At 69.9% G+C, this 55,864-nt stretch carries 47 protein-coding genes and 1 pseudogene (1 of these 48 cut by a window edge); 26 read left to right on the top strand and 22 right to left on the bottom strand.

Translation table 11 applies throughout. The annotated features are described in order from the left end of the window. The 7 genes in view from G4D85_RS47445 to G4D85_RS47415 are tightly spaced (at most 47 nt apart) and all read right to left on the bottom strand, a layout consistent with a single transcriptional unit that may run on beyond the window. Positions 1-957, bottom strand: partial view of an acetyl-CoA C-acetyltransferase gene (locus G4D85_RS47445; protein ID WP_164021576.1) — the 5' portion only. 255 nt of this gene lie to the left of the window's left edge; the window shows 957 of its 1,212 coding nt (coding positions 1-957); the start codon lies at positions 955-957; its stop codon lies beyond the left edge, outside the window. Between the two features lie 32 nt (positions 958-989). Continuing rightward, complete coding sequence (locus G4D85_RS47440; RefSeq protein WP_164021574.1) at positions 990-2,138, bottom strand: acyl-CoA dehydrogenase family protein; 1,149 nt, start codon at positions 2,136-2,138, stop codon at positions 990-992. Positions 2,139-2,157: 19 nt separating this feature from the next. Then, positions 2,158-3,297 carry an acyl-CoA dehydrogenase family protein gene (locus G4D85_RS47435; RefSeq protein ID WP_164021572.1) on the bottom strand — a complete coding sequence of 380 codons (1,140 nt, stop codon included), beginning with the start codon at positions 3,295-3,297 and terminating at the stop codon, positions 2,158-2,160. A gap of 37 nt (positions 3,298-3,334) precedes the next feature. Then, complete coding sequence (locus G4D85_RS47430) at positions 3,335-5,173, bottom strand: AMP-dependent synthetase/ligase (RefSeq protein ID WP_164021570.1); 1,839 nt, start codon at positions 5,171-5,173, stop codon at positions 3,335-3,337. Between the two features lie 47 nt (positions 5,174-5,220). Beyond that, positions 5,221-6,048 (bottom strand): SDR family oxidoreductase, encoded by an 828-nt coding sequence (locus G4D85_RS47425; protein ID WP_164021568.1) that lies wholly within the window; start codon positions 6,046-6,048, stop codon positions 5,221-5,223. Then, positions 6,048-6,731, bottom strand: coding sequence for a TetR/AcrR family transcriptional regulator (locus tag G4D85_RS47420; protein WP_164021566.1), 684 nt, complete (start codon positions 6,729-6,731; stop codon positions 6,048-6,050). Before G4D85_RS47420 ends, G4D85_RS47425 begins: the two co-directional genes overlap by 1 nt. Next, positions 6,728-7,570, bottom strand: coding sequence for an enoyl-CoA hydratase-related protein (locus tag G4D85_RS47415; protein ID WP_164021564.1), 843 nt, complete (start codon positions 7,568-7,570; stop codon positions 6,728-6,730). The genes G4D85_RS47420 and G4D85_RS47415 overlap by 4 nt, the downstream gene beginning before the upstream one ends. A gap of 125 nt (positions 7,571-7,695) precedes the next feature. Here G4D85_RS47415 and G4D85_RS47410 point away from each other — a divergent pair, with 125 nt between their 5' ends. Continuing rightward, positions 7,696-8,676, top strand: a complete 981-nt coding sequence (locus G4D85_RS47410; RefSeq protein ID WP_164021562.1) for an aldo/keto reductase — start codon at positions 7,696-7,698, stop codon at positions 8,674-8,676. Positions 8,677-8,686: 10 nt separating this feature from the next. Here G4D85_RS47410 and G4D85_RS47405 read toward each other — a convergent pair whose 3' ends face one another. Beyond that, positions 8,687-9,706 (bottom strand): aldo/keto reductase, encoded by a 1,020-nt coding sequence (locus tag G4D85_RS47405; RefSeq protein WP_164021560.1) that lies wholly within the window; start codon positions 9,704-9,706, stop codon positions 8,687-8,689. 94 nt (positions 9,707-9,800) lie between these two features. Next, complete coding sequence (locus tag G4D85_RS47400) at positions 9,801-10,355, bottom strand: Uma2 family endonuclease (RefSeq protein ID WP_164021558.1); 555 nt, start codon at positions 10,353-10,355, stop codon at positions 9,801-9,803. Between the two features lie 289 nt (positions 10,356-10,644). Here G4D85_RS47400 and G4D85_RS47395 point away from each other — a divergent pair, with 289 nt between their 5' ends. Both G4D85_RS47395 and G4D85_RS47390 read left to right on the top strand, forming a co-directional pair. After that, positions 10,645-11,826 carry an SRPBCC family protein gene (locus G4D85_RS47395; protein WP_164021556.1) on the top strand — a complete coding sequence of 394 codons (1,182 nt, stop codon included), beginning with the start codon at positions 10,645-10,647 and terminating at the stop codon, positions 11,824-11,826. After that, positions 11,823-13,409, top strand: coding sequence for a DUF4166 domain-containing protein (locus tag G4D85_RS47390; RefSeq protein WP_164021554.1), 1,587 nt, complete (start codon positions 11,823-11,825; stop codon positions 13,407-13,409). Before G4D85_RS47395 ends, G4D85_RS47390 begins: the two co-directional genes overlap by 4 nt. A gap of 75 nt (positions 13,410-13,484) precedes the next feature. Here the strand turns inward: G4D85_RS47390 and G4D85_RS47385 are convergent, their stop codons facing one another. Both G4D85_RS47385 and G4D85_RS47380 read right to left on the bottom strand, forming a co-directional pair. Further along, entirely contained in the window at positions 13,485-14,762 is a 1,278-nt protein-coding gene (locus G4D85_RS47385) for a ComEC/Rec2 family competence protein (protein ID WP_164021552.1), read from the bottom strand. Then, positions 14,759-16,600, bottom strand: a complete 1,842-nt coding sequence (locus G4D85_RS47380; protein WP_164021550.1) for a gluzincin family metallopeptidase — start codon at positions 16,598-16,600, stop codon at positions 14,759-14,761. The genes G4D85_RS47385 and G4D85_RS47380 overlap by 4 nt, the downstream gene beginning before the upstream one ends. Positions 16,601-16,728: 128 nt before the next feature. Here G4D85_RS47380 and G4D85_RS47375 point away from each other — a divergent pair, with 128 nt between their 5' ends. The 3 genes from G4D85_RS47375 (at position 16,729) to G4D85_RS47365 (ending at position 19,665) form a co-directional block, all read left to right on the top strand. Next, positions 16,729-17,253 (top strand): DUF3592 domain-containing protein, encoded by a 525-nt coding sequence (locus G4D85_RS47375; protein ID WP_164021548.1) that lies wholly within the window; start codon positions 16,729-16,731, stop codon positions 17,251-17,253. A 143-nt stretch (positions 17,254-17,396) separates the two neighbouring features. Continuing rightward, a complete protein-coding gene (locus G4D85_RS47370) occupies positions 17,397-18,350 on the top strand; it encodes a hypothetical protein (RefSeq protein WP_164021546.1) in 954 nt (317 codons plus the stop codon). 121 nt (positions 18,351-18,471) lie between these two features. Beyond that, positions 18,472-19,665, top strand: coding sequence for a tetratricopeptide repeat protein (locus G4D85_RS47365; protein ID WP_164021543.1), 1,194 nt, complete (start codon positions 18,472-18,474; stop codon positions 19,663-19,665). A 61-nt stretch (positions 19,666-19,726) separates the two neighbouring features. On the opposite strand, the gene G4D85_RS47360 is transcribed toward G4D85_RS47365, so the two are convergent. Continuing rightward, on the bottom strand, positions 19,727-21,910 hold the full coding sequence (locus G4D85_RS47360; protein ID WP_164021541.1) for a tenascin-X: 2,184 nt from the start codon (positions 21,908-21,910) through the stop codon (positions 19,727-19,729). Between the two features lie 161 nt (positions 21,911-22,071). On the opposite strand from G4D85_RS47360, the gene G4D85_RS47355 reads away from it, so the two are divergent. The 3 genes from G4D85_RS47355 (at position 22,072) to G4D85_RS47345 (ending at position 23,990) form a co-directional block, all read left to right on the top strand. Then, the gene (locus G4D85_RS47355; protein ID WP_164021539.1) at positions 22,072-23,166 is read left to right on the top strand and encodes a hypothetical protein; all 1,095 of its coding nucleotides are present in this window, start codon (positions 22,072-22,074) and stop codon (positions 23,164-23,166) included. A 200-nt stretch (positions 23,167-23,366) separates the two neighbouring features. After that, positions 23,367-23,660 (top strand): hypothetical protein, encoded by a 294-nt coding sequence (locus G4D85_RS47350; protein ID WP_164021537.1) that lies wholly within the window; start codon positions 23,367-23,369, stop codon positions 23,658-23,660. A gap of 33 nt (positions 23,661-23,693) precedes the next feature. Next, on the top strand, positions 23,694-23,990 hold the full coding sequence (locus tag G4D85_RS47345) for a hypothetical protein (protein WP_164021536.1): 297 nt from the start codon (positions 23,694-23,696) through the stop codon (positions 23,988-23,990). 16 nt (positions 23,991-24,006) lie between these two features. Here the strand turns inward: G4D85_RS47345 and G4D85_RS47340 are convergent, their stop codons facing one another. Both G4D85_RS47340 and G4D85_RS47335 read right to left on the bottom strand, forming a co-directional pair. Next, entirely contained in the window at positions 24,007-24,969 is a 963-nt protein-coding gene (locus G4D85_RS47340) for a hypothetical protein (RefSeq protein WP_164021534.1), read from the bottom strand. After that, positions 24,966-25,781: a hypothetical protein gene (locus G4D85_RS47335; protein WP_164021532.1), complete on the bottom strand. Its 816-nt coding sequence runs from the start codon at positions 25,779-25,781 to the stop codon at positions 24,966-24,968. The genes G4D85_RS47340 and G4D85_RS47335 overlap by 4 nt, the downstream gene beginning before the upstream one ends. Positions 25,782-26,255: 474 nt before the next feature. Here G4D85_RS47335 and G4D85_RS47330 point away from each other — a divergent pair, with 474 nt between their 5' ends. The 4 genes from G4D85_RS47330 (at position 26,256) to G4D85_RS47315 (ending at position 31,776) form a co-directional block, all read left to right on the top strand. Next, positions 26,256-27,881 (top strand): serine/threonine protein kinase, encoded by a 1,626-nt coding sequence (locus G4D85_RS47330; RefSeq protein WP_164021597.1) that lies wholly within the window; start codon positions 26,256-26,258, stop codon positions 27,879-27,881. Positions 27,882-27,959: 78 nt separating this feature from the next. Next, positions 27,960-28,925: a glutathione synthase gene (gene gshB, locus G4D85_RS47325; RefSeq protein WP_164021530.1), complete on the top strand. Its 966-nt coding sequence runs from the start codon at positions 27,960-27,962 to the stop codon at positions 28,923-28,925. Between the two features lie 90 nt (positions 28,926-29,015). Next, positions 29,016-29,699 carry a nitroreductase family protein gene (locus G4D85_RS47320; RefSeq protein ID WP_164021528.1) on the top strand — a complete coding sequence of 228 codons (684 nt, stop codon included), beginning with the start codon at positions 29,016-29,018 and terminating at the stop codon, positions 29,697-29,699. A 193-nt stretch (positions 29,700-29,892) separates the two neighbouring features. Further along, positions 29,893-31,776: an extracellular catalytic domain type 1 short-chain-length polyhydroxyalkanoate depolymerase gene (locus G4D85_RS47315; RefSeq protein WP_164021526.1), complete on the top strand. Its 1,884-nt coding sequence runs from the start codon at positions 29,893-29,895 to the stop codon at positions 31,774-31,776. 50 nt (positions 31,777-31,826) lie between these two features. Here G4D85_RS47315 and G4D85_RS47310 read toward each other — a convergent pair whose 3' ends face one another. After that, complete coding sequence (locus G4D85_RS47310) at positions 31,827-33,074, bottom strand: type II toxin-antitoxin system HipA family toxin (RefSeq protein WP_240359937.1); 1,248 nt, start codon at positions 33,072-33,074, stop codon at positions 31,827-31,829. Then, positions 33,061-33,408 carry a helix-turn-helix domain-containing protein gene (locus tag G4D85_RS47305; RefSeq protein WP_164021524.1) on the bottom strand — a complete coding sequence of 116 codons (348 nt, stop codon included), beginning with the start codon at positions 33,406-33,408 and terminating at the stop codon, positions 33,061-33,063. Before G4D85_RS47305 ends, G4D85_RS47310 begins: the two co-directional genes overlap by 14 nt. 226 nt (positions 33,409-33,634) lie before the next feature. Between G4D85_RS47305 and G4D85_RS47300 the strand changes: the two genes are divergently transcribed. The 5 genes and pseudogenes from G4D85_RS47300 (at position 33,635) to G4D85_RS47280 (ending at position 36,910) form a co-directional block, all read left to right on the top strand. Further along, on the top strand, positions 33,635-33,820 hold the full coding sequence (locus tag G4D85_RS47300; RefSeq protein ID WP_205526027.1) for a hypothetical protein: 186 nt from the start codon (positions 33,635-33,637) through the stop codon (positions 33,818-33,820). A 31-nt stretch (positions 33,821-33,851) separates the two neighbouring features. After that, a pseudogene (locus G4D85_RS47295) lies at positions 33,852-34,145 on the top strand (tRNA1(Val) (adenine(37)-N6)-methyltransferase); the annotation flags it as partial. Between the two features lie 68 nt (positions 34,146-34,213). Continuing rightward, a complete protein-coding gene (locus G4D85_RS47290) occupies positions 34,214-35,506 on the top strand; it encodes an AHH domain-containing protein (RefSeq protein ID WP_164021522.1) in 1,293 nt (430 codons plus the stop codon). Positions 35,507-35,508: 2 nt separating this feature from the next. After that, complete coding sequence (locus tag G4D85_RS47285; protein ID WP_164021521.1) at positions 35,509-36,081, top strand: imm11 family protein; 573 nt, start codon at positions 35,509-35,511, stop codon at positions 36,079-36,081. 31 nt (positions 36,082-36,112) lie between these two features. After that, a complete protein-coding gene (locus G4D85_RS47280; protein WP_164021519.1) occupies positions 36,113-36,910 on the top strand; it encodes a tRNA1(Val) (adenine(37)-N6)-methyltransferase in 798 nt (265 codons plus the stop codon). A gap of 23 nt (positions 36,911-36,933) precedes the next feature. Here G4D85_RS47280 and G4D85_RS47275 read toward each other — a convergent pair whose 3' ends face one another. After that, complete coding sequence (locus G4D85_RS47275; protein WP_164021517.1) at positions 36,934-37,878, bottom strand: hypothetical protein; 945 nt, start codon at positions 37,876-37,878, stop codon at positions 36,934-36,936. A 204-nt stretch (positions 37,879-38,082) separates the two neighbouring features. Here G4D85_RS47275 and G4D85_RS47270 point away from each other — a divergent pair, with 204 nt between their 5' ends. The 6 genes from G4D85_RS47270 (at position 38,083) to G4D85_RS47245 (ending at position 45,364) form a co-directional block, all read left to right on the top strand. Next, positions 38,083-38,589: a DoxX family protein gene (locus G4D85_RS47270; RefSeq protein ID WP_164021515.1), complete on the top strand. Its 507-nt coding sequence runs from the start codon at positions 38,083-38,085 to the stop codon at positions 38,587-38,589. A gap of 162 nt (positions 38,590-38,751) precedes the next feature. After that, positions 38,752-40,467: a CapA family protein gene (locus G4D85_RS47265; RefSeq protein WP_164021514.1), complete on the top strand. Its 1,716-nt coding sequence runs from the start codon at positions 38,752-38,754 to the stop codon at positions 40,465-40,467. Positions 40,468-40,712: 245 nt separating this feature from the next. Continuing rightward, the gene (locus tag G4D85_RS47260; protein ID WP_164021512.1) at positions 40,713-41,948 is read left to right on the top strand and encodes an MFS transporter; all 1,236 of its coding nucleotides are present in this window, start codon (positions 40,713-40,715) and stop codon (positions 41,946-41,948) included. Positions 41,949-42,089: 141 nt separating this feature from the next. After that, entirely contained in the window at positions 42,090-43,094 is a 1,005-nt protein-coding gene (locus G4D85_RS47255; protein ID WP_164021510.1) for an alpha/beta fold hydrolase, read from the top strand. 143 nt (positions 43,095-43,237) lie between these two features. Next, positions 43,238-44,914, top strand: coding sequence for an alkaline phosphatase D family protein (locus tag G4D85_RS47250; RefSeq protein WP_164021508.1), 1,677 nt, complete (start codon positions 43,238-43,240; stop codon positions 44,912-44,914). A gap of 153 nt (positions 44,915-45,067) precedes the next feature. Continuing rightward, entirely contained in the window at positions 45,068-45,364 is a 297-nt protein-coding gene (locus tag G4D85_RS47245) for a hypothetical protein (RefSeq protein WP_164021506.1), read from the top strand. Between the two features lie 58 nt (positions 45,365-45,422). Here the strand turns inward: G4D85_RS47245 and G4D85_RS47240 are convergent, their stop codons facing one another. The 5 genes from G4D85_RS47240 to G4D85_RS47220 form a co-directional block, all read right to left on the bottom strand. Continuing rightward, positions 45,423-46,946 (bottom strand): M16 family metallopeptidase, encoded by a 1,524-nt coding sequence (locus G4D85_RS47240; RefSeq protein ID WP_164021504.1) that lies wholly within the window; start codon positions 46,944-46,946, stop codon positions 45,423-45,425. Continuing rightward, entirely contained in the window at positions 46,946-48,349 is a 1,404-nt protein-coding gene (locus G4D85_RS47235) for a M16 family metallopeptidase (RefSeq protein ID WP_164021502.1), read from the bottom strand. The genes G4D85_RS47240 and G4D85_RS47235 overlap by 1 nt, the downstream gene beginning before the upstream one ends. A gap of 138 nt (positions 48,350-48,487) precedes the next feature. Next, complete coding sequence (locus G4D85_RS47230; protein ID WP_164021500.1) at positions 48,488-51,880, bottom strand: ATP-binding protein; 3,393 nt, start codon at positions 51,878-51,880, stop codon at positions 48,488-48,490. Beyond that, positions 51,877-52,503, bottom strand: a complete 627-nt coding sequence (locus tag G4D85_RS47225; RefSeq protein ID WP_164021498.1) for a DUF4194 domain-containing protein — start codon at positions 52,501-52,503, stop codon at positions 51,877-51,879. Before G4D85_RS47225 ends, G4D85_RS47230 begins: the two co-directional genes overlap by 4 nt. After that, positions 52,500-53,936, bottom strand: a complete 1,437-nt coding sequence (locus G4D85_RS47220; RefSeq protein ID WP_164021496.1) for a DUF3375 domain-containing protein — start codon at positions 53,934-53,936, stop codon at positions 52,500-52,502. Before G4D85_RS47220 ends, G4D85_RS47225 begins: the two co-directional genes overlap by 4 nt. Positions 53,937-54,043: 107 nt before the next feature. Here G4D85_RS47220 and G4D85_RS47215 point away from each other — a divergent pair, with 107 nt between their 5' ends. After that, a complete protein-coding gene (locus G4D85_RS47215; protein ID WP_164021494.1) occupies positions 54,044-54,841 on the top strand; it encodes a DUF4190 domain-containing protein in 798 nt (265 codons plus the stop codon). 104 nt (positions 54,842-54,945) lie between these two features. After that, positions 54,946-55,737 carry an outer membrane beta-barrel protein gene (locus G4D85_RS47210; protein WP_164021492.1) on the top strand — a complete coding sequence of 264 codons (792 nt, stop codon included), beginning with the start codon at positions 54,946-54,948 and terminating at the stop codon, positions 55,735-55,737. Positions 55,738-55,864: the final 127 nt, after the last annotated feature.

Raw genomic sequence — 55,864 nt, 5'->3', positions numbered from 1 at the left:
CTTCGCCGTGAGGCCGGCGATGCTGAGCAGCTTCTGGGTCGCCGGAATCGGGCCCGTCAGCATGATGGTGGGGTCCGAGCCGGACGTGGCGACGGCGGCGATGCGCGCCCGCGGCGTGAGGCCGAGCGCCTTGCCGGCCTTCTCCGAGCCCACCAGCACCAGCGCCGCGCCGTCGACGATGCCGGACGAGTTCCCCGGCGTGTGCACGTGGTTGATGCGCTCCACGAAGTGGTACTTCTGAAGCGCCACCGCGTCGAAGCCGCCCATCTCGCCCATGCCCGCGAAGGACGCGTTGAGCTGACCGAGCGACGCCACGGTGGAGTCCGGGCGCATGTGCTCGTCGCGGTCGAGGATGACGAGGCCGCTCGGGTCCACCACCGGAACGACGGACTTCTTGAAGTAGCCGCCGGCCCACGCCTTGGCCGCCAGCTCCTGGGAGCGCATGGCGTAGCGGTCCACGTCCTCGCGGGTGAAGCCCTCCATCGTCGCGATGAGGTCCGCGGAGATGCCCTGCGGCACGAAGTACGTGTCGTAGTTGGTGGCGGGGTCCATGGCCCAGGCGCCGCCGTCCGAGCCCATGGGCACGCGCGACATGCTCTCCACGCCGCCCGCGATGACCAGGTGCTCCCAGCCCGAGCGCACCTGCTGGGCCGCCATGTTCACCGCCGTCAGGCCCGAGGCACAGAAGCGGTTGAGCTGCACGCCGCCGGTGGTCTCCGGGAGGCCGGCCGCCAGCACCAGCGTCCGGGCGATGTCCGCGCCCTGCTCGCCGACGGGTGACACGACGCCGAGCACCACGTCGTCGATGTGCTTGGGGTCCAGGTTCGGGTGGCGCTTCTTCAGCGCATCCACCAGGCCCACGAGCAGCGACACGGGCTTGGTTCCATGCAGTGCACCCTTCTTGCCCTTGCCACGAGGGGTGCGTACGGCGTCGAAGATGAATGCTTCCTGGCTCATGAGGAGCCTCCTTGGGAAACGGTGGGAGGGGTCTACAGGGAGCGGGCGACGAGCTCTTTCATGACCTCGTTCGCGCCGGCAAGAATCCGCAGCACGCGGGTGTCGGCGAACAGGTGGGCGATGGGGTACTCCTTCATGTACCCGTACCCGCCAAACAACTGCAGGCAACGGTCCGCGACGATGCAGGACTGGTCGGTTACCCAGTACTTCGCCATGGCCGCCGTGGTCACGTCCAGCTTCCCCGCGAGGTGGGACTCGATGCAGTCATCGATGAAGGTGCGACAGACGCGCCTCAGGGTGGCGCACTCCGCCAGCTCGAAGCGGGTGTTTTGCAGAGCGAAAAGGGGCTTGCCGAAGACGTGGCGCTGCTTGGTGTAGTCGACTGTCAGCTCCACGGCACGCTCGATGCTTGCCATGGCGATGAGCGCCGTGCTCAGTCGCTCCTGGGGCAGCTGCTGCATCAACTGGACGAAGCCCCTGCCCTCTTCCCCGCCGAGCAGATTGACGGCGGGGACCTTCAGGTCATCGAAGAAGAGCTCGGTCGTGTCCTGGCCCTTCCCTCCGAGCTTGTCGAGGATGCGGCCCCGCTCGAAGCCGGGCGTCGTGTCGGACACCTCGGCACACAGCAGTGAGATTCCGGCGTGGCCCTTCTGGTCCCCCGTCCTCGCGGCGATGATGAGGAAGTCGCACACGCGGCCGTTGGAGATGAACGTCTTCGAGCCGCTCACCCGGTAGAAGTCACCCTCACGCACCGCGCGGGTGGAGATGGCCTGGAGGTCCGAGCCCGTGCCCGGCTCCGTCATCGCGATGGCGCCCACCCACTCGCCGCTGGCGAGCTTCGGCAGCCACTTCTGCTTCTGGGCCTCGGACGCGTACGCGAGGATGTAGTGCGCGACGATGGTGCAGTGCACCGCGAAGCCCATGGACGGGTCCCCGGCGCGAATCTGCTCCTCGATGAGGACCGCCTCGTGGGCGAACGTGCCACCGCCGCCGCCGTAGGCCTCGGGGATGGACATGCACAGGAGCCCCAGCTCGCCCGCCCGCCGGTAGAGCGCCTTGTCCGGGTACCCCTGCTCCACGTGCTTGGGCACGTTGGGGAGGACTTCCTTCGTGAAGTAGATGGCCGCGAGCCCGCGCACCTGCTCGAGCTCGTCCGAGCTCCACCGAGAACGTGCCGTCATTGTCTGTCCCTCTTCCGCGCTAGAGCCCGAACGTCTTGCCGATGATGTCGCGCTGGATTTCGCTCGTGCCGCCGTAGACGGTGGAGATGACCGTGGCCCGCAGATGCGACTCCATGTCGTACTCGGTCGCGTAGCCGTAGCCGCCCATCATCTGCATGCCTTCGAGCGCCACGCGCTTGGCCGTCTCGCTCGTCTTCAGCTTCGCCATGGAGGCCTCGCGCGGGAGCATCCGCTCCGGGGCCTCGTCCGCCATCGCGGCCACGCGGTAGACGAGCAGCTCGCAGCAGTCGAGCTCGGTGGCCAGGTCCGCGATGCGATGCTTGAGCGCCTGGAAGGAGCCCACCGGCTTGCCGAACTGCTTGCGCTCCTTCACGTACGCGACGGCGTCATCGAACGCGCGCCGGCCCCGACCGAGCATCGTCGCCGCGAGGATGAGCCGCTCGCTGTTGAGCCCCGACATGAGCTGCGGCCAGGCCTGGTCCACGGCGCCGACCACGGCGCTCTCGGGCAGGAAGCAGTCGGTGAAGAAGACGTCGTTGACGTCCTTGCCGGCCATGGTGGGGATGCCGCGAATCTCCACCCCGGGCGTGCTGGCGGGCACGCAGAACATGGTGAGGCCCTCGTGCCGCGAGCCCGAGGTGTGGGTGCGCGCCACGAGCAGGAGGTGGTCCGCGAGGTGCGCGTTCGAGCACCAGGTCTTCTGCCCGTTGATGACCCAGCCTCCCTGCGTGCGCGTCGCGCGGCAGGTGATGGCGGCGGCGTCCGAGCCGGCCCCGGGCTCGGAGATGGAGATGGCCTCCACGCGGCCCCGGGTGATGCCACCGAGGACCTTCTCGCGCTGGGCCTCGGTGCCGTACTTCACGTACGGACCGGCGGAGACCGCCGTGGTGACATAGCCACCCACCGGGGCGAGCCCGTACGCGGTGCGCTCGGCGAAGACACACATGTCTTGGATGCCGCCGCCCGAGCCGCCATGCTTCAGCGGGATACCCGCCCCGAGCCAGCCGAGCTCGGCCATCTGCGCATAGAGGGCGGGGTTGTGGGCCTCGGTGCCGTGCCGGGTCAGGGCGTCGCGCTGCGCGCGCGTGCCGGTCCTGTCCCGACAGAACGCGTCGATGGCTTCCGCGAACGCGGCGTGCTCCGGGGTTCTCGCATGCATGGGGGTGCGCTCCGTGCTTCCGTTCCAGCAGGTGGGGTCAGGCGTTCGCGTAGAGCGCGGCGATGCGCTCGGCGTACTTCTCGAGGATGACGCGGCGCTTGAGCTTGAGGGTCGGCGTGAGCTCGCCCGTCATGGGGGACCACACCTCGGGGACGACCTCGAAGTGTTTGACTTGCTCCGACCGGGAGAGCCGGGCATTGGTCGCGGCCACGAGCGACTCGAGCTCGGTGCGAATGGCCGGGTCGCTCAGCAGCTCCGCGAGCGACTGCGAATGGAGACCCCGGGCCTTGGCCCAGAGCGGCGCGGCGTCCGGGTCCAGGGAGATGAGCGCGGTGACGTAGGGCCAGCCATCTCCCACCGCCAGCGCCTGGGCGACGAGGGGGTGCGCGCGCAGCATGCCCTCGATTTTCGACGGGGCGATGTTCTTCCCGCTCGAGGTGATGATGAGCTCCTTCTTCCGGTCCGTGATGGAGAGGAAGCCCTCGGAGTCCACGGTGCCGATGTCGCCGGTGGCGAGCCAGCCATCCGCGTCCGTCGCACGGACAATCTTGCCATTGGCGGCGAGGTAGCCGAGGAACACCACCGGGCCCCGGACGAAGATTTCCCCATCCGCCGCCAGCCGAAGCTGCACGCCCGGAATGGGCCGACCCACGGCGCCAAGGCGGAAGTCCGTGGGCGTGTTGATGGTGGCGCAGCCAGTGGTCTCACTCATGCCCCAGACCTCGAGCACCTTGATGCCGAAGCCGCCGAGGTACTCGAGGATGTCGACGGGGATGGGCGCCGAGCCGCTGCTCGCCCACTCCAGCGCATCCAGTCCGAACATCTTGCGCAGGGGCTTGAGGATGGTGGCCTCCACCTCCTCCACCTTCTTCGCGAGCTCCGGAGGCACGGCCTTGCCGGCGCCTTCGAGCCGGAAGGCCTCCAGCGCCAACGCGTGCGCGGCGAGGATGGGCTCGCGCTGGGCGGCTTCGAGCGTGCCCAGCTTCGCCCGCAGTCCCCCGGCGAGCTTCTCCCACAGGCGCGGCACGCCGAAGAAGGCGGGGGGCCGCACCTTCGCCATCAGCGGCACCACGCCCACCGGGTCCGGGCAGATGTGCATATGCAGCGCCTTGTAGAGCGCGCGGTAGAAGCCGAGCTCGCGCTCCGCGATGTGCGCCAGCGGGAGATAGGCGATGGAGGGAATCCGCATCGGGACGGGCGCGGAGAGGTCCACCGCGATGGCCTCGTAGAAGGCGTTCCGATGGCTCAGGACCACGCCCTTCGGGTCGCCCGTGGTGCCCGAGGTGTACATCATCGCGATGGGGTCATCGGGCCGGATGCTCTTCCACCCTTCCTCGAAGACCGTGGGGTCCGCCTGGTGCAGCGCGCGTCCCTCGGCTTCGACCTGGGCGTAGGAGATGAAGCGCGCATCCCCCGCGGGAATCGCCGAGGCGTCGAGGACGATGACCCGCCTGAGCGTGGGAAGCGTGTCGAGCACCCGCAGCCACCGGGCGACTTCGTCCGCGCCCTCCAGCACCACCACCGTGGCGCCGCTGTGCTGCGCGACGTAGCCCACCTGCTCGGGGCTCAGCGTCTGGTACGCGGTACAGGGGATGGCGGCGAGGTGGGCGGCGGCATAGTCGATGACCCAGTGCTCCGGCCGACTGGACATCATGATCATCATCCGCTCACCGCGCGTCAGCCGGAGCGCGCCAAGGCCCCGGGAGAGCGCGGCGGTCTGCTCGCGCAGCTGTGCCCAGGTGAGCGTCCGGTCCCCTGTGCTGAGGGCTGGAGCGTCCGCGTATTCCTCGGCATTGCGCTTGAGGAGTAGCGGCAGCGTGAGCTTGTCCGCCTGTGATTGGCACTGCGCTTCCAGGGCTGCGAGAGACGAACTCATGGCATCTCCTCCGGAGTCAATGACCAGACGTGCTGTCGTGTTCCACTTCAGGGGTCGACGTAGAGGTCGAGCAGGACGTCGTCGCCGCCCCCATAGCGGGTGAAGTCGGTGACGCCCTCGGCGCGGAGGACGTCTTCGTCGATGAAGGTGTGCCCGGTGCAGTCGCGCGGCCGGCGCTGGAAGATGGCCACGGCCGCGTCCGCCATGATTTCCGGCGCGCGGGCCCGCTGCATCGACGTGTCGCCTCCGAGCAGGTTCTTCACGGCGGCGGTGGCGATGAGCGTCCGGGGCCAGAGCGCATTCGCGGCGATGCCGGCCTCGGCGAACTCCGCGGCCCAGCCGAGCGTGAGCAGCGTCATCCCGTACTTGGCCAGCGTGTACGCCGGGTGCTTGCCCAGCCAGTGGGGCGCGAGGTTGACCGGCGGAGACAGCGAGAGGATGTGCGCGTGCGGAGAGCGCCGCAGATGCGGTAGCGACGTGCGCGTCAGGAGGAACGTTCCCCGCAGCTGAATCTGCGTCATCAAGTCGAACCGCTTGACGGGCAGCTCCTCCGTCTTGAGCGGCGCGAGGGCGCTCGCGTTGTTCACGCAGAAGTCGATGCCGCCAAAGCGCGCCACCGTCGCATCCACGGCGCGCTGCACGTCCGCTTCTTCACGCACGTCGCCAACCACCGCGAGCGCCTTGCCTCCCGCAGCCTCGATTTCCGCCGCGGCCGTGTGCACCGTCCCTGGCAGCCGTGGGTCCGGGGTGTCGGTCTTCGCCAGCAGCGCGACGTTGGCGCCGAGCCGTCCCGCCGCGACGCCAATCGCCAGCCCGATTCCCCGGCTTCCTCCGGACATCAACAGCGTGCGTCCCGCGAGCGGCTTCGAGGTCATCAGGAGTCCTTTCCGCGCTTGGGCCCCGACTTCGGCGCCCGCGTGTCGTCACGCCCGGGGCCGGCCGTCTGGGCAAGCTGGGGGAACACGTCGCGGACGATGGTGATGAGCGCCTCGCTCAGGAGCAGGTGCGCGTCCTCACGGGAGATTGTCCCGCCGCGAATCCACTCACGGATGGTGGCCTTCACCAGACCCGCGTAGGAGCGCATCATCGCCCTGTGCCGCGCGTCGCTTCCGACCTCGACCTTGAGGCCCAGGAACGCGAGCGTCTTCGAAGAGGCCACGTCGTCCGCCTCCAAGATGAAGCGCTCGACCTCCGGGTCCGAGCCGATGCCTCCCGAGCCGGTGACGGCCACGTACGTCTTGCCATGGACCGCCACCGTGTCGAGGTACCACTCGACACTGCGCTCCACCCGCTGCCTCAGGTTCCCGGTCATGGGCACGCTCTCTTCCAGGCCAGGCATGAGCAGCATCCTCTTCACGACCTTCAAGTAGAGGTCCCGCTTCTGCCCGAAGTAGTGGTTGATAAGGCCCCGGGCGACGCCTGCCTCCCGGGCGATGTCCGTGGTGGAGACGTCCGCGTACGGGCGCTCGCCGAACAGCCGCGCGGCGCACTCGAGAATCTGTTCCCGGCGCGTGTCCGGCTCGAGCCGCTTCCAGCGGGGAGTGGCGGCCTGGCTCATGACTTCTGCTCCAGCCAGGGGAGGAACGCCGGCAGGTCCTGCCCCAGCGTCCGGGGGAACTTCGCGGGACGCTTCTGCAGGAAGGACATCACGCCCTCCACCGCGTCCGCGTTCTGGCCCAGGCTGGCGATGAGCCGGCTGTCGAGCTCGAAGGCGGGCTCGGGCGAAGGCAGCGCGCTCATCCGGTAGAGCTCCTGCCGGATGACGGCCACGGACACCGGGGCGGTGTTCTCCACCAGCTCGCGGGCCAGCGCATAGGCGGCGTCGAGCAGCGCCTCGGGCTCGTGGAGCGAGCGGACCAGGCCCGCGCCGAGCGCCTCTTCCGCGTTGATGAGGCGGCCGCTCACCATCCAATCGAGCGCGCGGCCCATCCCGACGATGCGCGGCAGGAACCAGCTGGAGCCCGCTTCCGGATAGATGCCACGCCGGCTGAAGACGAAGCCGAAGCGGCTGTCCTTCGAGGCGAGGCGGAAGTCCGCGGGGAGGATCATCGTCGAGCCCACGCCCACCGCGGCGCCGCGCACGGCGGCGATGACCGGCTTGCGCAGCGCGAACATCCGGCGCGTCACCCGCGTCGCCGGCTCCACCCAGCCGTGCGCCAGCGTCTCCTCATTCATCACCTCGAGCGACTTGCCGCTGAGGTCCGCGCCCACGCAGAAGTCCCTGCCAGCACCGGTGAGGACGACCACGCGCACGTCTTCATTCGCATCGGCGGCGTCGAGCGCGTCACCGAGCTCGTCCGCCATGGTCACTGTGAAGCCATTGCGCGCTTCAGGACGGTGCAGTTCCAGGGTGGCAACCCGGTCCGCGAAGGAAGACCGGATGTGTTGGTAGCTCATGGAAGGAGCCTCCGTGCTCCTGTGAGGGTGATGATGGGAAGTTGTTGGCACAGTGTCAACAAGAACGGCCGCTCGGCGGCCTGTCTGCCTTTCGACGGATTGCGTCATGCGTTAGGTAGGGTGGCATGACTCGGACCCTCGGCGCCCACGGGCCCGCCGTCTCTTCGTTGGGCCTTGGACTCGCCGCGCTCGGTCGGCCGGGCTACATCACCCTCGGCCATGGCGGCGACTTCGGTGGGGAGCGCACCGTCTCGGCCATGGAGCGCCAGGCCCACGCGGTGCTCGACGCCGCGTATGACGCCGGCCTCCGCTACTTCGACGCTGCCCGCTCGTACGGGCGCGCCGAGGCCTTCCTTGCCTCCTGGCTCGCCGAGCGGAACCTGCGTCCCGGGGACGTCACCGTGGGCTCCAAGTGGGGGTACACGTACACCGCCGACTGGCAGGTCCAGGCCGAGCACCACGAGGTGAAGGACCACTCGCTGGCCACACTCCAGCGGCAGCTCGGGGAGAGCCGCGCGCTGCTCGGGCCGCACCTGGCGCTGTACCAGGTGCACTCCGCCACCTTCGAGAGCGGCGTGCTGGACGACACCGCTGTCCTCTCCGCGCTGGCGCGGCTGCGCGAGCAGGGCGTCGTCGTAGGACTGTCCCTCAGCGGTGCCTCGCAGGCGGACGTGCTGCGGCGCGCGCTGAAGGTCCGCGTGGACGGCGCGCCGGTGTTCTCCTGCGTGCAGGCCACGTGGAACCTGCTGGAGCGCTCCGCCGGGCCCGCGCTCGCGGAGGCCCACGCCGCGGGCTGGGGCGTCATCGTCAAGGAGGCCGTGGCCAATGGCCGGCTCACCTCACGCGACACGAGCGCGGAGCTTCAGCCCCTGCGGGCGCTGGCGTCCGAGCGGGGTGTGACTCCGGATGCGCTCGCGCTCGCGGCGGTGCTGGCGCAGCCGTGGGTGTCCGTGGTGCTCAGCGGCGCTTCCACCGTGGAGCAGCTCCGGGACAACGTGGCCGCGCGCTCCGTGCAGTGGAGCGCGGACCTGGACACACGGCTGCACGGATTGGTGGAGGCGCCTCGCGCGTACTGGGCGAAGCGCTCCTCCCTTCCGTGGAACTGAGACACCGTGCCTACTTCGCCGGGGACACGCGGTCCGCGCCCTGCCGCTCGAGCATCCACTGCGGGTACTCGGCCGGGAGCTTCGAGGCGGCGTCGAGCTTCGCGAGCTGCTCGGGCGTGAGCTTCAGCGTGGTGGCCAGGAGGTTGTCTTCGAGCTGCTGCTCCGTCTTCGCGCCGATGATGATGGTGGTGACGTGCGACTGGTGCAGCAGCCACGCGAGCGCCACGCGCGCCACGGAGACATCGTGCTCCTTCGCCACGCCGTCCATGACCTCGACGACGTCATAGGCGCGCTCCTTGTTGATGGGCGGGAAGTCGAACGCGACACGGCGGGAGCCCTCGGGCCCCTGCTGGTCGCGGCGGTACTTGCCGCTGAGGAAGCCACCGGCCAGCGGGCTCCACACCATGAGGCCCAGGTGCTGGTCCTTCATCAGTGGCACCAGCTCGCGCTCCAGGTCGCGTCCGGCGATGGTGTAGTAGGCCTGCAGGGACTCGAAGCGGGAGAGGCCGCGGTGCTCGCTGATGCCGAGCGCCTTCATGAGCTGCCACGCGGCCAGGTTGGACGCGCCGAGGTAGCGCACCTTGCCCTGGTGCACGAGGTCGTCGAGCGCGCGCAGCGTCTCGTCCAGCGGCGTGACGGGGTCGTAGCCGTGAATCTGGTACAGGTCGATGTAGTCGGTGCCCAGGCGCTTCAGGCTCGCGTGCACCGAGTCCATGATGTGGCCACGTGACAGGCCCAGCTCGTTGACGCCCGGCCCCATGCGCCCGCGGACCTTGGTGGCCAGCACGACGCCGGAGCGCTTCGCCCCCAGGGCCTTGCCGAGGAGCTGCTCCGAGGCGCCGTTGGAATAGACGTTCGCGGTGTCGAAGAAGTTGATGCCCGCGTCCAGGGAGCGGCCCACGAGCTTGTCGGCCTCCGCCTGGCCCTGCGTGCCAATCGCCTTCCAGATTCCCTCTCCGCCGAAGGTCATGGCTCCGAAGCACAGCTCCGAGACATAGAGGCCGGTGCGGCCCAGCTGCCGGTAATTCATGTGCGTGCCACCTCGCGTGTCCTGCTTGGGAAATGCGGGGGCAAGATGTAACGGGGCGGAGTGGACGGCGCAGCCCTCATGGCCGCTGCGCTTCCTACATTTCGCCCCAGAGGTAGGCCAGCTCCAGCTCGGCGGCCTCGAAGGGCTCGGCGCGAACGAGGGCCGGGCCCGAGTGCGTGGCGTGCAGCGAATAGTCCGTGCCCTCCAGGCTGAACACCTCCAGCGTGCGCGCCTCGGGGTCCATCAGCCAGACATGTCGCACGCCCTCGCGTGCGTACACGGGCAGCTTCACCTTCCGGTCCAGGGCTTTCGTGGAGGGCGAGAGCACCTCGCAGACCCAGTCCGGCGCGAGGGTGTAGGCCGCGGTCCTCGGAGGCCTGGGCATCCGCTCGCGGCGCCAGCCGGCCAGGTCCGGGACGAGCACGTCCTCTCGCAGGTGCAGCTCCGGCTCGATAAGGAGGATCCAACCTCCGGGCCCATTTCTTCCCCGGTCGAACGGACCTCCCAGCTCGATTTCCAGCCGGGACGCCGCGATCGTATGCGGCCCAGCCGGACGGGGACTGGCATGCAGCGCTCCGCCGATGAGCTCCCCGACCACGTTGTCGGGGAGTGCCTCCAGGTCCGCGTAGGTGGCTGGTTTTCGTTCCATGACTGCCCCATGTTCCCCGACGCCCGTCTCCAGTTCCATGGAGGGGCAATAACAGCCGGGTCTGACGTGTCAGGGAGGTGACTCGCGGCCCTTCCTCATAGGTTGTCCCTGAAGGCGGAGTGATGCAAGGCGCCCTTCGTGTTTCCCGGCGAGGTGTACTGACTCGCGCCGTTGTCACCGCTGTCCACGGCGTTGACAGTGACGTGCCCGTGGCCCCCGTGAGGCCCTGAGGTTCCGCACGGTTGGAGCGCCGCGCGGCCCTGGCCGCCCGGTTGCACAGGGGCCGGGTATGACCGCCGCCTTCTACCTGCTGCTCGCCATCGGACTGCTGGGCGCCTTCGACGTCCTCTACTTCCACACGTGGCGCGGCCGTCTCCAGGAGCGCGCCGAGTGTCAGCGTGAAGTCCTCTGGCACACCGTGCGCCACCTCATCTACGGGCTCCAGTTCCTCTGGGTGCCGCACCTGCGCTTCCAGGGCCTCGCGCTGGGACTGCTCGCGGTGCTCTACGCGTCCGACGTCTTCGTCGCCTGGGCCGATGTCTGGGAGGAGCGTGACAGCCGCGCGCCCCAGGGTGGCCTGCCTCGCGGCGAGTACTTCATGCACGTGGTGCTCAGCGTGCTCGTCGGGCTGTACCTCATGTCCATCTTCCATGCCGTGTGGCCGGACCGACTCCTGCCCACGGGCCTGCGCGTGGCCCCTCCCTCCGTCCCCGTGGCCCTGCGCACGCTGATGACGGTGATGGGTGTGGTGGCGCTCGCCTCGTTCGCTCGGGACCTGTTCCGGTGGTTCGCCTTCCGCCGCGTGCCGGTGGCGGCGCTCCCGAAGCAGCCGCCTCCGCGCCGCATCGTGGTGGAGGCGCTCATCCCCGCCCCCGTCGAGCGGGTGTGGGAGCGCACGCAGGAGCCGGAGCTGCACACGGCCTGGGACGTGCGCTTCACGTCCATCAAGTACCTGCCCGAGCAGGACGCGCGCGGCTTCCACCTCATGGACTACCGGACGCACCTGGGCTTCGGACTCGAAATCAAGGGCTGGGGCCGCTACCTCGCGAACACGCCCCTGGTGCGCTCCACCTTCGAGTTCGGCTCGGACGACTTCCGCAGCGTCATCCTCAAGGGCCGCGGGCTGTGGCTCTACGAGCGCCGGCCCGAGGGCACCTTCTTCAAGACGGTGTTCGACTACCAGACGCGGCACGGAGTCGCGGGGGAGCTGCTCGACGCGGCGCTGTTCCGCCCCGTCATGCAGCTGGGCACCGAGTGGGGCTTCGAGACGCTGCGCCGCTGGTGCGCGGGGGAAGAGGGTGCGCTGGCTCGGGGTCGCTCACGGTGGCGGTTCGCCCTGTTCTTCCTCTCGCGCGTGCTGGGCAGGGCGCCGGCTCCTGGTGCGGCGCGGAGCTGGCTCGGCTCCGGCAATGAGCACCGGGCGCCGGGCGCGGCGACGGACTGTGGAGAACTTGTGGAGGTGTCGCCATGAGCGGGGCAGCCGTGGCGGAGCTGGCTGCTGGCGCTTCGTCCCGGAGCAAGACGGAGCGGCTCGGGCGAAGTGGTGCGCAGCGTGAAAGCGCGTGTGAGGTCTGCATGGCGACCCCGGACACCCACGACTTCGCCTCGGAGTCCTCGATGGCGGGGCAGGGGCGGGCGCACGAAGCAGGCCCTCTCTTCGTGGAGGGCCTTGCTCCCTCCGAGCTCGCCGACGCCCGGAAGTGGCTGCCCGGTACCGCCTCGACGGAGGACCTCCACGCCTTCGTCCTCCGCCAGCGCGCGTCCCGCAGGTGTGTCGCGCTGCTCGCGGACTTCTACCGTGCCCACCCGTGCCGCATGGCCCGGGTGCACCTGCTCGTCGCCAGCGCCGTGGCCCTGGGCCGCTTCTGGGGTGTGTCCGCTCCGTTCGCCCGCCTGGGCGCGGCCGTGTTGCCGGTGGATGCCCAGGGGCGGCCTCGCACCACCGCGTGGGCCTCGTATGCACGGGCCTGCGAGGAGAATCTCCCCCTGGAGATTCGCGAGGAGCGGTGGATTGAGGCCCACATGCGGGATGCCTCCGAGGCTCGGGAAGCGGGACACGAAGCGGCCTTCCTCGCGGAGGCCCGGGCCCATGACGGCGAGCCACTGTGGCGCCTGCTCGTACAGCACCTGGAGATGACGCTCGGCTCCCGCTTCTTCGACCAGCCCGCGCTCGCGGGCGCCGTGTCGGGTGAGGCGGCCATCGCCCACGGCATGGCCCTGACACTGGGGCGGCTGTTGCGCGCCGGGTGGAGTCTCCTCCAGCACTACGCCCTCGCCACCGCGCGAGCAGTGCTCATCCCCCGCTGGCCCGGACTGCCAGGACTCGTGGATGAGCGGCGAGCGGCCTGGCTGCTCCTCTCCAGCTTCATCACCGCGTGGGCCGCGGCCGGGGTGTATCGCCGGGGCGTGCGCGCCCTTCACTGGGGACAGCGCGTGGGTGCGGCGGAGGCCTGGCCCCTGCTCGCGGCCACGCTCGGTGAAGGCGTGACGCGGGTGGACCCGCGCGTGGTGCGCTTCTACAGCAACCCCGGTGCCTGGGCCGTGCGCGCCTCGGTGGAGCTGCGCACGCGTATGGCCCGGCGGATTGCATGGGTGGCCACCCGGCTGCTCGGGCAGGGCGTCTCCGAGCACGGGGCCCAGGCCTTCCCCTCGCGCTTCCGCACCTTCCGCCGCGTCGACGGCTCCATGCACTTCGTCCGCGAGCTGTACTGCGATGGCGTGCTGCGCGTGTTCGACTCCGACTTCGTCGTGCGCAAGGGCCGGCTCTACGAAGTCTTCCTCGAGCACGGCCTGGAGGTGGAACTGGACGTCCGTGTACTGGAGGACGGCGGCGTCTCCCTGAAAGGCCGCCGCGTGCGCTGGCATGGACTGCCGGTGCCGCTGTTCGGACTCTGCGTCGAGTTCCGCACCCACCCCGCCCCGGATGGCTCCGAGCACGTGGACATCATCGGCACGCTGTCCCCCGAGGGCCTGCATGAGACTCCGCTGGGCCGCATCCACTACGAGGCCTGGAGGGACGAGGTCCGCGCGACACAGGCTCCAGCGAAGGCCTGAGCGGGAACACGTCCACAAGTTCTCCACAGTGCCCTCGCACCGCACACCTCACTCACGTAGCCGCGTGCCGGGCGCTCATGCCCGTCGCTTGCCTCCGCCTCGCGTGTGGCCTCGGGGACGTTGGGGTCCCAGGTTCCGCACCGGCACGGCGCGCCGGATTCTCGGAGTCGCCCGCTGCCTGCCCACGTCCTCGAACGTGAGGTCCACGAAGGGCGCATCCTCGTCCTGCACCGTGGTGCTCAGCGCGCACCGGGCCTGGAGCCGCTCGTTCGTCGGTGTATGGGGAATGCCGTTGTATGTGCCACTGAAGGCGGAGATGACCGCGCACCGCTGACGTCCATCCGGCGGCTGCTCGGGAAGGATGGCGTCGAAGAGGTCTCCCTCCGGCGTCCCGTTGTGGCTCCCGTGGTGGCTCACCTTGAGGAAGTGCACCGGCTTGAGCACGCCGTGCTTCTTCATCGTCTTCCAGCTCCGCAGCTCCGCGTCCCCCGCGAAGAGCAGCCGCCAGCCCCGCCACTCCAGGCTGAAGACGATGCTCGTGTTGTTCGCCGCCTTGTCGATGGCCAGCAGGTCATCTCCCAGTCCCCGGCGCCGCCATGTGAGCAGGTTGTAGAAGGCGCTCGCGTCCACTCCGGGCGGAGGCGCCGGCACGTTGAGCGACACCTCCCCTCCCGGCTTGCGCTCCAGGCCCAGCGCCACCGGGAAGAACCTCCCGTAGTAGTCGCTGGTGTCCTCCTCGGGTGCCCAGACTTCCAGCCGCGCCTCCTTGAACGGATGCGTCCCTTCCAGCGGCGCGCCTCGGTGCACGTAGTGCGTGTGCTCGGCCAGGCCTCGCAGGTACTCCACGCACGCTTCCGTCCTCCGGTAGTCGTTGTTGAGCAGGATGGACGGCACCGCCCGGCGCGCGGCCTCGGGCCTCAGCCGGAGGTACTCCCGCAGGTCGTCATAGAGCGCCTTGCGCAGCGCGAGCTGCTTCGCCGACTCGGGATGCCGCTCGTAGTAGTCCGGCGCCGCCGACGCCGTCAGCCACGCATGACGCGGCTTCAGCCGCTCCCGCAGTCCTCCCTCGTACAGGCGCCCATCCGCGTAGAACAGCCCCTGCACATGGTCCAGGTGCTCGTGCGTCATCACGTAGAGGTCCAGCGGCGCGCCATCCAGCTCCGCGAGCACGTCGTCGAGCACCGGCTGGAACACCGTGTCCGCCCCGCCCGCGCCCGTCTGCACGTTGCCCACGTCGATGAGCAGGTGCCGCACCGTGGTGACGCCCGTCTCCGCGTCATGGTCCGGCACCGACACGAGCAGCGCGTCGCCGAACCGCACGTTGTACGTCCGCACTCGCAGCGCTTCCATCATCCACCCCCGTTCTGGAAGCGGTCGGCCACCAGGTGAAGCATGTGCGCCGTGCCCACCACCCGCAGGATTCCACCGGAGACCTCCGCCTGGACGGCATGGCACAGCGGCTTGCCGTCGGGCCCGAGCGCCTCGTCACCCACGCGCAGCAGGTCCTCGTCCATCAACCGCCGCAGCATCCCGTCGCGGTCCACCTTCCGCGAAGGCTTCCGGTCCGACGTGAGCAGCGACCGCACCCGCCGCGTCTCCCAGTCGATGACCAGCGTGGTGCCGAAGGTGACCTGCCTCACGTCGGGCAACCCACCGCCGGGCAGTACGTCGGGCTCGTCCACCTTCCAGGAGACCTTGAAGATGCACTCGCGCACACGCCGCCTGCCGTGCTCGCCTCCGGAGTAGGAGAGCTTCTCCACCACGAGCCTCGGAGCGATGTGGAAGGACACTCCGCGAGGAATGCGAAGGAAGCCGCGGTGCCGGTTGGCGAAGGCGTACGCGGCCCAGTCGCTCTTCGCCAGCGTGTCCAGGTCCACGTGGGCGAGGCAGGGGTGCTCGAAGTCGGTCCGCACCTGCAGCTCGCGGGCGTTGCGGACGATGCCCCTCCGGACGAACTCGTAGCACAGCCACTCGCGCTGCTCTCCGCTGTCCGGATGCGACGCCTGGTCCGCGGTGAGGATGGCCCTCCCCAGGTCCGCGAACGACACCTCTCCCGGCGGCAGGTAGTCCAGCCCCCGGTACAGGCTGCGCTTGAAGCGAGACGCCGCCACCGCCAGCGCCTTGCCCGACACCCGCCGGCGCGCGTCCTGCCAGGCCTCCCAGGAAACGAAGCCCAGCTGCGCCAGCGGAGGCGCGGGCGAGTCCTCGGGAGGCAGCGCCTGCCGGGCCGTCTCCGCTGGAGCCACCAGCGAGGGCCGCGCCTGGTCCTTGCGCGCGAACTCGTCCTTGAGCGCCTCGTGCAGCCGCAGCATGACGCTGTAGAGCGCGCCGGAGAGCACCTCGCTCAGCGCGTGCGGCTCCAGCGTGGAGACGACGTCCTCCGGCCTGCCCCCTTCAATGGGCTTCAGCGTCTTGTCATTGAGCAAGTCCCTCAGGGGGCCCCGCTCACTGCCCAGCGCCTTGCCGAACTGCTCGCCAATGGCGCTGAACGCGCCGGAGCTGGCGATGCTGCCGCCCTGCGTCCGCAGCACCTGCCGCACCAGCGGCCGGCACCGGAAGGCGGCGAGCGCCGCGGTGAGGTCCGCCACCGACTCATGCAGCGCGAGCGCCTGCGGCGACAGCGCGTGGTACAGGTCCGGGAGAATCCCATCCAGCACCGCGTGCGCCGTCTCGTGCGCGATGATGTCCTGCGACTGGCAGGTGTAGATGCACTCCTCCCCGCCCCCCTTCAGCCGCGGGTGGTGGAAGTAGAAGAACTGCAGGCTGCGGGACTCGCGCTGGTAGAAGGCGTTCGCCCACTCGCCCGCCCGTGGCACCACGAGCAATTGCGAGCCCTCGAAGGCCCAGCACACCTTGCGGCCGAGCGCGTCGTCCTCTTCGAACATCTCCAGCGTCCGCAGCACCGCGCCGAAGACGCTCACCTGGATGATGTCGGCCGAGTCCAGCCGCTCCGGTTCCTGGAGGCGGAACGTCCCCGGCTCTCCCTCGCGCTCGGGCGGCTGGTAGCGCGCGCCCCGCCTCAGCCTGCCGGTGCGCGCGTCCAAATCCAGCACCGCCACGCGCGGCGACACCGGCCCGTCCAGCACCACGTCCTCGCTCTTGAGGCGTACCCATTCCAGGGGAGGAAGGCTGCGCTCCTCCGCGGCGACAGGGTCCTGCACCAGGACCGGGATGCGGACTTCGACGGCCATGCCTTCCCCCACGTGTGCCTGCTCATCGGAGGGAGCCACGGACGCCGCGATGTGACGGGCCCAGGTGCCAGGAATCCAGGCGCTGCTCTCGACGCCAGCCTGGAGAGCGCTAAGGTGCGGCACCCAACATGAAGCCACTGCTCCTATCGGTGCTGTCCACCATCAGCGTCATCCTCGCTGTCACGGGCCTGGGCGTCCTCGTGTGGGGCCTCCGCCGGATGCAACAGATTGCGCGCACGGCGGACTGGCCCACCACCGAGGGCACCATCCGCTCATCGACGGTGACGTCGCGCGAGGTCGCTCCCATCAACGCGGAGACGAGCTACGACGACGATGCTCCGAAGCCCGCGCCGCAAATCCTCTACCGCCCGGAGGTGGAGTACACCTACACCGTGGACGGGCAGAGCTACACGGGCACCTCCCTGGGCAAGGACGTCGTCGAGGTCAGCAGCAAGCAGCACGCCCAGGCCCATGCGGCGCGCTACCCCCGCGGCACGCCCGCCAAGGTCTTCTATGACCCGGAGGACCCGAGCCAGGCCGTGCTCGAGCCCGGCGTCCAGGCCACGTCCTGGGCCGTCCCGGGCGCAGGCATCGCCTCCATCGCCGTGGCCACCGCCATGTACTTCGTCATCCGCTGGTTCAGCGGCCGGTGAGGGCCACCGCGGGCCCGCACGGCCCGTGTGGGATGTACGCGCACCCGGGTTGGAGATCCAAAAGATCCAACCCCACGCAACCCGGCGCTACATCCCCCCGACAATGGCTCAAGATTTAAATTCCTGACCTGGAGCTTCCGCAAATGACCACCAAGAGCCTCCGCGGCTTCAACTTCCTCGGGCTGACCAAGAGCCTCAAGCAGTCCACGCCCGCCAAGACCCAGACGGCGCCGCAGAAGAACCAGGTCGCGACGCAGCCGGACACCAACAAGCAGGGCGGGCTGACCAAGGACGGCCGGTACCAGAACAGCTTCCAGGCCGGGAGCTCGACGACCCGCACCTTCAACAAGAGCTACTCGAACGGCGACACCAGCGACCTCTTCACCCCCAACGCCAACCAGAGCAAGGTGGGGAAGCTGGCCGGGAAGCTCCCGGGCGTGACGCTGGCCGAGGGCTCCTTCGAGAAGAGCGCCGCTGCCTACAAGGCCGCCGGCAGCTTCGGCAGCCCCGGTAGCATCGCCCAGGGCCAGGGCAGCATCTCGTTCGCCGAGGCCTCCGTCAGCGGCTCCGGCAAGGTCTCCCTCGAGGGTGGCGCGCTGAAGGCCACCGGCCAGCTGCAGGCCGCCGCCACGCTGCTGAACGCGCAGGGCTCGGTCAAGATTGGCAAGGGTGACTACAACCTCACCGCCCAGGGCGAGGCGTATGTCGGCGCCAAGGCCAAGGTCAACGGCGAGCTGGTCATCGACCCGGCCAAGGGCATCTACGCCGCCAAGGTCGGTGGCGAGGCCTTCGCTGGCGCCCGCGCGGGTGCCGAGGCCAACGTCAACCTGGGCAAGTTCGGCAGCGTCGGTGCTCGCGCCGAGGCCTGGGCGGGTGTGGGTGCCTCGTTCAACGCCGAAATCGGCTTCAAGGGCGGCCGCCTGAAGGCCCGCTTCGACATCGGCGCCGCGCTCGGCATCGGCTTCAAGATTGGCTTCAACGTCGACATCAACCTGAAGGGCATCGCCGACACCGTCAAGAAGGTCATCGAGAAGCCGGTCGAGATCATCAAGGACGTGGCGAAGAGCGTCGGCAAGTTCTTCAAGAGCCTGTTCTAGTCAGCGCTCCCCCTGCAGACCCACACCCCCGGGCGCGAGTCGTCCGCGGTGCCTTCCAGGCGCCGCGGGCCTCGCGCCCTCTGTTTTCCGGGCACTGCCCACCCCTGGCATACTCCCCGCCATGACCACCCAGAGCATGCAGGCGTTGTTGAAGGCCGGTGAGGTCGACAAGGCTCGGGCGCTCGCCGAGAGCGCCCTCAGCAAGAACAAGGACGACCGTGTAGCGCTGCTGACGCTCGCGAAGCTGGCCTCGGTCGAAGGGGACTGGGCACGCGTGGAGACGTTGGTGAACCAGGCCACCCGCGGCGGCGTGGAGGACCCGGACTCCCTGCTGGTGAGGGCAGCGCTGGCCACGTCGCGCGGAGACGACGAAGCGGCCCGCAACCTCTATACGCAAGTCATCCGCGAGGCGAAGCCCCCTCGCGCCGAGGCGCACTTCGGCCTGAGCTACATCCTGGGCGGGCTGGACGACTTCCCGGGCGCGCGCAAGGAGCTGGAGAAGGCGGTGCAGCTGGAGCCCGACGTGGCCCAGTACCGCTTCAACCTGGCCCGCGTGCTGCTGGCGCTGGAAGAGCTGCAGCTGGCGCTGCCGCACCTGCAGCGGGCGCTGGAGCTCAACCCGCTCAACCCGCCCGTCTACGTGGTGTGGACCATCGTGCTGCAGCAGCTCGGCGAGCTGGAGCAGGCGGAGGACCTGCTGCGCCAGGGCCTGAAGCTGCTGCCGGACAACGCGGAGCTGCTCAACTCGCTGAGCAGCGTGCTGGCCGCGCGCGGCAACCCGTCCGAGGCCTTCGGCATCGTGAAGAAGCTGGCCGTCCAGTTCCCGGACGATGCGGCCGCGCAGGGGAACCTGGCGCGGATGATGATGGCCACCGGGCACCGTGACGAAGCGCTGGAGGTCTGCCGGGCGCTCGGGCGGCGCGGGCTGTCCACGGCGCAGACGAAGTCCATTGAAGCGATGGTGCTCGAGGCCAATGAGCCGCCCGACATCGAGGGCGCCGTGGGGGCCTGGCGCGAGGCCATGGACCTGGACCCGGATGACTGGTCCTCCGCCAACAACCTGGGCAACCTCCTGTTCCGCTGGGAGGAAGGCGACCCCGACGAGCGGCTGACGGCGGCCAGCGAAATCCTCGAGGAGGCGCGCCGCCGCGCTCCCAACCGCGTGGAGCCGCTGCTCAACCTGGCCCTCGTCACCGCGCGCAAGGGTGACAAGGCGAAGGCGAAGGCGCTGGCCCAGGACGTCCTCAAGCGGGCCCCGGCCGGCGAGAAGGAGCTCCGCGAGCAGGCGGAGCGCCTCATCAAGACGCTCGGCTGAGCATCGGAGTGAGCAGCGCGGGGGGCACCGGATCGGCGCCTCCCGCGAAGCTCCACCGAGGTCAGCGCACCCCGTGCTCGTGGTGGCCGTGGCCCGGCCCGCCGAAGGTGCCCGGCCACGGCTCCTGCGCGGGCAGCACCCCCGGCATGGCGAAGCGCAGGAAGCGCGCCTGGCTCTCGGCGAACGGCGGGTCGCACTCGCCGCACGTGGAGGCGCCTTCCATCAGCAGCAGCCCGCCGGGTGCCAGCTCCAGCCGCTGGGGCGACGAGCGCGGCAGGTACGAGAGCGGGCACTGGAAGGACTCGCTCCCGTCCTTCGCGCTCACACCCACCAGCAGCCGTTGGTTGTTTCCTCCCACCGCCGTGGTGAGCACCAGCGTCTCCGGCGGCAGCCCCTCACCCACGGGCCACGTGGCCAGCTGCAGCTCCTTGGTGTTGAGGCTCTGTCCCTGCTTCAGCGTGTACGTCCACACCGGGCCCAGCGCGGGCAGCCCGTAGCCCGTGAGCTGGGTGGGGGCGGTGGAGCCTCCACCGCCCGGGTTCACCGTGGTGCCCGGCGCGCTGGGCACCACCACCTCGCGCGTGGCCACCAGGCGGCCGAACTCCTGGGGAATGGAGCCCACCGGCGCGCCGTCACCCGTGCTCAGGGCCTGCATGCCGTGCTCGGGCATCAGCAGCCCGTTCACCACCGCCAGCTCGCCGGCGCGGAAGTTCTCCATCTTCTTCCAGCGCGGCACCCCGTCCGAGGAGAAGGCCATCAGCAGCGTGGGCGACCCCGGCTGCAGCGGCGCTCCCACGTTGAGCGTCCGCGAGAAGGACACATACAAGTCCCCCACCGAGTCCGACGCCAGGCCGAACGGGTGCGGGTGGTTGCACTCGGACAGCAGCGGGTCCGTCAGCTCCTGCGCGGACACCATGCGGCCATAGGCGTCCAGCACCACCAGGAAGTACATGCGGCACAGCGTGTCGCGAGGCCCGTTGGCCGGGTAGGCCTCGAAGAGGGCGGCCAGCCGGTCCGGCGCCATCACCGCCAGCCGCGCCAGGAAGAGCGTCAGCGTCCGCTGCGCGAAGTCCGGCCGGGCCTGCGACAGGGTGAAGGTCCACCGCGGTGCGCCCGTGGTGCGCTCCAGCAACGACACCGTGCCGTCCTGTGGCAGGTCCATGCACAGCAGCCGGTCGTTCCACAGCATGCAGCGCCGGGCCGAATTGACGGAGCGCACCGGCGACTCGCTCGCCGCATCCAGCAGCGGGTAGGCGTAGAAGCCCGACAGCGTCACGTCGCCCTCGGGCCCCACCAGCATGTCGTGCAGCTCCTCGCCCGTGGAGCGCGCGTCGTACGTCCAGTCCACCGCCAGGGGCACCGTGCCGGGGCGCTCGCACACCTCACCCTTGCACCGGCCCTCACCCTGGCACGGGCTGGCCGACGCGCACACGAAGCCGTCCGGCAGGTCCTGGCGGGTGCACCGGCCCTCCACGCACACGTCCGCGCTGTCACACGTGCGCACCGGGCCGCAGAAGGCTCCATCCGACGCGGGCTTCAGGCCACAGCCCTTCACCGGGTCGCACGTGCCCACCTGGCACTTCCCATCCCCCGGGCACGGCGGCGCCGGCACCGTCTGACAGCCGTCCAGCGCGTGGCACACGTCCGTGGTGCACGCGTTGCCGTCGTCACACGCTCGCTCGCGGCCTTTGCACCGGCCCGCCTGGCACGTGGCCTCGACGAGGCACGAGTTGCCCGGGTCGCAGACGGTGCCGTCCGGCTGCACCGACTCCACGCACTGCTCCAGCACCACGTCGAAGGTGGCGGTGAAGCACTTCACCGAGGAGCACTCCGGTATCGGCTTCGCCTCGGCCGCCAGCACCAGTTCCACGCGGCCGCCGTCCGAAGCCGTGCCGATGACGGTGATTTCATACGTGCCCGCCGCGGAGGGCGCGAAGCGCAGGCGCACCGGCACCTCGCCCGCCTGCACCCGCACGGGCAGCGCGTCCAGCAGCGAGAAGGGCGCCGTCACCTCCGTCCAGGTGACGTCCAGTGGCGCGCGACCGCCATTCACCACCCGCACCTCCGCGTCGCGCGTGGTGCCGGGGTAGGTGGCGGGGAAGTCCACGCGCGGTGCGGACAGCCGCAGCCGGCCCACGGCGCCCACCAGCGGTGGCTCGTCGCGGCAGGCCAGGCCCGCCACCAGCACCACCGCCAGCAGGATGACCGTCCGTCCCACCCCGCCTGCCCTCGTCGCGCGCGCCATGGGTGCCTCCCCGGAGACGTCGCGTATAGCCCCCGCGCGGCAAGGATGCGAGGGGGGCACCCTGGAAGCGCGGCCGCTGTCCGCCAGCCGCATACCCCCTTTCGGCTGCTGAACGGTCCACCCTGTAGACTGCGCGCCGCCTCCCACCTGGAGCTGTCTCCATGTCCGCCCTCCGCCCCGCCCTCGCGCTCGCCGTGCTCGTCCTGCTGGCCGCGCCCGTCTCCCGCGCCGCGGACGACGTGCCCCGCACCCTCTCCTTCCAGGGCCGCCTGGTGCGCGCGGACGGCACCCCGGAGAGCACGCCCCAGGACCTCACCTTCTCCCTCTACGCCACCTCCACGGGCGGCAGCCCGCTGTGGCAGGAGCGTCACCCCGCCGTCACCGTGACGAACGGGTATTACGCCGTGGTGCTCGGCTCCGCGCTGCCGCTCCGGTACGACCTGGCCGACGGCAGCGCCCTCTACCTGGGCGTCGCGCTCACCGGCCAGTCGGAGCTCACCCCGCGCCTGCAGATGGCCTCCGTGCCCTTCGCCCTGCGCGCCCAGGACAGCCAGCGCCTGGAGGGCCGTGCCGCCGCCACCTTCGCCAGCGCCACCCACGGCCACCCGACGGCCACGCCCTCGACGGCCGGCTTCCTGTCCGCCGCGGACAAGGCGAAGCTGGATGAGCCCGAGCCCACCTACAGCGACGGCCTCAGCGCCACGGGCACGCCCCTCACCGTGCGCGTCAGCTTCCCGACCTCGGGCGGCACCAACGGCACGGCCCGCGTCGCGGCCCGCTCGGACCACGCGCACGCTGCGGCCAACGCGACGGCCGCGGGCTTCATGTCGGTCGCGGACAAGGCGAAGCTGGACGCGGCCCCCTCCTTCGGGGACGGGTTGAACGTCAGCGCTGGCACTCCCGCCACCGTGAGCGTCAATTTCTCCAGCTCGGGCGGAGCGAATGGCACCCAGCGCATCGCGGCCCGCGCGGACCACTCGCATGCGAGGCCCTCGCTGACGTGCACCCACCGTCAGGCCACGGGCAATGACGCGGGGGACAGCGGCAACTCCGTCGCGTGGTGTGCCGCCAACGAGGTGCTCACCGGCGGCGGCTGCACCGGCCTGGACATCGCTCCCGGCGTCGCCTTCATGCCCACCGGACTCACCGTCGAGAGCGGCGCCACGTCCACGGGAGGCCCGGGCTACCGCTGCCGCAACAGCGGCTCGAATCCCCCGGCGCCCACCGCGTACGCCATCTGCTGCCGCATCCCCTGAGGCACTCCGAAGCGAGGGGCGTGCACACGCGAATGACGAGGCGCGCCCTCCTACTTCCCGCGACAGTGGAGACTTCAAACACTTCAGGGTTGTAGCTGGACGTGCCGGTGATTTTTTCAGGTGCGTCCGTCACGAGTCTTCGCAACCGCGCGGAATGGCTGGACTGCACGGGGGTACGGTTCTGGCAACTGGCGTGGGACATGATCTCCGCCGATTCCGCTGGCGCCGCTCAGTCGTCCCAGGCCTTCACCGTGCTCATCCCACGTGGACTTCAGGCCACGGTGGATGGGTTGCCGGCGGAGGCCCGGCAGGAGCTGCTGGCCGAGCTCTTCCGCATGGCCGCCCTGGCGCAGCAGGAGCGCAGCCTGCTTCCCTCCGCCTCACCCTACACGCTGCGCCTGGACCTGGCGGGCTGTCAGGTGAGCGTGGAGTTGGACCCGACGCGCTCGCGCCTCACGCTCGCCGGGCTGGTCCGCGCCCGGGCGCTGGCCTGAACCCGGTGCTCCGCCACCACGAGTCTCTCTGAGATGTCACGCCGGGCCGGATACGAAGAATCCTGGGACCTGACCTACCTGGTCGAACAGCTTCGAGAGCTGATTGGCCGAGACCTCGACCTGGACGCGGAGCTGGCCGACGAGCTGGAGGAGACGCTGGACAGCCTGGTGCAGCGCAACCTGCGCCTGCGCGGCCTGCAGCGCATGGCGAACGCGGAGCGCGAGCCGGATGACCTCGCCATCCTGCGCGGCGCGCTGGAGAACATGGACCGCGAGCTGCTGCACCGCCTGCCCCACCTGCTGGACCGCCTGCGCGCCGCACTCACATGAGCGCGAGGCTTCCCGCTCAGGGAACGACGCCTGGATAGAGCGTGTGCGTCGGACCCTGCATCGGCCCTCCGCCAATGCCTCCGCCCACACTGCCCCGGCCGGACGGAAGGATGGCGGCCGCCGGCGAGACGCCCTGGGCCTCTCCGCGCACGGGCCCCTCGCAGCGTCCGGAACGGCAGCCCTCGAGTCCCTGGCAGGACCGCCCCGCTCCGCACGTCACCTCCAGGCACGCACCCGCGCGGCACACCTGGCCGGAGGGGCACGCGGGCACCGCGGCACACGCGTCACCGGACGTGAGACAGGTGCCCGCGCGGCACGTCTCGCCCGCGCCGCAGTCCGCGCTGGAGGTGCAGGCCAGCGCCGAGCAGGCACCGTCGCGACACACCTGCTGGGCCGGGCAGAGGACCGCCGCGCAGCCGGAGGTCGGCACACAGCGGCCGTCGGTGCCACAGCGTTCGTCCGACTCGCAGTCGAAGTCGCCCGAGCAGGAGATGCTCCGGCACACGCCGCCCGGCCGGCACACCGTGGACTGCGGGCAGGCGACGCCCAGGCACGTGTCATACGCACACGCGGACTCCACGCAGCGCTCCGTCGGGAAGCACGCCACGCCGGAGCCACAGCCCACACGCCCGCAGGCGCCGTCGCGGCACCGCTCGCCCGACTGGCACGTCACGCCCAGGCACGAGGGCTCCACGCACGAGCCCTGCTCACACACCTGCCCCGTGCCGCACGCCACACCCCGGCACGTGGTGGCGAGGCATCGGCCCTCCACGCACGCCTGTCCACCGGGGCACGCCACGCTCGCGCACAGGTCCGGCGCCACGAGGGCCGGAGTCTCCTCGCAGGCGCTCACCGTCAGCAGCACCCCGAGCAGCACGCCCAGGGTGCACACCCGTGAGAGGCATATAAAGGAGGGGGCTCGCCCACGGCTGCGCTCGCTGTCCATGCCGATGCGGCTCCCGTCCCAGCTCGTGTTCATGGCAGCCGCTCCGTGCGGTCCGCGGCAGGCAGCGCGAGCGGCTCCGGCTGGCTGAGCACCACGCCCAGCACCACGCCCGCCGCGGCGGCCAGCCCGACACCGCCGACCACGAAGGGCCACAGCGGACGGCTCCCGTCCTCCTCATGCACCTCCGGGACGGGACGGGCCGGCTCACGAGCCGCCGCCACCGCCGGCGGAGGTGCCTCCATGGCATCGAACCGCAGCGGCGCTCGCATGCTGCCCCGCTCGAACAGGATGGCGCCGCCGGCATCCCTCGCCATCGCATACGCCTCCACCGCGCGCGCCGGGCCCGCCTTCACCGACACCGGCCCGGGCGGAGCTCCCACCGCCGCGGTGAAGCCCGCCGCGCCCGGCAGCCGCACCGCCACCAGCACCTCCACCGCCACCCGCCGAGGCTGGTCCAGCGTCGCCACCACCCGCCCGTCCGGCAGGCGCTCCACCGTCAGCACCGGGCGTTGGCCCTGGAGCGCCTTGCGCGCGGCCTCGAACGGGGCGCGAATCTTCGGCCCCAGCGACGCCTGCACCTGCGCCTCCGGGTCCAGCACCAGCAGAACCTCGAAGGCCTCCTGGGCGGCCTGGCGCTGCCCCATGAAGGCGCGGGACATCGCCAGCCCCCTCCATGCGTCCAGCCGCTCCCCGAGGCTCCCAGGGGCAGCCAGGGCCGCCTGGAAGGCTTCCGCGGCGGTGTCGAACTCCAGCGCGTCGAAGGCCCGCTCGGCTCGCGTCAGCGGCGGCTCCGCGCCCCAGGCCGAAGCCGCGCACAGCCAGAGCAGGAGGAAGAGGGCGCGCACCGGTTCGCCACTCTACAGCCCTGTCGCGGCGACTCCACATTGGGGAAGTCCCCAGCCGACGACTGCTTCTTCTATAGGTTCATAGAGGTATTGATCTAACGGTAGTAGAAGCAGGGAGCCCGGAGTTGGGGACAAGTCAGCAAGCTCGCGGGATGACTGAGGAATTTGCTCCCTGCTACATGTGGGTAAGTTGGAGGTTTCCCCCGGCCTCCCACAGGTGTTGATCCACGCCCCCGCTTCTCCACAACCCCACCCCCCTTGTCCACAGGCCGTCCACAGGAGCCCGGGGGATTCGGGAGCCACGGGGGGTGGCGGCGAAATGTCACGGGACGTCCGCCCCGCACAAGCCTGTTATCGTCTGTGCCGGTGACGGTCCCCGGGAGCGGGGCGCGGGCGGAGGATTTCCCCATCGACTTGTATCGGGGCGAGCGCATCGGGAAGTACGAGGTCGTCACCCAGCTCTCCGTAGGGGGCATGGCCGAGCTGTTCCTCGGCTTCACCTCGGGGCCGGGCGGCTTCCGCAAGTACGTGGTCATCAAGCGCATCCTCCCGGACGTGCGCGACAACGAGCAGTTCGAGCGCATGTTCCTGGACGAGGCCCGCATCACCGCGGCCTTCAACCACCCCAACATCGCCCAGGTGTTCGACCTGGGGCAGGAAGACGACGGGCTCTACCTGGCCATGGAGTTCATCGCCGGGCAGAACCTGAACCAGATTACGGGCGGGTGCCTGCGCAAGAAGCAGCAGATGCCCATCGGCTTCACGCTGTCGGTGGCACGCGACGTCTGCATGGCGCTGCACTACGCGCACACCTTCACCGCGGCCTCGGGCGAGCCCAGCCCCGTCATCCACCGCGACGTCGCGCAGAAGAACGTCATGGTGACGTACGACGGCGTGGTGAAGCTGCTGGACTTCGGCATCGCCAAGGCGAAGGGCAGCCTCGAGCGCACCAGCGCCGGCACGGTGAAGGGCACCACCGGGTACATGTCCCCCGAGCAGGTGCGCGGCGACAAGCTGGACGGCCGCAGTGACTTGTTCTCGGTGGGGGTGATGTTGCACGAGCTCATCACCGGGGCGCGCCTGTTCGCGGGCAAGAACGAGCGCGATGAGATGATGAAGATTCTCGAAGCGCCCATCCCCTGGCCCTCGCACGTGGCGCCGCACGTGCCGGAGGAAGTGTCCAAGGTGGTGATGCAGGCGCTGGAGCGCAGCCGGGAGAAGCGCTTCCTCAACGGCCGGGACATGGCACGGGCGATTGAGGCAGCCGGTGGGCGGCTGCTGATGGACTCGGACCACCGGGCGTCGATGATGAAGGAGCTGTTCGCCGAGCGGATGGCGGCCACGCGCTCGCTGCTGGAGAGCGCGGAGGGCACGGCCAACAGCTCCATGGTGGACAAGGCGAAGCGGGCGCTGCGGGCCGATGACGGGCCGTACCTGCCGGAGCGGGTGGATGAGTCCACGCCGCAGAACGGCGTGTCCGCGGTGCCGCGCAAGCCGTCGCGCCGGGCACGGGCGACGGGGAAGCAGCCGGCCATGGTGGCGGACACGGCGGAGACGGAGCGCAAGCCGTCGAAGCTGGCGAACGTGCTGTGGGGGCTGGTGCTGCTGGCCATCGTCGTGGGCGGAGGCTTCGGAGCTTGGCGCCTGTCGCAGGTGCTGAACGCGACGGTGGAGCCCGTGCCGGAGCCCGAGGAATTGCGCACGTTCCAGGATGGCCCCCAGCTCCCCGTCTACCGGGAGCCGGGCACGGACGGGGGCACGGCGGTGGCGCAGGTGAAGGTGGAGCCGTCTCCGCCGGTGCGGGAGGACAAGGACGGGGATGGGACGAAGCCGGAGCGGGGCTCCGAGCCCGTGGTGCGGGGCAAGGGGAAGTTGACGCTCGTGGTGACGCCGGATGCGGAAGTGTACCTGTCCGGCAAGAAGAAGAAGCTGGAGAAGAGGCTGGGGCGCACGCCGATGTTCAACGTGGCGCTGCCGGTGGGTGAGAACAAGCTCGTCATCGTCGGACCTGACGGGAAGCATCGCCGGCTGTCGGTGCCCATCGAGCCCGGCAAGACGGAGAAGCTTCGCCTGGCGCTCACGGCGATTCCCGAAGGGTGAGGTCGTAGGGAAGGGAATGAGGGGCACCCGGAGGCGTCCTCCGCTATCCTCGCGGCCCCAACTTTCTCCCCGGACTGCATGGCCGCGCTCAACATTGGCTTCCTGATGGACCCGCTCGAGATGGTGCGGGTGAACCACGACTCCACGTTCGCGCTGATGCAGGAGGCCCAGAAGCGTGGCCACCAGGTGCGCTACTTCGAGCAGGGCTGGCTGCGCTTCAACGGCACCTGCGCGGAGGCGCGCATGCGCCACGTCACGGTGCGCGCGGAGCAGGGACGGCACTTCGACGTGCTCGACGAGGCGGCGCATCCCCTGTCCACGCTGGACGTGCTGTTCATGCGCAAGGACCCGCCGGTGGACACGGAGTTCCTCCACGCCACGCAGCTGGTGGAGCTGTGCGGAGACCGGGCGCCCGCCTTCATCAACCACCCGGCCGGCATCCGCGACGCCAACGAGAAGCTCTTCGCGCTGCGCTACCCGGACCTGATGCCGGACACGCGCATCACCCGCGAGCTCCCGGTGCTGATGGACTTCATTGCCCGCAATGCGCAGGGCACCATCCTCAAGCCCATCGACGGCTTCGGCGGCAAGGGCATCCTCTTCCTGTCGCCCACGGACCGGAACGCGCGCTCCGCGGTGGAGCTGCTCACCTCGGGCGGTCGCGAGGCCGTCGTGGCGCAGGCGTACATCCCGGAGAGCCGCCTGGGCGACAAGCGCATCCTCCTGGTGGACGGCGAGCCGGTGGGCGGCGTGCTGCGCGTGCCCTCCGAGGACGACCACCGGGGCAACATGGCCGCTGGCGGCCTTCCCCGGAAGGCGGTGCTCACTCCCAGGGACCTGGAGATCTGCGAGCGGCTGAAGCCCGAGCTCCGCAGGCGCGGGCTGCTGCTGGTGGGCATCGACGTGCTCGGGGACTACCTCACCGAGGTGAATGTCACGAGCCCCACGGGCCTGGTGGAAGCGAACCACCTGGACTCTGTGTGCGTGGAGGCGAAGGTGCTGGACGTAGCCGAGCGCCTGGCAGCCGAGCGCAACGCCCGGTAGCCGGCAAGGCACTTCACGGCACGGCATCCGGGAGCGAAAGTCGGGCCTCACAGCCCGTCCCTCTCCCGTGAGCATCCGGAGTCCGTCGTCATGGCAGCGAACGAGTACCCCTTTGTCCCCCTGCGGTGGCCCTACCTCTCCCCCGCCGATTCTCGAGAGCGCGCGAAGGCCTTCCTCGAGTCCATGGCGCTGCGGCGCTCGGTGCGCCACTTCGCCTCGAGACCCATTCCTAACGGGGTGATGGAGGACGCCATCGCCTGCGCGGCGGCCGCACCGAGCGGCGCCAACCAGCAGCCGTGGACCTTCGTCGTGGTGACGGACCCGGCGCTGAAGGCCAAGCTGCGCGAGGCGGCCGAGGCCGAGGAGCGTGAGTCCTACGAGCGCCGGATGAGCGAGGAGTGGCTGGAGGCGCTCGCCCCACTGGGCACGGACTGGCAGAAGCCGCACTTCACGGACGCGCCGGCCATCATCGTCGTCTTCGAGCAGGTCTACGGCGTGAAGCAGTTGCCGGAGGGCGGCGTGAAGAAGGTGAAGCACTACTACGTGCAGGAGTCGGTGGGCATCGCGGTGGGCTTCCTCATCGCGGCGCTGACGCAGGCGGGGCTGGCGACGCTGACGCACACGCCCTCGCCCATGGGCTTCCTGCGCGAGGTGCTGGGGCGCCCGGAGAACGAGCGCGCCTTCGCGGTGCTGCCGGTGGGCTACCCCGCCCCGGGCGCACGGGTGCCGGACCTCGGCAAGAAGTCCCTCGACGAGGTGATGGTCCGCCGGTAGCTGAATGGTGGTTCATGTTTCACCCATGCTCCCGACGCAGCGCACCATGAGCCGTCGTGACGCTGAAAAGTGAAGCCTGGTTCATGTTTCATGCGTCCGGCGACGCATCGCGCCTTGAATGCCTGAGTGGTGGGGAGTCAGGTCTCGCCCCGCGGCCGCCTTCATTCCCCCCAGTGGCGGCCCGGGAGGCACCATGCACACGCAACGCCCCAGCCGTTCACGGTTGTGCTCGCGGTTCCCCGGATTGCGCCTCGCGGCGCTCCTGCTCTTGAGCAGCGCGGGTTGTGGTTCCTCCGAGGAAGTTCCGGAGCCAGAAGCCGCGCCCGAGCTACAGGAGACGCGGAGTCCCCTGACGCAGGTGACGGGCTTCGGCACCAACCCGGGCAACCTGTTGATGTACCGCCATGTCCCGACGGGCATGCCCGCCAACGCGCCGCTCGTGGTGGTGCTGCACGGCTGCACGCAGACGGCCGCGGGCATGGAGGGCAGCGGCTGGTCGGCGGCGGCCAACCACTACAAGTTCTACGCCGTCTATCCGCAGCAGCAGGGCGCCAACAACAGCGCGAGCTGCTTCAACTGGTTCCTGTCCGGAGACATCTCCCGGGGTCAGGGCGAGGCGCTCTCCATCATCCAGATGGTGGATGCGATGAAGGCCGCGTACTCCATTGATTCGTCGCGCGTGTACGTCGCTGGCTTCTCGGCCGGTGCGTACATGGCGCCGGCGCTGCTCGCCGCCTACCCGGACGTCTTCTCCGCGGGCTCCATCAACGCGGGAGGCCCGTACCGGTGTGCCCTCTCGTCCAACGAGGGCTTCAACTGCATGAACCCGGGCGTGGACAAGACGCCGGCCGCCTGGGGTGACCTCGTGCGCAGCGCCAACACGGGCTACACGGGGGCGCGTCCTCGCGTCTCCCTCTGGCACGGCACCAGCGACTTCACGGTGCGCCCGATGAACATGACCGAGGCGATGGAGCAGTGGACCAACGTCCACGGCATCGACCAGACGGCGGACACCACGGAGACGGTGGCGGGCTTCCCGCACAAGGTGTACCGCAACGGCTCGGGCACGGCGCTGGTGGAGACGTGGGAGCTCACCAACATGGGCCACGGCGTGGCCATCGACGCGCAGTACAGCTTCCCGGGTGGCAGCACGGCCTGCGGCGCCATCGGCGCGTACCTCAGCGACGTGAATATCTGCGCCGTCTACTACCAGGCGCAGTTCTTCGGGCTCACGGGGGCCGTCACCCCGGGTGACACCACCCCGCCCACGGTGAACGTGACGGCGCCGGCCAACGGCTCCACGGTGACTGGCACCGTCACCCTCACGGCGAGCGCCTCGGACGCGGGGGGTGTGTCGCGGGTGGAGTTCCTGGTGGACGGCAGCCCCGTGGGCTCGGACTCGGCGGCGCCGTACGAGTTTGCGTGGAACAGCGCCAGCGTCTCGAATGGCTCGCACACGCTGGGCGCTCGGGCGTACGACGCGGCGGGGAACCAGGCGACGGACAGCGACACGAGCGTCACCGTGAGCAACAGCGGCACGCCGACGCCCGTTACGGTCAACTTCACCAGCGTCACGGCGGATGACGGCTACCTGAAGGCGAACGCGGATGGCAGTGCGCCGGCGCTCGGCACGCTCACGGGCCTGGCGCTGGGGCGAGGCACGGATGGGAAGTACAACCGCTCGTTTCTGTCCTTCGACACGTCGAGCATCCCCGACACCGCGACGATTACCCGCGCGTACCTGACGGTGACGTACTCGTCGGGCTCGGGTGACCCGTGGTCCACGCCTGCTGGGAACACGCTGGTCATCGACGTGAAGAACGGTACGTTCAACGCCTCCACCACGGAGACGGCGGACTGGGCCGCCGCGGCGAGCGCGAGCGACGTGGCGAGCATCGGCAAGTTCACGACGGGCGCGAAGGCGTCGGCGGACTTCAGCGGCGCGGGGCTCTCCTCCGTCAACCGGACGGGGAAGACGCAGCTGCGGCTGCGCTTCACGGGGAACCAGACGGCGACGCAGTACCTGTTCGTCAGGGACGGGACGGGCGCCACGCTGACCGTCGTGTACACGCCGTAACGTGAGGTGCGGACGGCGGGCCGGAGTCTCGATGCGGCCCGCCGTTCTTCTCAGTCGCCCGGGAGGTACTCGAAGCCTGCGTAGTCGAACGCGCGCTCGATGGCCTTCAAGTCGGCCTCGGTGCCACCGCACTCCTTCACGACTTCACGCCAGCGGGCTGAGACGAGCGCCTTCATCTTGTCGATGAGATGGGTGGCTTCTTCTCTCGACAGGCGGAACCGGCCGCAATCGCTCAAGAGGTTCTGGCGGTTGGCTCGGCGGTGCTGCGCGCTGCCCACTTCCATCGCCAGGTCTCGCTCGGTGCTGGCCTGCGGCATCGGCGTGAGGTCGTAGGCTGGGGAGAGGCTCCATTCCGAACCCGCGGCGATGAGTGCATGGTTTCGGGGATGGTCATCAATGTTCGAGATGAGCGCGTTGAACACCATGCGGGAGAACAGCTCTCGCAGGTCCTCGTCCGGGTTGGCGACCCAGCGCTTCAGCTCGTCCGCCAGCAGGATGTAGGACCACTTCGAACGGTCCTGCGGGTGCTCATCGGCTCGGAGCACCGTCAGGGCACTGACCATGCGGTGCCGCAGGTATCCTTCACCGACGCGTTTCCGGTCGAACCGGCGCACCAGGAGAACGTCCCGGCCCGCGACGGAGGTGAGCTTGCCGTGGGCGGCTCTCAGGCCGCACTCGCTGGCGAGCCTCAGCATGCCGCCTTCGACCGCCGCGTTGTTCCAGCGGTCACCTCGGGCCGGGAACTTGGCGACCCACAATCCCTCGTCGTCCTCGACGACATTCTTGGGGCGGGCGCCTCCCATGGAGCTGCCTGGGTTCACCAGGTCGCTGACCTGTTCAGCGGATGGCGGCAGACCCTGCTCGATGCGTTCGACTTCCTGGAGCAGGAACGCCAACTGGAGCACCTTGTTGAACCGATGAACGGGTGCGGGTGGCGTGGTGCTCTCGCCAAAGGACAGTGCTCCTGCCCTGTCCTCAGGGGAGTGGAGGAGGAAGTCGACCTCGGTGAGGTCTACACGTCCCAGCTGGCGTTCAATGACCCTGCGTCCCCATGCATCGGGGGAGGAATCTCTCAGGGCTCCGAAGATGCCGCCGAGCCTGGCCGTCTCGAAGGTACCTGGACGCAGGGGAAGCTCGAACTTCTCCAGCTCGATTGCGCGAGGGTGGGCCAGGTAGCTGTTGCCGTAGACAAAGCGTCCGACGTCGCCCTGCTGCACGAAGCGCCCGCAGGTGACGACCTCCATGGACTCCGGGAACTGGATGTACACGTAGCAGCTGGCGACATCAGAAGTCGGCATCGAGGTCTCCCGCGCCCTTGGGGCGCACACGCTGGGACTGGCGCGCCAGCTCGAGCGTCTTTCCCTCCTCGTCATGGTCGGGTGAAGCGAGGTTCTCGAACTCGCGCTCAAGCCCCAGGGCCCATAGCACGGTGAAGTAGGCGCTGAGTGCGGTGGTGGGACTGCCCTCCTCGATGCGCTTGAGGGTCCCGGGCGCCAGACCCGTCTTCTTCGCGAGGTCCACCTGCCTCAGGCCTCGTCGGATCCGTGCTCTCGCGATGTTCTGGCCCAGGCGGGTGACCGCGCGGACCACTGCGGCGGGTGCCGTGTCGGAAGTAAGGTTCTGTCGGGGCATTTCAATCTATTGGCTCTAAAGCCGGATAAGATACAATCTATTGCACTATTTAGTGCGGAGAATGCATCAATTGATGCGGAGATTGGAGCGGTTCGGCAGGGACCAGACCGCCTGGCTGCACAGGGTTCTGGGAAGCGACCCGCCTTGGGGGAGCCGGTGAATGGAGTACACGCCACGGACCTCGAAAGGCTCCATCACGGTCGACGCGGAGGAAGGAAGCCGGAGGATGGGCAGCCAGAGAAGACGGGGGACCTATCGCAGCGTCCTCGGCCTGCGCATCGACAAGTCCCAGGCAGGCGACGTGAAGGTGTTTCGCACCTGGGGGTGGACCATCGCCCTCACCGTCCCTGAGAACATCAAGGAGGCGCTGGAGCGCACCGGTGCCACCGGCATGAAGTTCACTGAGGTGTAGGCTCCAGCGCTCATCACTCCGCGAGCCGCGCATGTCCGGGCCCACCCCGCCCAGTCCCGCCCCGGACGGGACGCTTGACTCCATCGGCACGGCGGGGGTGCTGCGGCGGCGGAACGGCTACCGCTTCACCCTGGACGCGGTGCTGCTGGCGCACTTCGCTGCGACGGAAGGCGGGAGCACTCCCGGGCCGATGCTGGAACTCGGCGCGGGCAGCGGCGTGGTGTCCTTCCTGCTCGTGAAGCAGTTCGGCCTCCGGCCCGTGGATGCGCTGGAGTCGCGGTACGCGGTACGTGTCCTCCAGGCAGTGCGGTTCTCCACCATCGACCCGGCAGCTCCGCTGGTGCTTTCGTGCCTCGCATGACCCGTAGGGCCCTTGAGCCCAGGGAGGCACGCGTGGTGGCGAAACGCCTGTGGGCCCTGCTGTTGATAGCGCTGATGGTGGGCTGTGCGAGCCCACGAGTCGTGAGGCTGGAGACGGGCAACGGCCAGCTTCGGGAGTACACGCCACGTGACTCGGAAGGCTCCGTCGAGGTCGACGCGGAGGATTTCGAGAAGGCCCTCGCGCGCTTGGTGCTGCACCTGCCTCTCTCCTTGCGCCCTTCGGACACCGGGTGGCTGGTGCGTGCTTCGACTCGCGGCAGCATCCTGGACCGGGCGCTGCGGAGCACGCTGCACAAGGACTATGGCCGGTGGTGCCGGGCGCATGAGGGGCCCGGCGACTGTCTCTCCCTGTTGGAGAACGGCCTCGGCTTCGACGACAGGAGCAGGCTGGCGCTGGCACTGGGTCTGTCGCTGGACCCGATGCACGAGAGCATCGCGGACGCGGTGGAGGAGACTCTCAACCCCACCTTCTTCAAGGCCGTAGTGGTGTCCGCGCTGGTGTCGTGGGCGATACTGGCGGCCAACCCCGAGCCGGTCTTCACCAAGGCAGCGGCCGTGGTGGCGGTGGTAATGCTGGCGTACCTGGGAGTCGACGCCTTCGTCGCCATCGTGAAGGCGTGCGTCGCGCTGAAGCAGGCTGCGGACAGGGCGACCACGTTCCAGGAGTTGGAAGAAGCTGGCGAGCACTTCGGCCAGGTGGTGGGTACTCAGGGAGCCCGCGTCTTCGTGCTCGCGGTGGCGTTGGTGGTGGGTAAGGGCGTTACTGGCGGGACGTCGGGGCTGGCGTCCCGCCTGCCCGTGTTACCGGGCTTCCCTCAGGCGGCGGCCCTGAGTGCATCGCAGCTCGGGGTGAACCTCGCGGCCATCGAGCAGGTGAGTGCGGTGGCGGTGGTAGAGGGAGGCGTCGCCATCGCTCTCGCGCCGGGCGCGGTGGCCATGGTGGTCATGGGCTCGGATGGAATCCGGGGTGACCCGGATGGGAAGGTGCATCACATCTGCACGGACAAGAACACCGAGTCCGAGGTGAACGGTGGACCCTGGACGCCGGTGTTCGAGAAGCTCTTCAGGAGGGCGGACATGACACTGAACGACCCCGCCAACCTGGTACGCATCCGAGGACATGAGGGCCCTCATCCAGAGGCATACCATCGAGCGGTGTTTGCTCGGATACAGCGAGCGCTCGCGAATTGTCGCAGCACATCCACATGTCGAGAGATGCTGGTCGAGGCGTTGAAGAGGTTGTCGGAAGATCTCCTCACGCCACGAAGCCCGCTCCGTCGCCTTGTCACGAAGGACAGGGAATAGGCATGCCAGTACGCTACTTCGACCTCCATCAGAACCTTTACATCCCAGGCCGCTGGTACCCGGACGAGCCCACCGACCTTCATGGCCAGGAAATCGACGACATCTGGCAATTCGCTGAGGGCCACCCCGTGGAGTTCCGGGAACCTCTCCGCATTCCGCTGTATCGCTCCGGTAGAGCGGTGGATTTCTCCCTGACGCCAGTAGGTGTCACCCCCATCATCCATCCGAAAGTCGCATCCGTGTTCGCGGAACTCGCACCGGATGACGTGCAGCTCTTCCCAGTAGAAGTCGAAGGTCAGCCCGAGCCGTACTTTCTCCTCAACGTCACGCGGCTGGTGAGGTGCATCGATGACAGTGCCTGCGAAGAGGTCAAGTACTTCAAGCCGGAGGATGGGCAGCCAGAGAAGACGGGGACCTATCGCAGCGTCATCGGCCTGCGCATCGACAAATCCCTGGTCGGCGACGTGAAGGTGTTCCGCACCTGGGGCTGGCCCATCGCCCTCATCGTCCCTGAGGACATCAAGGAGGCGCTGGAGCGCACCGGCGCCACCGGCATGAGGTTCACTGAGGTGTAGGCTCCCTCGCTCATCACCTCGCGAGCCGCGCATGTCCGAACCCGCCCCGCCCATTCCCGCCCCGGACGAGACTCTCGACTCCATCGGTACGGCGGGGGTGCGGGTGCTGCAGCGACGGAGCGGCTACCGCTTCACCCTGGACGTGGTGCTGCTGGCGCACTTCGCGGCCACCGAGAGCACCAGCACTCCTGGGCCGATGCTGGAGCTCGGCGCGGGCAGCGGCGTGGTGTCCTTCCTGCTGGTGAAGCAGTTCGGCTTCGGGCCCGTGGATGCGCTGGAGCTCCAACCCGCCGTGTACGCACGGTTGGAGCGGGCCGTGGCGCTCAATGACTGCGAGTCTCGCGTGAGGCCGCTGCTGGGAGACCTGAGACGCCTGCGAGAGCTCGTGCCCGGAGGCCGCTACGCGCACGTGGTGTCCAACCCACCGTTCCGCGTGGCCGGCGCCGGAGTGCGCAGTCCAGACGACGAGCGCGCCGTGTCCAAGTCGGAGGTGTCCTGCGACGCGGGTGACGTGGTGACGGCGGCACGGTACGCACTGATGCCCGGAGGCACCGTGAGCCTCGTGTACCCCGCCGCGCGAGTGGCCGAGGTGCTCGGCCTGCTGACTCAGGCGAAGCTGTACCCTTCCGTGCTGCGCTTCGTGCACTCGCGCGTGGACTCACCGGCCACGCGCTTCCTGGTGCAAGCCCTGAGAGACCGTGACCGGGGACTCGCCGTGCGCCCGCCGCTCATCGTTCACGGTGAGGCCCCGGGCGGCTACTCCACGGAGGTGGCCGCGCTGATGGACCCACCGCTCGCCGAGCGCGGCCCTACCCTTCCCTCGGACTGAACCCGGGACACGGCACGTGGACCCTACGGACCCGTGCTCGCCTGTGGCTTCGTGTTCGTCACCTGAATCCCTCCGCTCTCCGACGCGGTGATGAACAGCTCGCTGCTCGCGGGCACTTCGAGCGTGGTGCGCTTGCGGCCCTTCCCAATCGCGAAGACGACCTCCAGGTCATGCGAGCCGGGCTTCACGTCGGTGATGACCACGCTCGTCGCGCTGCTCGAACTCCGGCGCTCGCCATCGAGCAACACCGTGCAGGACTTCTGGCAGCGCACGTTGAGGTGGGACGCCTCGCCCAGGCCCGCCCGCTTCCGGGCCCTCTCCACCGCGTCCAGGCTCTTGTGGTCCGTGAGCTTCACGTTGCCCCTGGAGTCACCGTAGAGCATGGCCTCGGCGCCGGCCGGCAACTCCACGTAGTCCACGAAGAGGCGCCGGTTGAAGAGCCCTCCGTGGGCCTCCACGCGCCGTCGTCCGGGCTCCACGTCCTTGAACTCCCACGTGCGCCCGTCGCGGCGTTGGCCCCGGCGTCCGTCGAGCAACACCGTGCAGTCCTCCGGGCAGCGGACGATGGCCACGCTCTTCTCCAGCGACTCCGCGCCCCCAGCCTTCGCCCGGGGCTTCGCGCTGCGCTCCACCGCCCACTCGGGTGTGCCGGGAGTGGGCGAGCTACCCGGCTCCACCACGATGCGCTTGTCGCGCGCGAGGAAGACACCCGCCTCGGCTACGTCTGGGATTGCCGCGAAGCCGCTGGCCAGCGGTCGGCCCAGCATGCCCGTGGCCTCCACCCGCCGCGTGCCGGGGGTGATGCCCTTGAACTCCCAGGTCGACTCCGTCACCCGCAGTCCCCGCTTCCCGTCGAGGACCACGGTGCACTTCTCCATGCAGCGCACGCGGACGGTGACGCCGTCCTCCGCGAGCGCCGGGGAGGACAGCAACAACGGCAGGGACAGGAGCGACCAGCGCAGGGACATCACGGAAGGAGTCTCGCGCTGGCCGGCACCCAGGTCGAGTCGGACGGTGCACCCGTCAGGACCCTGGCCGCCAGGCGCGGATGCCGCTGGCACGCCTGCCGGGCGAGTGAGGAGGACGTGACTCAAGGTGCCATGAGGAGCGGCCGGACCCAACGTACCCAGGTTTCCAGACGGGCCTCGGGCCCCCATCAAGGAGGAGAGGGAATGAACCTGGCAACCCTGACCGAGCAGCCGAGCATCCTGAAGTCGGCGGCCCTGCTGCCACCCCGTCTGTCGCTCGGGTCGAGCATGGTGGTGCACGGGCTGAGCAAGCTGCGCAAGGAAGGCACGGAGCAGACCGCGGGCTTCTTCGAGCAGCTGGGCCTCAAGCCGGCCCGGCCCCTGGTGCTGGCCACGGGCATCACGGAGCTGGTCGCGGGCGTGAGCGCCATCCTCGGCTTCGCCACACGGCCAGCGGCGCTGGGCGTGCTCATCACCCAGGCGTTCGCCATCGCCAAGGTCCACGGGTCCAAGGGCTTCGACAACACGAAGGGCGGCTTCGAGTTCAACCTCGCCCTGTGCTCCATCGCCCTCGGGCTGTTGCTGCGCGGGCCGGGGCAGCTCTCGGTGCACAGCGCCCTGGAGCGCAAGGTGAAGCGCAAGGAGCTGAGTCGCCTCCGGTTGCTGCGGCGCCAGCGCAGCCGCTCGCTGCTGCTCGACCTGCTGGGCTGACGGGAGGTTCAGGTGGGCCCGCGCCCGAGCCCGCCACGCTGCCCGGTGCCGCACATCCCATCACCCCGGCTGATAGGGATGTGTCGCCTGCCCGGCTGCCGATGGGGCAGGCGCACGCCAATCGCCCCAACGCACCTGGAGGGCCCGTAAGATGCGCGCGCCATGCCCTCGTCCGTCTTCCTGATGCTGGCGCTCGCCACCACGCCGGGTGCTCCCTCGGCGCGCGAGCCCGCTTCCGCCCACAACTTCTCCACAGCCCAGGCCCGCACCGCCGAGCTGCTCTCCACCGCGGGCACCGCGTCCGTGAAGGCCGCGCTCCAGGATGCTCGCGCCGGGGTCCTCGCGGGTGCCGCGCTTGGCGCGACGGCTCCGGACTCCGCCTCGGGCACGGTGATTCCATCGCAGGCAACGACCGCGACGGCTCCGGACTCCACCTCGGGCACGACGGTCCCTCCGTCCTCCGCCGCCCCCGTCCTCTCCGACGTCGGCCGCGTCGCCGCCGAGGCCGCTGCCGGTGCCCTGCGCGCCGCCGGACTGGCCCTGCGCAACGGCCCTGCTCCCACTCCCGCCACCGTGGCCGATGCCGACGCGAGCTACTCGCGCGGCCTCGAAGCCCTCAAGGCGAAGGACACCCGCACCGCCATCACCGAGCTGTCCGCCTGCGTGGAGGCCGCGCCCTCGCGCGTGGACTGCCGCTGGGAGCTGGGCTGGGCGTACCAGGTGGAAGGGCGCTGGACGGACGCGCTCGCGCAGTGGACCGAGGTGCAGAAGCTGGCGCCGGACCACCCGGACCTCGACTCCGCGCTCACCCAGGCCCAGGGCCAGGCCGCCCTCCAGGAGAAGCTCTCCCGCGCGCCCCAGGCTCGCAACCGCCCGCCCCCGCCCCCGGGCGCGAAGGTGCGCATCCGCGCGGTGGGTGACGTCATGCTCGGCACCACCGTGCCCGAAGGCCACCTGCCTCCCGACGGCGCCGCCAGCGTCATCGTCGGCGTGCGCCCGCTGCTCGAGGACGCGGACCTCACCTTCATCAACCTCGAAGGCCCGCTGTGCGACGGCGGCAAGACGACCAAGTGCCGCTCCAAGGGCAACTGCTACGCGTTCCGCTCGCCCACCTCATACGGTGAAGTGCTCAAGCAGGCCGGTGTGGATGTGGCGTCCACGGCGAACAACCACTCGGGCGACTTCGGCGAGCTGTGCCGCCGCGAGACGGAGGCCACGCTCGACGCGCTGGGCATCCCCTGGAGCGGCCCGCCGGGCTCGGTGGCCACGGTGGAGCGCAACGGCCTGCGCATCGGCATGGTGGCCTTCCACACGTCGCCGTCGTGCAACCACCTCAACAACCTGACCACCGCGACGGCGCTGGTGAGCGCGGCGGCGGCGGAGCATGACCTCGTCGTCGTCTCCTTCCACGGCGGCGCCGAGGGCAGCAAGGCGCTGCACGTGCCCGAGGGCCGGGAGATGTTCTTCGGCGAGGACCGCGGCGACCTGCGCACCTTCGCGCGCGCCGTGGTGGACGCGGGCGCGCACCTGGTGCTCGGCCACGGGCCGCACGTGGCGCGCGGCATGGAGTTCTACAAGGACCGCCTCATCGCCTACTCCATGGGCAACTTCGCCACCTACGGCCGCTTCACCCTGACGGGTGCGCAGGGGCTGGGCATGGTGCTGGAGGTGGAGCTGGATGGGCAGGGCCGCTTCAGCTCCGGCCGCATCCTCCCCACGAAGCAGGTGGACAAGGGCATCGCCGTGCCAGACCCGTCCGGCGCCGTCATCAAGCTGGTGCGCGGCCTCACCGCCGACGACTTCCCGGAGACGGGCGCGCGCATCTCCGAGGACGGCACGGTGAAGCCCGCCGCGAAGGGCCCCGTCAGCTCCCGGTAGCACCGCGCCTTCCCGACCTCCGCGCACCCGCGCCCACGGGTGCGCCGTTCTCCCGCACCTTCAGTTTCCGCGCGAGCCGCGAGAGACCTGTCACGTCCGCGTCGCTCGTGACGTCCGTGCGCTGTCACCCAATGCACGGTGAAGCCCGGCTGCTGCCCCCTCTGCCAATCTCGTCATTGCGGCTCAAAGCATGACGCGAGGTGTGGGGGCGTGCTGCCCGGTCGTGCGCTACAAGGACGTCTGCCGTGCGCGCACTCCGACTGCCACGCCTCTCCTCGCTTCGTGCCTTCGACCACCCCGGCTACTTCGCTGTGTGGGTGGGCGCGCTGGTCTCCACCATCGGCACGTGGATGGAGACGGTGTCGATGGGCGTGTACGTCACGCAGGAGACGGGCCGAGCTGAGTGGACGGGCGGCATCGTCGCGCTCGCCTTCCTTCCCTCGGTGGTGCTGTCTCCGCTGGGAGGTGCGCTCGCGGACCGGTTCGACCGGCGCGCGTACGTGGCGCTGGGCACGGTGGTGCAGCTACTTCTGGCCGGCGTGCTGACGCTGCTCGCCTTCACGCACCAGCTCAGCGTGCCCGCGGTGGCCCTCGTCACGTTCCTCAACGGCTGTGCGGGGACGCTCACCAACCCGGCCTTCGCGGCGATGCTCACGGAGCTCGTTCCTCCGCGTGACTTGCACAGCGCGATGAGCCTCAACTCGGCGCAGTTCAACCTGGGGCGCCTCATCGGCCCGGCGCTGGCGGCGGTGGTGCTGGGAATCGGCGGGCCGTCCTGGGCGCTGCTCGTCAACACGCTGTCCTTCGTCGCGGTGCTGGTGGCGCTGTCGCGGGTGCGGACGCCTCCGCGTGACACGGTGAAGGCGTCGACGGGGCTGTGGAAGCAGATTGCCCACGGCTTCTCGGTGGTGCGAGGGGATGCGGAAATCTCGCTGATGCTGTGGAGCACGCTGGTGGTCGCGGTGCTGGTGGCGCCCTTCATCGGCCTGGTGCCGGTGTTCGCCATCCGCGAGTTCGGCCAGGGAGCCGCCGCCACGTCGCTGCTCGTCGCCTGCCAGGGGGCGGGCGCGGTGACGGCCGCGCTGTTGGTGGGCACGCTCGTGGACGCGTTGGGACAGCGGCGGCTGCTGGGCTACCTGGCGCTCTCCATCGGCGCGGTGTCCTCGCTCTACTGGTTGTCTCCGACGCTGCCGGTGGCGGCGGTGGGCATCTTCGTGCTCGGCGCCAACTACATGATGCTGATGAGCGGGACGCACGCGTACTGCCAGATGCGGGTGCCCCGGGAGCTGCGGGCGCGGATGAGCAGCCTGTACAGCATGGTGCTCGCCGTCGGGTACGCGTCGGGCGTGTGGGGCCTGGGCGCGCTGTCGGACCGCGTGAGCCTGCGCTTCGTGATGATCAGCTCCAGCGTCCTGTACCTCGCGCTCGTGCTGACGCTGCGCCTGCTCCGGCCTCGCAGCTTCGACGGCGCCGAGTCGTAGGCCGCCGGGCTCGCAGGCGCTTCCACGGCCGTCGCGGTCCACCCGTGGACACGTGGCCCGCCCTGCCCGTCCAAACCCCTGCGCCCACCCGCTCCCCGCGCTACACACGGACCTCACGTCCCGAGCCAAGGAGCGAGCCCCATGTCCGTCCGTCCCCCCATCCTGGCCCTCACCGCCCTGCTGCTGGCCTCAGCGCCCGCGCTCGCCCAGCAGACCCGCGCCACCGAGCCCGTCGGCATCGCCATGGAGGGCTTCCCCTCCCCGTTCCCCGTCCAGTTCCTCCCCGTCACCGTGGAGGGCCAGGACCTGCGCATGGCGTACCTGGACGTGAAGCCCACGGCCCGCGCCAACGGGCGCACCGTCATCCTGCTCCACGGGAAGAACTTCTTCGGCGCGTACTGGCAGGCGACCATCAACGCCCTCACCGCCGCCGGCTACCGCGTCGTCGTCCCCGACCAGCTTGGCTTCGGCCGCTCCTCCAAGCCAGACATCCACTACAGCTTCCATACCCTCGCTTCGCTCACGAAGAAGCTGCTGGACACGCTCGGCATCAAGGAGACCGCCGTGGTGGGCCACTCCATGGGCGGCATGGTCGCCACGCGCTTCGCCCTCATGTACCCGGAGACCACCACGCACCTCGTGCTGGAGAACCCCATCGGTCTGGAGGACTACCGCGCGAAGGTGCCCTGGCAGTCCACCGAGGACTACTACCGCGAGGCCCTCAAGGCCACCGAGGAGGGCACGCGCAAGTACCACCAGACCTACTACGTGAAGTGGAAGCCCGAGTACGACGTCTGGATTCAGCTCTTCGCCCGGCAGCTCCAGAGCGCCGAGTACCCGCGCCTCGCCTGGGTATCCGCCGCCACGTCGCAGATGATTTATGAGCAGCCCGTCTCCCACGAGTTCCCCCTCGTGAAGCCGCGCACCCTGCTCGTCCTCGGCCAGGAGGACCGCACCTTCATCGGCCGCGGCAAGGTGCCCGCCGACGTTGCAGCCACGCTCGGCCAGTACCCGCAGCTCGGGAAGGCCGTCGCCAAGGCCATTCCCAATGCCACCCTGGTGGAGCTCCCCGGCGTGGGCCACGTCCCCCACTTCGAGGCGCCAGAGAAGTTCCACTCCGCGCTGCTCGGCTTCCTCGGGAAGTGAACGCCTGCCCTCCGGGGCTGTGGACAACTTGGGGACACGCCCCGCGCTCCGGGTGAAGGCCCCCTGCTCCCTCGCGAGGTCCTCCGCGCTAGAATCCTCTGCGCCAGGGCACCGGGGCCCTGGCGCATTTCGCAGGGGGCACGATGAAGAAGCTGCTCGGACCGATGCTGTACGTGGAGGACTCGCAGACCCCGGACACGTGGAGCTTCTCCGTCAACCTGTACCTCTCAGGCACGGACCCCGCGGGGCCCGTACCGCTCCGCCTCGTCTTCCTCGACGCGAGCGGGACGGAGCTCTCCGGCGCCGTCGAGCCTCGCGCCGAGGTGGCCGCCGACTTCTCCAGCCTCAAGAGCCCCGCGGCCGGCGTGCTGTGGAAGTGGCGCGTGTCCGTGCCACGTGACGCCGCCCCGAAGCGCGTGGCCTACCGCTTCGTCCCCACGGAAGGCGCCGCCCCGCTCGAGGGCGTGGACGACGTGAAGGACGTCGTCATCCCGGAGCGGGGAGGCCTGCCTCGCGCGGCCTTCTTCTCCTGCAACGGCGGCGGCAGCGCGGATGCGTGGAACTCGGTGTCGAAGATGGGGCGTCCCTTCGGTTGCTGGGACGATATGAAGGAGCAGCACGAGGACGAGGCGGGCGGCTTCCACCTGCTCCTGGGCGGTGGAGACCAGGTGTACGCGGACTCCATCTGGTACACGTCGCAGCAATTGGTGGACTTCCGCAAGCTGCCGCTGGAGGAGAAGCTCGCCTGTGAGCTGCCCGAGGGCTTCCACGACGAGTTGGTGGCCCGCTACGTGGAGGTGTACTGCGAGCGCTGGAGCGGCGCCTCGGGCATCGGCCCGATGCTGGCGCGCGTGCCCGGCCTCTTCACCTGGGACGACCACGACATCTTCGACGGCTGGGGCTCTCACGAGAAGCTCCAGGTGTGCTCCTGGTACCGCAACATCTACAGCGCGGCGGCGCTGACCTTCGAGGCCTTCCAGCTCGGCGGGTTGAGGACGGCCGACAAGACGCCCCGCGAGCGCAAGCCGGGGGAGACCCACTACCTTCAGAAGGTGCACTTCCAGGGCAACGAGTGCGACCTGGACGTGGTGTCGCTGGACCTGCGCAGTGGGCGCACCAGCCGCGTGCGGAGCAGCGGGAAGACCGAGTACACGGTGATGAGCAACGCGCAGTGGGCGGCCCTGGACGACTGGCGCCGCGTGCACCGCGAGCGCCCGGAGACGGGCAGGAAGCACCGGCACGTCGTCATCGTATCCTCGGTGCCCCTGGTGCACCTGCGCTTCGGGCAGGCCGCCGAGGGTGTCGGGGCCATGATTGACCTGCGCGACGACATGCTGGACCAGTGGGAGTCCCTCGTGCACCGCGGTGAGCGCACGCGGCTCATCATGGACCTCTTCCGGCTGGCGAAGGACTCGTCCTGCGCGGTGACGGTGGTGTCGGGCGACGTGCACGTGGGCGCGCGGGGCCTCATCCGCTCGCGCAACCCGGAGCACCTCCACCACGGGCTGACGGAGGCGGCGATTGAACAGGTGACGTCCTCCGCCATCGTCCACCCGCCTCCCGGCCTGCTCCAGTTCCTCGGCATGCGCATGCTGGCCGCGGAGGGCGTGGAGGACCTGCCCTCCTTCGTGGAGACGGAGCTGCTCCCCGTGGGCAGCGACCGCTACCTGCGCGAGCGCAACTGGCTGTCGCTGTGCGTGAAGCGGTCCGGGAACACTCCCTCCTCCCGTCCCAAGCTGTGGCTGCGCTGGGAGGCCGAGCACACCTCCGTCTCCATGCAGGTGGTGGTGGAGCCTCCACCCCTGGCCCCTCGCAGCTGAAGCCCGTGGCTCCACCTGCTGCCCACCGTCCAGTCAAGCGTGCGCCCGTGCCGTCGTGGGAAGCTTGGTTCGCCCGGTCCGCGCTCCGACATTGAGCCTCGTAGCAGTAGGTGGCGTGGGGGCTTCCCCGCGCCCTTCGACGAGGAGCGCCACATGGCCAACCGGAAGTATGACCCCCTGAAGGGCGGCAAGGAGTCCCCCACCAAGCCTCAGTACGCGAAGGACCGCGTGGAGGGGGGCCTGGAAGCGGACGATACCCGCCCGCTCTACGCCGCCGACTCCATCCACGCCTCCAGCGAGCAGAAGTTCGCCTTCGACAGCGACGCGCCCGTGGGCGGCGACGTGCCAGACATCCGCAGCCCCATCGACGAGGCGGACGAGCTGGAGCGCGAGCGCATCGGCCGCGAGCGCGCCGAGGAGCGCAACGCCGGCCAGGGCGAGGAGCGGTAGCGCCAGGCAGGGCCGCCGGGGCCCGCGAGTGTTCGCGAACCCCGGCGTGGCCCTGGAACTACTTCGAGGCGCCCGGCACGGGAGCCACTTCCGGCTCCACGGGCGTCAGCTTGCCCAGGTTGAGCGGCCCCACCTGCTCCTGGATGGTGGCGGGGTCTCCCACGAGGACCATCTGCATCGCGGCCGGGTCCAGGTACAGCTCGGCCACGCGCTGCACCTCGGCGGCGGTGGCCTTGCGCAGCCCGTCCACCGTCCGGTTGAACTCATCCATCGGCAGGCGCTTCAGGAACAGCTCGGCGGCGCTGCCTCCCAGGCCCTCCACCGTCTCGAAGGCGCCGGGGAAGCCGCGGATGAGGCCCTCGCGCGCGGCCTCCAGCTCCTGCTCCGTAATCGGTCGCTCCTTGAGGCCGGACAGCTCGTTCATCACCTCGGTGATGGCCGGGCCCGTGACGTCCTGGCGCACGGAGGTGAAGGCCACCAGCGGCCCCACGCCCAGGCGCGGCTCCAGGCTCGCGCCCGCGCCGTAGCTGTAGCCCTTGGCCTCGCGCAGGTTCATGTTGAGGCGGCTGCCGAAGAAGCCACCGAACACCGTGGTGGCCAGCTCCAGCGCGTGCTCGTCCGGGTGGCCCACCGCGAAGGCGGGGCGGCCAATCAGCACCACCGTCTGCTCCAGGTCGGGCTTCGGAATCACGCGCACCAGCTGGCGCGGCGGGGCCGGCACGGCGGGAGGCGGCGCGGGCGGCGTCGCCTTGCTCTTCCACGCGCCCAGGTGCTTCTTCGCCAGCGCCACGGCCTCGTCCAGGGTGATGTCCCCGGTGAGGATGAGCGCCGCGGCGCGAGGCCCCGCGTGCCGCTGGTAGAAGCCCTTCGCCTCCGCCAGCGTGAGCTTCTCCACCGTGTGGGGCAGGCCGTCCGAGATGTGCGAGTACGGGTGGTCCTCGCCGTAGATGGCGGTGAGGGCCGCCAGCTGCGCCAGCGTGTACGGCGAGCCGAGCATGCGCGCCAGGTCCGCGAGCTGCTGCTTCTTGCGCCGCTCGAAGGCCTGCGCGCTGAACGTGGGGCGGATGGCCACGTCCGCCAGCAGCGCGAGCGCCGGCTCCAGGTTGCGCTTCAGCACGCGCACGCCCACCTGCGCCCCGTCCGACTGCACGTCCATGCCGGGGGACACGCCCAGGTCGGCGAAGGCGTTGTCCAGCGCCACCGTGTCGCGCTTGCCCGCGCCCTCCAGCAGCATGCGGTAGGACAGCTCGGCCAGGCCCGCCTTGCCCTTCGGGTCCTGCGCGCTGCCCGCGGCGAAGGCCACGCCGGCGAACACGAGCGGCAATTCCTTCCGGGTGCTCACCACCACGGTGAGGCCGTTGTCCAGCGTGGCGCGCTGGAAGGTGGGCAGCACCAGGTCCGGCGCCTCACCGGGCTGGGGCGGCTTCGCGCGGAAGGCCTCCGGATCCTCGGCGGGAGGCTTCGGCGCCTCGGCCGCGGTCTCCCCCAGCGCTGGAGAGTCCGGGCTGGGCTGCGAGGGCTGCGGGGTGCTGGCGCAGGCGGCCAGCGTGGTGACGAGCAGGGCGGTGAGGAGGCGGCGCATCACTTGCGCTCCTTCGGCTGGGTGGGCGCCTGCTCACTGCCAGGCGGCACGGCGTGGAGGACGACGCGCGCGTCGTTGCGCAGCGTGTCCCGGGCGAAACGCTTCACGGACTCGGGCGTCACCTGCTCGTAGCGCGCCAGGTCCTGCGCCACGTAGCTGGGCTCCCCCACGAAGTGGTTGTAGCTCTGGAGGACATCCGCCTTGCCGCCCGAGCCGCCGACGGCCTGCAGGCCCGCGAGCATGCGCGTGTCGTAGCGCGTCCGGGCGCGGGCAATCTCCTCGGGCGTGACACCGTCGCGGCGCACCTCGTCCAGGATGGCGTCCACCTCCTTCAGCAGCGTGTCGGTGGAGACTCCGGGGCGGGCCACGACGTCTATCGTGAAGACAGACTGGGCGCCCTGGCTCTGCTGGGCGGCGCTGACGCTCTGGGCCAGTTGCTTCTCCAGCACCAGCCGGCGGTAGAGGCGGCTCGCCTTGCCCGTGGACAGCGCGGTGGCCAGCACGTCCGCGTCGGCATCACCCTCCTTCAGGTACGGGGCGGTGAGCCACTGCACCGACAGCAGTGGCAGCCGGGCCACGCGCTCCTCGTGGCGGATGACCACGGGCTTCGTGAGCTTCACCGGAGCCACCTCGGGGAGCGGCGGCTTCGGCGTGCTCGGGAGCGAGCCGAAGTACTTCTCCACCAGGGCCTTCGTCTTCTCCACGTCGATGTCGCCCACAATCGTCAGCGTCGCGTTGGAGGGCGCGTACCACTGGCGGAAGAAGCCCTTCACGTCGTCCACGGTGGCGGCGTCCAGGTCCTTCAGCGAGCCGATGACGTCACCGTGGTACGGGTGCGGCAGCGGGAACAGGGCGTGCCACGCCTTCTCGCGGGCCATGCCGTACGGGGCCGTCTCGGTCCCCTCCCGGCGCTCGTTCTTCACCACCTCGCGCTGGGTGTTGAGCTTTTCCAGCGTGAGGGCGTCGAGCAGGAAGCCCATGCGGTCGCTCTCCAACCACAGGGCCGTCTCCAGCTGGTTGCTGGGAACGGTCTGGAAGTAGTTGGTGCGGTCGAAGCTGGTGGTGCCGTTGAGGTCCGTGCCACCAATCTGCTCGAGCAGGGAGATGTGCACGTCGTCGGCCACGTTCTTCGAGCCCTGGAACATCATGTGCTCGAAGAGGTGCGCGAAGCCGGTGCGGCCGGGCTGCTCGTGGTACGCGCCGACGTGGTACCAGACGTTGACGGCGACCACCGGCAGCTTGCGGTCGACGGAGAGGATGACCTCCAGCCCATTGGGCAGGGTGTACTTCACATGCTGGATGGCGAGCGCTTCACGTCCGGCCGCGGGCTTCGCCTCCCGCGGTGACTGCGCGAGCGCCGGCAGCCCGACTGCGACGAGGGCTGCGGCGACGAGGGCCTTCATTGGGGACAAGGTGCCTCCGGGTCTCGATGCCAAGGACTCACGTCCTGCGCTTAGCACGCACCCCCGGGCCCATGGGTGGGGAATGAGAGTGGGAATAAGGGGCACCGTCGAGTGGTTGGCGCCCCCCTTCCCGGCCCCTCAGTGCCCTCGCGCTTCACGCTCCGCGCGATACGCGTCAATGGTGAGATTTCGCACCTTGGAGCTGCGCCCCGCCTCGTTGTGGACGAAGCCCACGCTGGCCACGTACGGCTCGATGACACGGATTTTCTGCAGCGGCGTGACGATGAGCAGCTGCAGATTGAGCCGCCGGAACAACTCCAGTCCGTACGACGCCGACTCGTCCGAGCCCCGGCCGAAGGCCTCGTCGATGACGACGAAGCGGAACGAGCGTGAGCGTGTCTCGCCCCACTCCAGGCCGAACTGGTAGGCGAGGCTGGCCGCGAGCACCGTGTACGCCAGCTTCTCCTTCTGACCACCCGACTTGCCGCCCGAGTCCGTGTAGTGCTCGTGCTCCCGGTCGTCCTCGCGCCAGCGCTCCGACGCGGAGAAGCTGAACCAGTTGCGCACGTCCGTCACCCGCCGCGTCCACCGCGCGTCCGCCTCCGCGCTGCCCTCGCGCCCGCGGAAGCGCTCGATGATGCGCTTCACCTCCAGGAACTTCTTCTCCGAGTACGCGTCGTCGTCCGGCCCTCCGAGCGCGGACAGCGTGCCCTCGGTGCACGCGCGCAGGTCCGCCTGGAACTCGCGCACGTCCGCGTCCGTGCTGGGGGTGGCCTCCAGCAGGATGTACCGCCCCGGGTTGTAGTCGATGGCCCGGAGCGAGCGGTTGATGGTGTCGATGCGCTCGCGGATGTCCTGGCGCTCGCGGAGCAGCTGGCCCTGGAAGTTCACCACCTCGCGGATGGTGTTCTCCGTGAGCAGGCTCTTGAAGCGCGTCTCGAAGCGCGGCAGGTCGTCGGTGCGCAGCGCCTTCAGCATGGCGCTGTATTCGGCGGCGGCGTCCAGGCTCGCGTCGACGTCCTGTGTCTCCAGCGGGAAGGCCGCGCGATACGTCTGCATGGCGCGGATGATGGCCTCGCGTCCGCGCTCCATCCGCTTGCCCTCCGCGTCGATGCGCTTCTGCAATTCTTCCCGGAGCTGCCGCTCGCGCTCATCGCCCGCGTCGGCCTCCACCGCGCCCTTGCCCGCGACTTCGGCGTAGAGCGCTTCCACGCGCGGGTAGCACGCGCGCAGCTCGTCGGTGGCCTCGCGCTGCGCCTTCTCGTACGCGGCCAGGGCCTTGCGCGCGGCCTCCTCCTGCACTTCGAGGCGGGCCTGGCGCTTCTCCACCTCCTTCAGCTTCGCCTCGGTGCGCTCCAGTGCGCGCTCCTGCTTCACGAGCTGGCCCTCCAGTGTGTGGAGCACGTCGGAGGCGGACTCCAACTCGCGGAGCTGCTCCTCCATCCGGTGGAGGTCGGAGGCGACGGGGCGCCAGTCCAGCTCGCGGAAGGCGTCGAACACGGCGAGCTGGCTGAGCAGCTCCCGGCGTCCCTGCAAGGCCTTGCGGCGGGACTCCAGCGCCTGGATGCGCGTGGTGACGTCGACCAGCCGTGTCTCCAGCGAGCGTGCCTCGGCTTCGAGCGCGGCGCGCTTCTGCTCGTTCGTCCACCCGAGCACGTAGCGCGAGCGGTCATCCAGCCGGAAGCGGTCGTCCTTCTCGTGCTGCTCGCCGCCGCGCTTGAGCTGTCCCGAGCGGGTGAGGGCCTGACGCTCGCGCCGGAACTGCTCCAGCGTGTCGCAGCAGGCGTAGTCGAAGCGCCGCGCCAGCTCCGCCTCCAGCCAGCGGTACATGCCGGAGTCCGGCTTGAGCGCCAGCTTGCGCAGCAGCGAGTGCGGCTGGAGCGTGGGCACGCGCGCCGCGCCCTCTTCCTTCACCCGGTAGTAGACCAGCCGGCCGTCCAGGTGCGTGCGCTCCACCCACTGCGCCACCTTCGCGTAGCAGGCGTCCGACACCAGCAGCGACGTGCCGAACCCATGCAGCACGCGCTCAATCGCGCCCTCCCAGTCCCGCTCCTCCTCGCGCACCTGCAACAGCTCACCCACGAAGGGGAGCGCCTCCGCGTCCAGCCCCAGCTCCGCGCACATGCGCTCGCGCAGCGCCAGCATGCGGGACGGCAGGTTGGAGCGGCGCCGGCGCAGTGACTCCAGCTCGGCGCCTACCTCGGCGTGCTTGTGTCCCAGGGCGCGCGCCTCCACGCCCACGTCGGTGAGCCCGGCCTGTACCTGGGCCAGCTCTCCCTCCCCCGCCGCGAGCAGCGTCTGGATGGAGCGCGTGTTGGAGAGGAACGTCTCCGCGTCCACCGCCACCGGCAGGTCTGCCGCCAGGGCGAGCTGGGCATAGCGCTCCGCCTTCTGGAAGCGCGCGTCCTTCTGCCGCCGCCGCTGGGCCAGCTCCGCCTTCACCGTCTCCAGCCGCGCGCCCCCGTTGGCGGCGATGGCCTGCTTCAACCTGTCCCGCTCCGTGCCCTGGCGGCGGCGCTCCTCGGTCAGCTCTCCGGCCTCCACCCGCGCCTGCTCGCGCTCCGTGGCCCAGCCCGTGAGCTGTGCTTCCACGACGCGGGACTTCTGGACGGCGAACCACGGACGCAAGGCTTCGCGGCAGCGGCGCAGGGTGGCCAGCTCGGTGGCCAGGGCCTCGTGGCGCTCGCAGTCGCGCACCAGCGGCTCCAACTGCGCCATCTGCTTCTTGGCCTTGAGCACGGCCTCGTGCGCGCGGTGCAGGTCATCGAAGTGGCCGATGAGCGCGGCGAGGCGCGGCTCCACCGCGGACGGCTGGAGCATGTGCTGGCGCACGAAGTCGGTGAGGTTGCCCACCGCCTTCATCGACACCGTCTGGTGGAAGAGGTCCAGCGCCTGCTCATCCTTGATGCCGAAGCGCCGCCGGAAGGCCGCCGCGTACGGCGGGAAGGTCTCATGCACCTCGCACTTCAGCCCCTTGAGCCGCTTCTTCAGCGCGGCGATGTCCGCCCCGAAGCCCGCGAAGTGCTCGGCCACGGAGAGCCGCCCGTCCGCGACGATGTAGAGACGCGCCGGCTGCCCCTCCGCCTCGCGCATCCACAGCACCTGGGCCAGGGTGACGTGCTGGTCATACCCCTCGTTGTAGAAATGGCCGAGCAGCACGGAGTAGCTCGTCCCGTCGCGCAGGAAGATGGGCTTCGCGCCCTGCCCTCCGTCCCCGCGCTCGGACTTGTACTGGCCCAGCACGTAGGAGCGCAGGGTGCGCTCCCGCGACTCCGCGCCCGCCGCCTTGTTGTAGGCGAGCTTCTGGGGCGGCACGAGCAGCGTCACCACGCCGTCCACCAGCGTCGACTTGCCCGAGCCGATGTCGCCGGTGAGCAGCCCGTTGTCACCACCGAGCCCCAGGTGCCAGACGCGCTGGTGGAAGGTGCCCCAGTTGTAGGCCTCGAAGCGGTGCATCCGGAACCCGGCGCGCGCGTCGGTGGCGCCGAGGTCGAGCAGGTCCGCTTGATTGAAGGAGTGCGCGGTGCTCATGGCGTGGCTCCGTTTTCCTCGGTGAGGTGGGCGCGCAGGTGCGCGCGGTAGTCCGCGAGCTTCTGCTGGAAGGCATCCAGCCACTGCGCGTCGACGAAGGCCTTCAGGATGCGGCGGACCTCGTAGGCGTCGTCCCCGCCGCGCAGCTTGCGGAGGAAGCCCAGCTCGATGACCCGGGCGAGGTCCGCGTCCAGCTTGTCCACCATCCGCGCCTCGTTCGTCCCCTCGGGGAGGAACAGGCGCACCAGGTCGAGAATCTCCTCGCGCCGCAGCACGAGCCGGGGGCCGCCCACCGTGGCCTCCGACTCGGCGAGCTTCTTGCGGAGCAGCACGAGCAGCAGGCTCACCCCGTAGCCGAGCTGCCGCCGTGCCACGAGGTGCGGCAGCGCCGAGCGCCCCTCGGCGGTGGGCTGCTGGCGGAGGTAGGCGTAGCCCTCCGTCTCATCGAGCACGAGCTGCAGGCCGAGCACCGTCACGTGCTCACGCACCCGCGCTTGCAGGTTGAGCAGGCCATGCCACAGGTTGGCGTCGCCCTCCTGGTAGACGACGCCCTTCATCAAGGCGACCAGCACGAGGGACAGGGAGTCAGCGGCGTCAGTGGGACGGTTCGTGTTGGGAGTCATCGGTGGAAGAGCACCAGGGGAAGGGTGATGCGGCGCGCGCGACCGCGCGCATCCGTCCAGGTCAGGGTTTGAGTCCGTGAGTCCTCGAACAGCGCCGTCCGCTCGTCGGAGGCGAGGTCGAGGTAGGCCACCAGCTCGGCGAGGCCTTGCTGGAGCGGGGCTTCGTGGAGCAGCTCCGCGAGCGACACCTGCTCGCGCGTCTGCAGCGCGTGGCGGAGGTTCTCCCGCAGCCGCTCCTTGTCGATGAACGCCTGGGAGAAGAGTGCCTCCGCCGGCACGTCCTCGCTGGCCTCCAGCACCTCGGAGTCCGCCATCCGCAGCCGCACGGGCGGCGAGAACAGGGGACGCTCCAGGGGCAGCTCCACCGAGGGCGACGGCTCGTCGATTTCCATGAAGGCCCGGCCCGGCGGCTGGTTGCGCACCGCGAGCGCGTGCTGCTCCACCCCGCGCAGCAGCTGCATGATGCGGCGGTTCTCCAGCCACGCCCGGTCATCGAGGTAGCGCCGGAGCTGCTCGGACAGCCGGGCGACGGTCCGCTGCGTGTGCTCTCCCGTCTCCAGCCAGTCGAAGTGGATGCGCAAGAGCCTCGGGTCCGGCTTGAGTGCCTGGACAGCGGGGAGCGCGAAGACGCGCTCCAGCTTGCGGGTCAGCTCCTCCTGGCGCGTGGGGGACATGAGGAAGTCCCAGAACGCGCGGAAGCTGCGCCCCTGGTCCGAGCCGCTGATGGCGTCATGCTCGCCCAGCACCGTCTCCAGCAGCTCTCCCTGGGTGCCCTCCCAGGTGGCGATGCGCTCGCGCACCACCCGGTCCAGCTCGCGGAAGCCGTGCTCCAGCTCGCGGAAGTCCGACAGCAGCCCGAGCGCGGTGTCCGACATCTGCTGGAAGCGGTCCTTGAGGGCGGCCTCGTCCATCAGCTCCACGCGGCCGGCGCGCACCTGGGCCATCTCCGCCTCGAGCTCGGCCTTCCGGCGCTCGAGCTCCGCGAGGCGGGCCTCCGGGTCCACCTCGGTGCCCTCGGTCATCTGCTCCAGCAGGTGGAACACGGTGCGCAGCCGCGACTCCGTGCCCACGAAGGAGCGGTCGGCGAGCTGTGACAGCCAGCGGATGGCGCGCTCGGCCGCGGAGGTGAGGTCGAAGTGGGGCTCGTCCGTGTCCGGCGGGTAGAACTTGCGCAGCCAGCCCCGGCCGTCCGCCGCCCAGTCATCCAGGTACGCCGCCGCCGTGCGCGGAAAGGCCTCCTCTCCGAGCCGCTCCCGCAGCGTGTGCAGGTGGTCCTCCAGCTTGAGCACCAGCTCCCGCTGGGGAAGCGCGCGCGCGTTCGCTTCCAGGAAGCCGCGATGCAGGAAGCTGGCGATGAGCGGCGCGTGGTCCGCGACGAGCAGGCGCCACGCGGGGTGCTGATGTCTCAATGTATCGAGGGTGGCGAAATCCATCACACCACAAGCCATACAACCCGGGACTGACATGGACATGAGGCCGACCCGCGAGGGTTGATGCCCCTCTGAGAGCAGGCAGGCAGGCGTGATATATAACTGGGCCCATGTCCTTCGAGGTGTCCCCCAACGCGCTGGCCCGGTGCGCCACCCATCCCGAGGAGCTGGCGGGGGCCACGTGCCAGCGCTGCGGTGTCTTCGTCTGCACCGCGTGCACCGCCTGGGTGATGGGCACGCTGTACTGCGCCCCGTGCGCGGCGCGGCCGGAGGTGAACTACCTGGAGACCTTCCGCCGCGGGCTCTGGGGGAAGCGGGACTCCCGGGCGTGGCTCGTGGGCGGAGGTTGCCTGCTGATGGCCCCGCTGCTGCCGGTGGCGCTGTCCTACGGGCGGGTGCTGACCACGCTGGGACTGCTGGCCACGGTGGTCGTCGGAGTCGCGTGGTTCGAGGGACGGCGGTGGGCGCGCTACGCACTGCCCCTGGTGCCGCTCGGTCTGGGCCTGCTCGCCGTACCGTTGGTGGGTCCTCCCGTGCTCGGGCTCGCCCTCATCCCCTTCATCAACGCGCTGCAATTGCTCCAGGACACGCGCTGCAAGCTCTTCTTCCGCGTGGAGGTGTCCGAGCGTGAGCTGCTCCGCCTCTGGGACCGCGAGGTCAACAACCCGATGGCGCGCAGCGCGCTGTCGCTGGGACTGGGCGCGGTGTTCCTGCCTCTGTTCGCGCCGCTGGCCATCGTCTTCGGCTTCCTCGCGCTGCGGCGCGTGGACCTGAAGGCGCGGCCTCCCATCGACCGGCGCGCCCAGGCCATTGCCGGCATCGTGCTCGGAGTGGGGGCGCTCGCGCTGTGGGTGCTGGTTGTCATCCCCCTGTTCGGGGGTGGCATCCCCTGGTTCTTCCGCGCCTGACGTTTCTTCGTGGTGTGGCTGAATAAACCAGGCAGGCGCCCGTCAGGAGGCACGTCCACCACGCAACGTTGGTGGAGTTACTCCAACCCCGCACGAACGCCTCCATGAACACGTCCACCTTCAAGAAGCTCACCGCGCTGTCGCTCCTCCTGTCCTCTCCCGCCGCCCTGGCCGACTGGCGCAATGACGGCTTCCTGCGGCAGGAGGATGACCCCTCCTATAACGAGGGCTACGAGGGCGCCGATGAGGACTCCGAGGAGGGCGGGCAGGGCGCGGGGTTCGTCCTGGGCCTTCGGGCGGGCTACGGCGTGCCCTTCGGCAATGCCGTCGGCACGGAGGATGAGGATGACGAGGGCGCGAAGCTGAGCGACACCGTATCGGGTGTCATCCCGCTGCAGGTCGACCTGGGCTACTTCATCAACTCCAACCTCTACCTGGGCGCCTCCTTCCAGTACGGGTTGGGGCAGTTCGCCGAGGACTGCGATGGCGACTTCGACGACGCGAGCTGCGGGGTGACCCAGCTGCGCGTCGGCCTCAATCTGGCCTACCACTTCTCCCCGAGCGCAACGCTCAGCCCCTGGCTCGGGGTGGGCGTCGGCTACGAGCACCTCTCCCTGAACGTCTCTGGAGAGGCAGCGGGTACGTCCATCGATGCCAGCACCACCGCCTCGGGCTTCGAGTTCGTCAACGCCCAGGGCGGCGTCGACTTCCGCGTGAGCGACAAGATCTCCGTGGGGCCCTTCGCCACCCTCACGGTGGCGCAGTATTCGACGTCCGGCGTCAAGCTCGACGTGGAAGGCGACAGCCCCCTGGACTTCGATGAGTCGGAGGACATCGAGAACAAGGCCATCCACGCGTGGCTCTACGGCGGCGTGCGGATGCAGGTGCGCTTCTAGCACTACTGCATCAGGGGCCCGCGGGGTGCACGGGGAGACCGGGCAGGCTGCGTGAGGCGCGTCGGTGGTTGGAGCGGTGGCAGGTGGGACAGCGAGGCAGCCAGGTGGCAATCACGCGCGCCATGGC

It is taken from the genome of Pyxidicoccus trucidator (assembly GCF_010894435.1).
GTDB lineage: Bacteria > Myxococcota > Myxococcia > Myxococcales > Myxococcaceae > Myxococcus > Myxococcus trucidator.
Note: the sequence above shows the minus strand (reverse complement) of the source record. Positions and strands in the feature narration are given on the sequence as shown.

Excerpts from the sequence above, each read along its gene's own strand:
- G4D85_RS47440 (WP_164021574.1), bottom strand. The coding sequence starts at position 2,138 with ATGACGGCACGTTCTCGGTGGAGCTCGGACGAGCTCGAGCAGGTGCGC.
- G4D85_RS47435 (WP_164021572.1), bottom strand. The coding sequence starts at position 3,297 with ATGCATGCGAGAACCCCGGAGCACGCCGCGTTCGCGGAAGCCATCGAC.
- G4D85_RS47430 (WP_164021570.1), bottom strand. The coding sequence starts at position 5,173 with ATGAGTTCGTCTCTCGCAGCCCTGGAAGCGCAGTGCCAATCACAGGCG.
- G4D85_RS47425 (WP_164021568.1), bottom strand. The coding sequence starts at position 6,048 with ATGACCTCGAAGCCGCTCGCGGGACGCACGCTGTTGATGTCCGGAGGA.
- G4D85_RS47420 (WP_164021566.1), bottom strand. The coding sequence starts at position 6,731 with ATGAGCCAGGCCGCCACTCCCCGCTGGAAGCGGCTCGAGCCGGACACG.
- G4D85_RS47415 (WP_164021564.1), bottom strand. The coding sequence starts at position 7,570 with ATGAGCTACCAACACATCCGGTCTTCCTTCGCGGACCGGGTTGCCACC.
- G4D85_RS47410 (WP_164021562.1), top strand. The coding sequence starts at position 7,696 with ATGACTCGGACCCTCGGCGCCCACGGGCCCGCCGTCTCTTCGTTGGGC.
- G4D85_RS47405 (WP_164021560.1), bottom strand. The coding sequence starts at position 9,706 with ATGAATTACCGGCAGCTGGGCCGCACCGGCCTCTATGTCTCGGAGCTG.
- G4D85_RS47400 (WP_164021558.1), bottom strand. The coding sequence starts at position 10,355 with ATGGAACGAAAACCAGCCACCTACGCGGACCTGGAGGCACTCCCCGAC.
- G4D85_RS47395 (WP_164021556.1), top strand. The coding sequence starts at position 10,645 with ATGACCGCCGCCTTCTACCTGCTGCTCGCCATCGGACTGCTGGGCGCC.
- G4D85_RS47390 (WP_164021554.1), top strand. The coding sequence starts at position 11,823 with ATGAGCGGGGCAGCCGTGGCGGAGCTGGCTGCTGGCGCTTCGTCCCGG.
- G4D85_RS47385 (WP_164021552.1), bottom strand. The coding sequence starts at position 14,762 with ATGATGGAAGCGCTGCGAGTGCGGACGTACAACGTGCGGTTCGGCGAC.
- G4D85_RS47380 (WP_164021550.1), bottom strand. The coding sequence starts at position 16,600 with ATGGCCGTCGAAGTCCGCATCCCGGTCCTGGTGCAGGACCCTGTCGCC.
- G4D85_RS47375 (WP_164021548.1), top strand. The coding sequence starts at position 16,729 with ATGAAGCCACTGCTCCTATCGGTGCTGTCCACCATCAGCGTCATCCTC.
- G4D85_RS47370 (WP_164021546.1), top strand. The coding sequence starts at position 17,397 with ATGACCACCAAGAGCCTCCGCGGCTTCAACTTCCTCGGGCTGACCAAG.
- G4D85_RS47365 (WP_164021543.1), top strand. The coding sequence starts at position 18,472 with ATGACCACCCAGAGCATGCAGGCGTTGTTGAAGGCCGGTGAGGTCGAC.
- G4D85_RS47360 (WP_164021541.1), bottom strand. The coding sequence starts at position 21,910 with ATGGCGCGCGCGACGAGGGCAGGCGGGGTGGGACGGACGGTCATCCTG.
- G4D85_RS47355 (WP_164021539.1), top strand. The coding sequence starts at position 22,072 with ATGTCCGCCCTCCGCCCCGCCCTCGCGCTCGCCGTGCTCGTCCTGCTG.
- G4D85_RS47350 (WP_164021537.1), top strand. The coding sequence starts at position 23,367 with ATGATCTCCGCCGATTCCGCTGGCGCCGCTCAGTCGTCCCAGGCCTTC.
- G4D85_RS47345 (WP_164021536.1), top strand. The coding sequence starts at position 23,694 with ATGTCACGCCGGGCCGGATACGAAGAATCCTGGGACCTGACCTACCTG.
- G4D85_RS47340 (WP_164021534.1), bottom strand. The coding sequence starts at position 24,969 with ATGAACACGAGCTGGGACGGGAGCCGCATCGGCATGGACAGCGAGCGC.
- G4D85_RS47330 (WP_164021597.1), top strand. The coding sequence starts at position 26,256 with ATGGCCGAGCTGTTCCTCGGCTTCACCTCGGGGCCGGGCGGCTTCCGC.
- gshB (WP_164021530.1), top strand. The coding sequence starts at position 27,960 with ATGGCCGCGCTCAACATTGGCTTCCTGATGGACCCGCTCGAGATGGTG.
- G4D85_RS47320 (WP_164021528.1), top strand. The coding sequence starts at position 29,016 with ATGGCAGCGAACGAGTACCCCTTTGTCCCCCTGCGGTGGCCCTACCTC.
- G4D85_RS47315 (WP_164021526.1), top strand. The coding sequence starts at position 29,893 with ATGCACACGCAACGCCCCAGCCGTTCACGGTTGTGCTCGCGGTTCCCC.
- G4D85_RS47310 (WP_240359937.1), bottom strand. The coding sequence starts at position 33,074 with ATGCCGACTTCTGATGTCGCCAGCTGCTACGTGTACATCCAGTTCCCG.
- G4D85_RS47305 (WP_164021524.1), bottom strand. The coding sequence starts at position 33,408 with ATGCCCCGACAGAACCTTACTTCCGACACGGCACCCGCCGCAGTGGTC.
- G4D85_RS47300 (WP_205526027.1), top strand. The coding sequence starts at position 33,635 with ATGGGCAGCCAGAGAAGACGGGGGACCTATCGCAGCGTCCTCGGCCTG.
- G4D85_RS47285 (WP_164021521.1), top strand. The coding sequence starts at position 35,509 with ATGCCAGTACGCTACTTCGACCTCCATCAGAACCTTTACATCCCAGGC.
- G4D85_RS47280 (WP_164021519.1), top strand. The coding sequence starts at position 36,113 with ATGTCCGAACCCGCCCCGCCCATTCCCGCCCCGGACGAGACTCTCGAC.
- G4D85_RS47275 (WP_164021517.1), bottom strand. The coding sequence starts at position 37,878 with ATGTCCCTGCGCTGGTCGCTCCTGTCCCTGCCGTTGTTGCTGTCCTCC.
- G4D85_RS47270 (WP_164021515.1), top strand. The coding sequence starts at position 38,083 with ATGAACCTGGCAACCCTGACCGAGCAGCCGAGCATCCTGAAGTCGGCG.
- G4D85_RS47265 (WP_164021514.1), top strand. The coding sequence starts at position 38,752 with ATGCCCTCGTCCGTCTTCCTGATGCTGGCGCTCGCCACCACGCCGGGT.
- G4D85_RS47255 (WP_164021510.1), top strand. The coding sequence starts at position 42,090 with ATGTCCGTCCGTCCCCCCATCCTGGCCCTCACCGCCCTGCTGCTGGCC.
- G4D85_RS47250 (WP_164021508.1), top strand. The coding sequence starts at position 43,238 with ATGAAGAAGCTGCTCGGACCGATGCTGTACGTGGAGGACTCGCAGACC.
- G4D85_RS47245 (WP_164021506.1), top strand. The coding sequence starts at position 45,068 with ATGGCCAACCGGAAGTATGACCCCCTGAAGGGCGGCAAGGAGTCCCCC.
- G4D85_RS47240 (WP_164021504.1), bottom strand. The coding sequence starts at position 46,946 with ATGCGCCGCCTCCTCACCGCCCTGCTCGTCACCACGCTGGCCGCCTGC.
- G4D85_RS47235 (WP_164021502.1), bottom strand. The coding sequence starts at position 48,349 with ATGAAGGCCCTCGTCGCCGCAGCCCTCGTCGCAGTCGGGCTGCCGGCG.
- G4D85_RS47230 (WP_164021500.1), bottom strand. The coding sequence starts at position 51,880 with ATGAGCACCGCGCACTCCTTCAATCAAGCGGACCTGCTCGACCTCGGC.
- G4D85_RS47225 (WP_164021498.1), bottom strand. The coding sequence starts at position 52,503 with ATGACTCCCAACACGAACCGTCCCACTGACGCCGCTGACTCCCTGTCC.
- G4D85_RS47220 (WP_164021496.1), bottom strand. The coding sequence starts at position 53,936 with ATGGATTTCGCCACCCTCGATACATTGAGACATCAGCACCCCGCGTGG.
- G4D85_RS47215 (WP_164021494.1), top strand. The coding sequence starts at position 54,044 with ATGTCCTTCGAGGTGTCCCCCAACGCGCTGGCCCGGTGCGCCACCCAT.
- G4D85_RS47210 (WP_164021492.1), top strand. The coding sequence starts at position 54,946 with ATGAACACGTCCACCTTCAAGAAGCTCACCGCGCTGTCGCTCCTCCTG.